At 47.1% G+C, this 46405-nt stretch carries 38 protein-coding genes, 5 tRNA genes and 1 pseudogene; 17 read left to right on the forward strand and 27 right to left on the reverse strand.

Annotated features, from left to right (window positions below):
• The coding region (locus G7Y39_RS07870; RefSeq protein WP_165156714.1) for a transposase at window positions 1–469 on the forward strand (469 nt) is incomplete at its 5' end.
• 40 nt (window positions 470–509) lie between these two features.
• Here G7Y39_RS07870 and mazG read toward each other — a convergent pair.
• The 3 genes from mazG to G7Y39_RS07885 all read right to left on the reverse strand — a co-directional run bounded on the left by mazG (window position 510) and on the right by G7Y39_RS07885 (window position 4389).
• Window positions 510–1295 (reverse strand): nucleoside triphosphate pyrophosphohydrolase, encoded by a 786-nt coding sequence (gene mazG, locus G7Y39_RS07875; RefSeq protein ID WP_165156716.1) that lies wholly within the window; start codon window positions 1293–1295, stop codon window positions 510–512.
• Window positions 1296–1365: 70 nt separating this feature from the next.
• The gene (locus G7Y39_RS07880; protein WP_165156718.1) at window positions 1366–3453 is read right to left on the reverse strand and encodes a cytochrome c biogenesis protein CcdA; all 2088 of its coding nucleotides are present in this window, start codon (window positions 3451–3453) and stop codon (window positions 1366–1368) included.
• Window positions 3454–3474: 21 nt separating this feature from the next.
• Window positions 3475–4389: an RluA family pseudouridine synthase gene (locus G7Y39_RS07885; RefSeq protein WP_165156720.1), complete on the reverse strand. Its 915-nt coding sequence runs from the start codon at window positions 4387–4389 to the stop codon at window positions 3475–3477.
• A gap of 367 nt (window positions 4390–4756) precedes the next feature.
• Between G7Y39_RS07885 and G7Y39_RS07890 the strand changes: the two genes are divergently transcribed.
• The 6 genes from G7Y39_RS07890 (at window position 4757) to G7Y39_RS07915 (ending at window position 12082) form a co-directional block, all read left to right on the forward strand.
• Complete coding sequence (locus G7Y39_RS07890) at window positions 4757–7378, forward strand: valine--tRNA ligase (protein WP_165156722.1); 2622 nt, start codon at window positions 4757–4759, stop codon at window positions 7376–7378.
• Window positions 7379–7559: 181 nt separating this feature from the next.
• Entirely contained in the window at window positions 7560–9530 is a 1971-nt protein-coding gene (locus tag G7Y39_RS07895; RefSeq protein ID WP_165156724.1) for a sensor histidine kinase KdpD, read from the forward strand.
• Window positions 9531–9560: 30 nt separating this feature from the next.
• Window positions 9561–10415 (forward strand): sugar phosphate isomerase/epimerase, encoded by an 855-nt coding sequence (locus G7Y39_RS07900; RefSeq protein ID WP_165156726.1) that lies wholly within the window; start codon window positions 9561–9563, stop codon window positions 10413–10415.
• Window positions 10412–11446 (forward strand): DUF6340 family protein, encoded by a 1035-nt coding sequence (locus G7Y39_RS07905; protein WP_165156728.1) that lies wholly within the window; start codon window positions 10412–10414, stop codon window positions 11444–11446. The genes G7Y39_RS07900 and G7Y39_RS07905 overlap by 4 nt, the downstream gene beginning before the upstream one ends.
• Window positions 11447–11508: 62 nt before the next feature.
• Window positions 11509–11970 (forward strand): hypothetical protein, encoded by a 462-nt coding sequence (locus G7Y39_RS07910; protein ID WP_165156730.1) that lies wholly within the window; start codon window positions 11509–11511, stop codon window positions 11968–11970.
• Window positions 11971–12009: 39 nt separating this feature from the next.
• Window positions 12010–12082 (forward strand) — tRNA-Thr (locus G7Y39_RS07915).
• A 98-nt stretch (window positions 12083–12180) separates the two neighbouring features.
• On the opposite strand, the gene G7Y39_RS07920 is transcribed toward G7Y39_RS07915, so the two are convergent.
• A tRNA-Ala gene (locus G7Y39_RS07920) sits at window positions 12181–12254 on the reverse strand.
• 81 nt (window positions 12255–12335) lie between these two features.
• Between G7Y39_RS07920 and G7Y39_RS07925 the strand changes: the two genes are divergently transcribed.
• Both G7Y39_RS07925 and ruvC read left to right on the forward strand, forming a co-directional pair.
• Window positions 12336–12650: a DUF4286 family protein gene (locus G7Y39_RS07925; RefSeq protein ID WP_165156732.1), complete on the forward strand. Its 315-nt coding sequence runs from the start codon at window positions 12336–12338 to the stop codon at window positions 12648–12650.
• Window positions 12647–13204, forward strand: a complete 558-nt coding sequence (ruvC, locus tag G7Y39_RS07930) for a crossover junction endodeoxyribonuclease RuvC (protein WP_165156734.1) — start codon at window positions 12647–12649, stop codon at window positions 13202–13204. Before G7Y39_RS07925 ends, ruvC begins: the two co-directional genes overlap by 4 nt.
• 99 nt (window positions 13205–13303) lie before the next feature.
• Here ruvC and gdhA read toward each other — a convergent pair whose 3' ends face one another.
• Window positions 13304–14638 (reverse strand): NADP-specific glutamate dehydrogenase, encoded by a 1335-nt coding sequence (gene gdhA / locus G7Y39_RS07935; protein ID WP_165156736.1) that lies wholly within the window; start codon window positions 14636–14638, stop codon window positions 13304–13306.
• 196 nt (window positions 14639–14834) lie between these two features.
• Here gdhA and G7Y39_RS07940 point away from each other — a divergent pair, with 196 nt between their 5' ends.
• Entirely contained in the window at window positions 14835–17789 is a 2955-nt protein-coding gene (locus G7Y39_RS07940; protein WP_165156738.1) for a PEP/pyruvate-binding domain-containing protein, read from the forward strand.
• 119 nt (window positions 17790–17908) lie between these two features.
• On the opposite strand, the gene G7Y39_RS07945 is transcribed toward G7Y39_RS07940, so the two are convergent.
• The 13 genes from G7Y39_RS07945 to G7Y39_RS08005 all read right to left on the reverse strand — a co-directional run bounded on the left by G7Y39_RS07945 (window position 17909) and on the right by G7Y39_RS08005 (window position 30782).
• Entirely contained in the window at window positions 17909–18643 is a 735-nt protein-coding gene (locus G7Y39_RS07945; protein ID WP_165156740.1) for a nucleotidyltransferase family protein, read from the reverse strand.
• Entirely contained in the window at window positions 18640–20070 is a 1431-nt protein-coding gene (locus G7Y39_RS07950) for an RNase adapter RapZ (RefSeq protein WP_165156742.1), read from the reverse strand. Before G7Y39_RS07950 ends, G7Y39_RS07945 begins: the two co-directional genes overlap by 4 nt.
• Before the next feature lie 164 nt (window positions 20071–20234).
• Entirely contained in the window at window positions 20235–21569 is a 1335-nt protein-coding gene (locus tag G7Y39_RS07955) for an NADP-specific glutamate dehydrogenase (protein ID WP_165156743.1), read from the reverse strand.
• Between the two features lie 165 nt (window positions 21570–21734).
• Entirely contained in the window at window positions 21735–21917 is a 183-nt protein-coding gene (locus G7Y39_RS13895) for a hypothetical protein (protein WP_165156744.1), read from the reverse strand.
• Window positions 21918–21930: 13 nt separating this feature from the next.
• On the reverse strand, window positions 21931–22320 hold the full coding sequence (locus tag G7Y39_RS07965; RefSeq protein WP_165156745.1) for a DUF2007 domain-containing protein: 390 nt from the start codon (window positions 22318–22320) through the stop codon (window positions 21931–21933).
• Between the two features lie 222 nt (window positions 22321–22542).
• On the reverse strand, window positions 22543–24867 hold the full coding sequence (locus tag G7Y39_RS07970; RefSeq protein WP_165156746.1) for a TonB-dependent receptor: 2325 nt from the start codon (window positions 24865–24867) through the stop codon (window positions 22543–22545).
• 106 nt (window positions 24868–24973) lie between these two features.
• A complete protein-coding gene (locus G7Y39_RS07975; RefSeq protein ID WP_165156747.1) occupies window positions 24974–25555 on the reverse strand; it encodes a LuxR C-terminal-related transcriptional regulator in 582 nt (193 codons plus the stop codon).
• A 9-nt stretch (window positions 25556–25564) separates the two neighbouring features.
• Window positions 25565–26245 carry a helix-turn-helix transcriptional regulator gene (locus tag G7Y39_RS07980; protein ID WP_165156774.1) on the reverse strand — a complete coding sequence of 227 codons (681 nt, stop codon included), beginning with the start codon at window positions 26243–26245 and terminating at the stop codon, window positions 25565–25567.
• A gap of 25 nt (window positions 26246–26270) precedes the next feature.
• A complete protein-coding gene (locus G7Y39_RS07985) occupies window positions 26271–27209 on the reverse strand; it encodes a sugar phosphate isomerase/epimerase (protein WP_165156748.1) in 939 nt (312 codons plus the stop codon).
• Between the two features lie 12 nt (window positions 27210–27221).
• On the reverse strand, window positions 27222–28604 hold the full coding sequence (locus G7Y39_RS07990) for a Gfo/Idh/MocA family oxidoreductase (protein WP_165156749.1): 1383 nt from the start codon (window positions 28602–28604) through the stop codon (window positions 27222–27224).
• Between the two features lie 17 nt (window positions 28605–28621).
• The gene (locus G7Y39_RS07995) at window positions 28622–30199 is read right to left on the reverse strand and encodes an SUMF1/EgtB/PvdO family nonheme iron enzyme (RefSeq protein WP_165156750.1); all 1578 of its coding nucleotides are present in this window, start codon (window positions 30197–30199) and stop codon (window positions 28622–28624) included.
• A 199-nt stretch (window positions 30200–30398) separates the two neighbouring features.
• Window positions 30399–30471 (reverse strand) — tRNA-Trp (locus G7Y39_RS08000).
• 237 nt (window positions 30472–30708) lie between these two features.
• Window positions 30709–30782, reverse strand: a tRNA-Pro gene (locus tag G7Y39_RS08005).
• A gap of 205 nt (window positions 30783–30987) precedes the next feature.
• On the opposite strand from G7Y39_RS08005, the gene G7Y39_RS08010 reads away from it, so the two are divergent.
• Window positions 30988–31060 (forward strand) — tRNA-Phe (locus G7Y39_RS08010).
• Window positions 31061–31905: 845 nt separating this feature from the next.
• Here the strand turns inward: G7Y39_RS08010 and dnaK are convergent.
• From dnaK to G7Y39_RS08025, 3 genes are all read right to left on the reverse strand, one after another.
• The gene (gene dnaK / locus G7Y39_RS08015) at window positions 31906–33831 is read right to left on the reverse strand and encodes a molecular chaperone DnaK (protein ID WP_165156751.1); all 1926 of its coding nucleotides are present in this window, start codon (window positions 33829–33831) and stop codon (window positions 31906–31908) included.
• Between the two features lie 296 nt (window positions 33832–34127).
• Window positions 34128–35705 carry an Rne/Rng family ribonuclease gene (locus G7Y39_RS08020; protein ID WP_165156752.1) on the reverse strand — a complete coding sequence of 526 codons (1578 nt, stop codon included), beginning with the start codon at window positions 35703–35705 and terminating at the stop codon, window positions 34128–34130.
• Window positions 35706–35929: 224 nt separating this feature from the next.
• Window positions 35930–36202 (reverse strand): HU family DNA-binding protein, encoded by a 273-nt coding sequence (locus G7Y39_RS08025; protein ID WP_005854607.1) that lies wholly within the window; start codon window positions 36200–36202, stop codon window positions 35930–35932.
• A 189-nt stretch (window positions 36203–36391) separates the two neighbouring features.
• On the opposite strand from G7Y39_RS08025, the gene mutY reads away from it, so the two are divergent.
• Genes mutY through G7Y39_RS08050 form a run of 5 tightly spaced genes read left to right on the forward strand, consistent with a single transcriptional unit; the run spans window position 36392 to window position 40614 of the window.
• Window positions 36392–37471: an A/G-specific adenine glycosylase gene (mutY, locus tag G7Y39_RS08030; RefSeq protein ID WP_165156754.1), complete on the forward strand. Its 1080-nt coding sequence runs from the start codon at window positions 36392–36394 to the stop codon at window positions 37469–37471.
• 48 nt (window positions 37472–37519) lie between these two features.
• Window positions 37520–38029, forward strand: coding sequence for a single-stranded DNA-binding protein (locus G7Y39_RS08035; RefSeq protein WP_165156756.1), 510 nt, complete (start codon window positions 37520–37522; stop codon window positions 38027–38029).
• A gap of 25 nt (window positions 38030–38054) precedes the next feature.
• On the forward strand, window positions 38055–39407 hold the full coding sequence (gene gldE / locus G7Y39_RS08040) for a gliding motility-associated protein GldE (protein WP_165156776.1): 1353 nt from the start codon (window positions 38055–38057) through the stop codon (window positions 39405–39407).
• Window positions 39408–39413: 6 nt separating this feature from the next.
• Window positions 39414–39995 carry a gliding motility protein GldD gene (locus G7Y39_RS08045; RefSeq protein ID WP_165156758.1) on the forward strand — a complete coding sequence of 194 codons (582 nt, stop codon included), beginning with the start codon at window positions 39414–39416 and terminating at the stop codon, window positions 39993–39995.
• Between the two features lies 1 nt (window position 39996).
• Entirely contained in the window at window positions 39997–40614 is a 618-nt protein-coding gene (locus G7Y39_RS08050; RefSeq protein WP_165156760.1) for a 4'-phosphopantetheinyl transferase superfamily protein, read from the forward strand.
• A gap of 59 nt (window positions 40615–40673) precedes the next feature.
• Here the strand turns inward: G7Y39_RS08050 and G7Y39_RS08055 are convergent, their stop codons facing one another.
• The 4 genes from G7Y39_RS08055 to G7Y39_RS08070 are packed head-to-tail and all read right to left on the reverse strand — an operon-like array spanning window position 40674 to window position 44141.
• Window positions 40674–41417 carry a shikimate dehydrogenase gene (locus G7Y39_RS08055; RefSeq protein ID WP_165156762.1) on the reverse strand — a complete coding sequence of 248 codons (744 nt, stop codon included), beginning with the start codon at window positions 41415–41417 and terminating at the stop codon, window positions 40674–40676.
• A 14-nt stretch (window positions 41418–41431) separates the two neighbouring features.
• Window positions 41432–42175, reverse strand: coding sequence for a bifunctional demethylmenaquinone methyltransferase/2-methoxy-6-polyprenyl-1,4-benzoquinol methylase UbiE (gene ubiE, locus G7Y39_RS08060; RefSeq protein WP_165156764.1), 744 nt, complete (start codon window positions 42173–42175; stop codon window positions 41432–41434).
• 11 nt (window positions 42176–42186) lie between these two features.
• A complete protein-coding gene (locus tag G7Y39_RS08065) occupies window positions 42187–43137 on the reverse strand; it encodes a phosphoribosylaminoimidazolesuccinocarboxamide synthase (RefSeq protein WP_165156766.1) in 951 nt (316 codons plus the stop codon).
• A gap of 11 nt (window positions 43138–43148) precedes the next feature.
• Window positions 43149–44141: a PhoH family protein gene (locus G7Y39_RS08070; protein ID WP_165156768.1), complete on the reverse strand. Its 993-nt coding sequence runs from the start codon at window positions 44139–44141 to the stop codon at window positions 43149–43151.
• Between the two features lie 223 nt (window positions 44142–44364).
• Between G7Y39_RS08070 and G7Y39_RS08075 the strand changes: the two genes are divergently transcribed.
• Window positions 44365–45024 (forward strand): DUF5715 family protein, encoded by a 660-nt coding sequence (locus G7Y39_RS08075; protein ID WP_165156770.1) that lies wholly within the window; start codon window positions 44365–44367, stop codon window positions 45022–45024.
• Between the two features lie 82 nt (window positions 45025–45106).
• Here the strand turns inward: G7Y39_RS08075 and G7Y39_RS08080 are convergent, their stop codons facing one another.
• Window positions 45107–45913 (reverse strand): helix-turn-helix domain-containing protein, encoded by an 807-nt coding sequence (locus G7Y39_RS08080; protein ID WP_165156772.1) that lies wholly within the window; start codon window positions 45911–45913, stop codon window positions 45107–45109.
• Between the two features lie 127 nt (window positions 45914–46040).
• Window positions 46041–46405 (reverse strand): annotated as a pseudogene (locus tag G7Y39_RS13665) (IS4 family transposase); the annotation flags it as partial.

The raw sequence follows: 46405 nt of genomic DNA on the forward strand, positions 1-46405 counted from the left end.
GAAAGAACTGATAGGAAAATGGGAGCCGGAACGTATGGCCAACGGAGAAACAATGCCGCAGATTATGGCCCGCGGCAAACATATCATCCTAAAAAACAGAAGTAAATGGAACGAGCAGCAGAGCGCCCGCGCAGCAATCCTGTTTGAAAGATTTCCGCGACTGAAGCAGGCTTACGAACTGAGTACGCGGCTTACCGAAATATACAATAAATTGACCACGCCGGATGCCGCAAGACTGCTGCTGGCGCGATGGTACAATGACGTGGAAAACTTTGATTCCTTAGAATTCAACAGCGTTTTGGAAACATTCATGAACCATAGCACAACCATCGTGAATTACTTCGAGGACAGATTGACGAATGCGTCGGCAGAATCATTCAACGCCAAAATCAAAGCTTTCCGAAGCCAGTTGCGCGGTGTATGCGATGTGAAATTCTTTATGTTCAGACTTGCCACGCAATATAGTTGAGAATGTCATCCCCCCCAACCGGAAAAATCCGCTGAGCCCTTTATAAGCCTTTGGCCTTGGCTTCATTCCAGAGTTGATCCATTTCCTCCAAGGTCATATCTTTCAAGGAACGACCCGCTTGGATCGTGTGTTCCTCCAGATAATTAAAACGGCGGATAAACTTCTGGTTCGTACGTTCCAACGCGTTGTCCGGGTTTATTTTGTACAGGCGGGCAGCGTTGATCAAGCTAAAGAAGAGATCTCCGAACTCCGCTTCCGTCCGGTCTGCGTCCATCTTGTCTATCTCGGTTTTCAACTCATTAAATTCCTCTTGGACCTTATCCCATACTTGATCCCGCCGTTCCCAGTCGAAACCTACGTTACGGGCCTTCTCCTGGATGCGATGTGCTTTTACTACGGAAGGTAGGGAGGCCGGAACACCTTCCAGCACGGTTTTGTTACCCCCCTTTTCTTTCAACTTGAGCTGCTCCCAGTTTTGCTCCACCTTTTGAGCGGTATCGGCGGAGGTATCTCCGAATACGTGTGGATGGCGGTAAATCAGTTTCCGGCAAAGGCTATCGCAAACATCCTTGATATCGAAAGCCTCTTTTTCCTCGCCGATCTTGGAGTAAAAGACGATGTGCAATAACAGGTCTCCCAACTCTTTTTTTATGTTTGTGTTATCTTCACGCATCAGGGCCTCGCATAATTCATAGGTTTCCTCGATCGTATTCGTGCGGAGGCTCTCGTTTGTCTGTTTACGATCCCAAGGGCATTTTACTCGTAATTCATCCAGAATGTCGAGTAATTGCCCGAAGGCTTCCATCTTCTCTTCTCTAGTTGCCATATTATTTACGTATTTTAGAATGATTGTAAACGAAAGAGGGCAGGGTAGAACCCGGCCCTCTGCAGGAGTTTTATTGTTGTGCTTTCTTGAATTCTTTCAATCCGTCTTGAAGGAACCGGATGTATTTGGAAACATCCTCATTGAATGCGTATGAAGGTCCGAGAGGCTGTCCCTCGTCATTCAACAAGATGTAGAATGGCTGGGCGTTAGAACCGAACTTGCTTCGTTGCAAATAGCTCCACTTATCACCGATCGTCTTCAACTTACGCGTCTTTCCGTTCTCTTGGATCTCGATGGGCCGCGGGAGTTTCGTCTTATCGTCTACCATGAGCGTGATTAGCACATAATCGTTTTCTAGCATTTGCTTCACCTTGGGATCCGTCCAAACGGAAGCCTCCATCTTACGGCAGTTTACGCAGCCGAAACCGGAGAAGTCGATCATGACGGGTTTATTTACCTTCTTGGCATAAGCCATGCCGGATTCATAATCGTCGAACGCGGCGTGTACCTCGTTTTTGTATAGATTGAAATCTTGTGTATACAACGGAGGGGCGAATGCGCTGATCGCCTTTAACGGAGCGCCCCAAAGTCCCGGAACCATGTAGATGGCGAAAGCGAAAGAGATAATTGCCATAAACAGGCGGGGAACAGATACATATTTTACTTCGCTATCATGGCTAAATCGGATCTTTCCTAACAGATAAGCGCCTAATAAGCTGAAGATCGCGATCCAAAGCACGATAAAGACCTCACGGTCCAGTAAACGCCAACCATACGCTAAGTCCGCTACGGAAAGGAACTTCAAGGCCAATGCCAACTCCAAGAAGCCCAATACGACCTTCACGGAATTCAACCATCCGCCGGATTTCGGCATACTTTGCAGCATATTCGGGAAGATGGCGAAGACGCTGAACGGGATGGACAACGCCAAGGCGAAGCCAAACATGCCGATAGCCGGTCCTACCGCTGTACCCATAGATGCAGCCTGTACCAACAAGGTGCCGATAATCGGACCCGTACAAGAGAAAGATACCAATACCAACGTAAACGACATAAAGAAAATACTCAACACACCGGTCGTTGAATCGGCCTTGCTATCCAATTTGCTAGTCCATGAGGCGGGTAATACCAGCTCGAAGGCCCCGAGGAAGGAGACGGCGAATACTACCAGCAACAAGAAGAACAGGATATTGAAGATCGCGTTTGTTGATAAATCATTCAATGCGCTCGCTCCGAAGATACCGGTGATCAACAAGCCCATAACCAAATAGATTACGATAATAGATAATCCATAGGTGACAGCGTCGCGAATCGCTTTCTTACGATCTTTCGTACGTTTCAGGAAGAAGCTGACCGTCATGGGGATCATCGGCCAAACGCAAGGGGTCAATAAGGCGATCAAACCACCCAAGAAACCGGCGAAGAAGATGAATAGCCAAGAGGTATCAGCCGCGGATACCGTAGAGTCGCCGAACGATTTCAATGCGTCGATCACCGGAGACCAAAGACTCGGGCTGTCGGTTAAGCTATCGGACGCTTTGAGAGATGGCGTGGCCGGCGTCTTTTTCGCGGCAGGTTCAGGCGTATTCAACTCGCCAGCCTCTTCCGCTACGGCTTGCGTATCCGGCTGTACGACTGTGGCGTCATCTTTATCCACCTCCGTGGTCGGGCTATTCGCTGCCAGAGCTGGGTCTATATGAATACTTTTCTTATCGAAAGAGAAAGCTATTTGATCCGGGGGAAGGCAAGTCTCGTCATTACAAGCCATAAATTCCACCTCGCCTTCCGCCTTGAATTGAGCGGGATCAGTGACTTTCAGTTTTTGAATGAACGATACCGTACCCGGATACCAACGGAGGTTCATGGCGAATTGCTCGTCGTAAACCGTGGTCGGCTTTACTGAAGGAACCGGTTGGCCTATCAGTTCAGCTCCATTCAATGTCTCGAATGTGAAAGAGGTAGATACAGGACCTCCTTCCGGCAGGTTCATGTCATACAGGTGCCAGCCTTTGTCTGCCGTGGCGGTAAAAACGATCTCTTTCTCGGGTGCGCCGCCCTTGTCGTCTAGTTTAATTTTCCACTTGACAGGCGTAAGTATTTGTGCCTGCGCTACCAGCGCCATTAGCGCCAGCATGATCGAACTGATGAGCTTTTTCATTTTTTGTCCTTATATTGATAGTTACTTTGCTGTAGATGTGAATTTCTCCGGGATCCGTGTCTCGAAGCGCATCTCCTCGCCTGTTACCGGATGGATGAAACAGAGCCTGCGGGCATGGAGCATCAAGCGTCCGGCGGGACTTGTCTCCGCCCCGTATTTAGCGTCTCCGGCTATCGGATGGCCGATGGACTGCATCTGCGCGCGGATTTGGTTCTTGCGTCCTGTCTCCAGATCGAGTTCCACGAGCGAATAACGATTGTTCGTTTGCAACAGGCGGTAGCGTGTGATCGCTTCCTTCCCGTCACCATCTCGTGTTACGTACACTTGCATATGCTTGTTCTCCACGAGGTTGGATACGATCAAATCCGTGTCTTTCTCCGGTCGTCCCTCTATCACGGCCACGTAGGTCCGTTGCGTGATGGCCTCGCTCCAGTGGGACTGTAGTTGCTCTTTCACCTTCTGGTTCTTGGCGAACATCATGATACCCGATGTGTCTCGGTCCAGACGGTGCAAGACGAATATCTTGTTGCGCGGGTCACATGCTTTCACGTAATCGCTCAGTATACGGTAGGCCGTACGCTCCTTGATACGATCGGTAGATACGGATAGCAAACCTTCCCGTTTGTTGATCACGATGAGGTCGTCGTCTTCCCAGACAATTCTAAGTAACGGATTGTCGAACTCAACCTTTCCTCTTCCATAGTTGATCCCGACCGTGTCGTTAGGGTTTAGCGGGGTATCGAACTGCCGGGTGACCTTCCCGTTTACCGAGATCTGCCCCCTGCTCAGTAATCCTTTCACTGATGAACGGCTCTGATCTTTCAATAACTCGAACAGGAAGGGTAGCAAAGTGTCACTTTCTTTGACCATTACCCGTCGTTCTTTAGAGGACTTATGTCGATTATCCCCCCCCTTATACTCCGATCGCTTTCTCATATCTATTTTTTATCGTGCGCGAAGATACTGGCATTTACGCAAAGCTGCAATAGCGAGGAATAGAAAAACCGTTATAAATAGTTGGCTTGTCAATAGGAATAAACCTTCAGATCCCCGGATGTGAAAGTCGTTGCAGGTAACTCTATTTTCAAAATCACGACGTGGTCTGTATAACCCATGTCATGATCCGTACAAACCACGACGTGGTCTTTACAAACCATGCCGTGGTTTATGGAATAACGGCCTGTCCGAGAGGACATGCCGATTGTCTCGATCGACTATATTTTCCGATGCCCAGCGTTTTTGTCTATATTTTTTGTACTTTCGCGGATCGAGAAATGTGTAAAGACTAATTCGTTATAAGAACATGGAAATCGCTAGTAAGTACAATCCCGCTGAAGTAGAGGGGAAGTGGTATCAGTATTGGTTGGATAACGGCTTCTTTAAGTCGAAGCCGGACGGCCGCGAGTCGTATACGATTGTAATCCCGCCCCCCAACGTCACCGGCGTATTGCACATGGGACATATGCTTAACAATACGATCCAAGATATCTTGATCCGCCGTGCCCGTATGCTGGGGAAGAACGCATGTTGGGTACCGGGTACGGACCATGCTTCGATCGCTACGGAGGCGAAGGTCGTGAATCGTCTGGCCGGGCAAGGAATCAAGAAAACCGATCTGACTCGCGACGAGTTCCTGCGGCACGCTTGGGAATGGAAAGAAGAGCATGGCGGTATCATCTTGAAGCAGCTTCGTAAACTGGGCGCTTCCTGCGATTGGGATCGTACGGCGTTCACGATGGACGAGAAACGTTCGGAGAGCGTTATCAAGGTTTTCGTCGATCTATACGAGAAAGGGTTGATTTACCGGGGGGTCCGCATGGTGAATTGGGACCCGAAGGCGTTGACGGCCCTGTCCGACGAGGAGGTTATCTACAAGGAAGAGCATAGCAAGCTGTACTACCTCCGCTATAAGATCGTAGGCGAGGAGGGATATGCCATTGTTGCCACGACCCGTCCGGAGACGATTATGGGAGATACGGCGATGTGTATCAACCCGAACGACCCGAAGAACCAACATCTGAAAGGAAAGAAAGTGATCGTTCCGCTGGTAGGCCGCGAGATTCCGGTGATCGAGGATGACTACGTAGATATAGCGTTTGGTACGGGCTGTTTGAAAGTGACTCCGGCACACGATGTAAACGACTATATGCTTGGCGAGAAATATAATTTGCCGTCTATCGATATATTCAACGATAACGGCACGCTGAGCGAGGCGGCCGGTCTCTATGTGGGCATGGATCGTTTCGACGTCCGCGAGCAAATCGAGGAAGACCTGCGTAACGCCGGCCTTTTGGAGAAGGTAGAGGCTTACGACAACAAGGTGGGTTTCTCGGAGCGTACGAACGTGCCTATCGAACCGAAATTATCCATGCAATGGTTCTTGAAGATGGAGCATCTGGCTCAGATCGCCTTGGAGCCGGTCCTGAAGGATGAGATCAAGTTCTATCCGTCGAAGTTCAAGAATACCTACCGTCACTGGATGGAGAATATCAAGGACTGGTGTATCAGCCGTCAGCTTTGGTGGGGACATCGTATCCCGGCCTATTACTTGCCGGAAGGCGGTTACGTAGTAGCCGAGACGGTAGAGAAGGCCGTGGAACTGGCAAAAGAAAAATGCGGTAACCCGCATCTGACGGTATCCGATTTGCGTCAGGACGAGGACGTATTGGATACTTGGTTCTCCTCTTGGCTGTGGCCGATCTCCCTGTTCGACGGTATCAATAACCCGGATAACGAGGAAATCAATTATTACTATCCGACCGGCGATTTGATAACCGCACCGGATATCATCTTCTTCTGGGTAGCCCGTATGATTATGGCCGGTTATGAGTACAGAGGGAAAATGCCGTTCAAGAACGTCTACTTTACGGGTATCGTTCGCGATAAGCTGGGACGTAAGATGTCTAAATCTTTAGGAAACTCTCCCGATCCGTTGCGATTGATCGAGCAATACGGTGCGGACGGTGTACGTATGGGCTTGATGCTCGCGGCTCCTGCCGGAAATGATATTCCTTTCGATGATGCTTTGTGCGAGCAAGGACGTAACTTCAATAATAAGATCTGGAACGCTTTCCGATTGGTGAAGGGCTGGACGGTAGACGATACGATCGCTCAGCCGGAGGCTTCCGCGATCGCCGTGAAATGGTTCAGGGCGCAGTTGGACAAGACGATCGCCGAGGTAGACGACTCTTTCGGTAAATATCGTCTGAGCGAAGCGATGATGGCGGTGTATAAGTTATTCTGGGATGAATTCTCCTCCTGGTATCTGGAGATGGTAAAACCCGGGTATCAGCAGCCGATCGACAGGATCACTTACGAGGCTACGCTAGGTTTCTTCGATGCCTTGCTTCGTTTGCTTCATCCTTTCATGCCGTTTATTACCGAGGAATTATGGCAAGCCCTCGAGCCTCGCGAGGAAGGTGAGAGCCTGATGGTCGCCGAAATGCCGAAGGCTGCTGTCGTGGATAACGCTTACTTGGATGCTTTCGAGATCGTGAAAGCGGTCGTTGGCGGTGTCCGCACCATTCGTCTGCAAAAGAATGTACCGAATAAAGACGCATTGGAATTACAGATCGCGGGTGAGCACAAGGAGGAGTTCAACGCCGTGATCGTCAAGATGTGTAACCTCTCTTCCATCTCCAAGGTAGAGGAGAAATCGGCCGGCGCCGTATCGTTCTTGGTCCGTACGACTGAATATGCCGTACCTTTGGGCAATCTGATCAATGTGGAAGAAGAGTTGGCTAAGCTTCAGGAGGAATTGAAATACCAAAAAGGTTTCTTGGCCTCTGTCATGAAGAAATTAGGCAATGAGAATTTCGTAAGCAAGGCCCCGGCGAAGGTAATCGAGATGGAGAAGAAAAAGCAAGCCGATGCCGAATCGAAGATTAAGTCTATCGAGGAAAGTATCGCCGCCTTGACAAAATAAAGAGAACTGCCGTTCCTTTGAGAGAAGAGCCTGTGTCAGCCTCTCCGGCTGATAGAGGCTTTTTGTTATAAAGTTGAAAAGTCTTGTTAAACTTGTCCATGGTGATATATAGGTATTTAAATTTTTATTAACTTGCCAAGCATTAGATAATAGATAGGTGTATTAATTCCTCAAGGTATATATGAAGAAACTGTTGTTTATTGGTTGTTGGACGTTGATTTTTACGTTGCTTATTTCGGGTGGGGCGAAGGGCGACACGTTTGTCGATAGCCTACGAAGAGAGATCGAGGTTTTGCCGGATAGTAGTAAACTAATACGCTTGAACGAATTGCTTTTTGCCAATACGCACGACAAGGTATATAAAGTATACGCGGATTTGCTGCTGGAAGAAGCGGAGAGACAGCATGACGATTTTTACAGGGCAAATGCGTTGATGTTCTTGATGCGTTATTACTACGCGAAAGATCCGGATAGCCTACGTGTATATCTGAAAATAGCGGAACCTCTTTTCATCGCAGCGAACCGGATCGAGGAATTATGTAGGGTGAAGGGATGGAATATCTATTCTTTAGTGAATGAAGGGATGCGGGATTTGGTAATCCCGGAGGTGGACAGCTTGAGGAACCTCGCGATCCGTTTTAACTATCCGGATGGGGTGGATATGGCAAACCAGGCTTTGGCGAGTTACTATTTTAGCATAGGATTGGTTAAGGAGGGCATTCGATTAAGCCGGGAGGTCTTATCCGACATGGAGGAACGTAATGTCCCTACGATGCGTTGGTATTACGTGTTACGACTGTTGCTTACGCGGGATTTGAACCCGGAGTATTTGCATAAATTGGATTCTTGCATACAATCGTGCGAAAGAAAAGGTATCACTCAATTGGACGCGGAACATACGATCGCTTTTTTAAAAGAACGCTATCATTTTTTCTCGGCGCAGTATTATGTGAAGAAAAAAGATGCTACCTTGGCTTATCCGCACCTGTTGAAGATGGAGGATATCAAAAAGAAGAATAATCTGAATGCCGAGCAACTTCAGCCTAAATTTGTTTGGATGAATTATTACACTTTAGTGGGGAAATATGAGGAGGCTTTGGATTTAGCGAACAGATTGGGACAGGAGCTCTCGGATAAGAAGCGCATCAGGGATTGGATCATCGTGGAGACTTTGAAGGCGGATATCTATTATAAGCTTGGAAGAGGGATGGAATCGGCCACGGCTTACAAAGATGCCAAAAGAGTGAACGATTCGATCATGCAGGTAAAATATTATGAGGATCTGGCGATGTTGAGAACCCAACGGGACATGGAAAAACTAGAGGTACAAAAAGAGAAACTGGAGCTGGAGGCGGAAAGGTCACATGTTCGTCTCATAAAGCTTGGAGGGGGACTTCTCTTGGTAGCGCTTCTTTGTGTGGGCTTGGGTATAATCGCCTATACCCGTCATCGCACGGGGATACGATTAAGGATCGCGAAAGAGAAAGCGGAGGAGGCCGATCATCTGAAGTCCGCGTTCTTGGCAAACATGAATCATGAGATCCGGACGCCATTGAACGCCATCGTCGGATTCTCGCAAGTAATCGCTGATGAGGAAGACGCGGAAACTCGTCATGAGCTTTCCAATATCATACAGAGTAATAATGAATTGTTGCAACGCTTGATAGAAGACGTATTGGATATATCGAAAATCGAGTCGAATATGTTGACTTTCGTTCTGGCAAATCATGAGATGAAGGATTTGATGAAAGATATCTATAGCATAATTTTATTGCGCATGCCGGAAAATGTAGAACTTCGGTTGGCTGATTGCCAACCATTTACGCTTTATACCGATCGGGGGCGATTGACACAGGTCCTCACTAATTTATTGACGAATGCTATCAAGCACACGAAAAAAGGCTATATTTGTTTCGGATATGACGTGACTGCGAAGGAAATTCGTTTTTATGTGACGGATACAGGCGAAGGAATCCCGAGCGACCAATTGGAACGGGTTTTCGATCGTTTTGTCAAGTTGACGGAATGGACCAAAGGAGTCGGGTTGGGATTGGCGATCTCGAAGGGGCTGGTTACAAAGCTCGGCGGTCGTATAGAGGTGACTTCCACGCAAGGGGTAGGTTCTACCTTTAGCGTTATTTTCCCAAGATAAACAGCATACATCATATAGGATAGTATAAATATGAAACACTCAAGACGTATATTTTTTAAGCAAGGAGTGGCGGGTGCCCTTTTATTGGGCTCCTCCGCGATTGTCCGGGCCACTTTGCCGGATCCTGTAAAACCAAAGGCTCCGAAGGCCGCGAACCCGTTCCACCTGGGAATGGCGGGATATACTTTCGTTAATTTTGATTTAGATACAACGTTGAAGACGTTGGAACGATTGGATATCCATTACCTTTGTATCAAGGATTTCCATTTGCCGCTGAATAGTACGGATGAGCAGATCAAGGCTTTTCATGATAAATGCGCGGCCCGTAAAGTGACGGGATATGCCGTAGGTCCTATTTACATGAAGAGCGAGGAAGAGATAGACCGTGCGTTTGATTACGCGAAGCGGGTGGGAGTGAGATTGATCGTCGGTGTCCCGAATTACGAGTTATTACCGTATGTGGATAAGAAGGTGAAGGAATATGATTTCCATTACGCCATCCACTTACACGGTCCTGATATCAAGACGTATCCCGATGCTACGGACGTTTGGGAGCATACGAAGGATTTAGACCCTCGTATCGGTATGTGTCTGGATGTCGGGCATGATTTGCGAAACGGCTGTGATCCTGTGGCCGACTTGAAGAAATACCATACCCGGGTGTTTGATATGCATATCAAGGACGTGACGGATTCTTCGAAGGCGGGAGTCGGGATCGAGATCGGTCGCGGAAAGATCGACTTCCCCGCGCTGATCCGTATGATGCGGGAAGTTAATTACACGGGAATGTGTAGCTTGGAATACGAGAAAGACATGAAAGACCCATTCTTGGGGATCGCGGAGTCTATCGGCTATTTCAAGGCTGTGAGTGATTTGATAAGATGAGAAGCATTCTTTTTATAGGCTTGGCGGGTTTGTTGTCCGCTTGCAGCACGATTAATTATATAGGTATCGAGACTTATAATCCCGCGGAGGTGACATTTCCTGAGCATGTCGCTAAAGTACTCATCGTAAACAATGCCGCCCCTCAACCGGAGGATACGGGTTACGGATACACGTTGCAGGGAGAAAAGCAGGATACTTGCAAAGCGAAAGCGGATAGCGCGCTGTTTGACGCGTGCCGTACTTTAGGGGAGGCTATTGCGGAGGCTTCTTATTTTGACGATGTGTTGCTTTACCATGATGCCGTTCGAAAAGATAATCAGGCATTTTCGGATACGAAGCTTACCCGGGGGCAGGTAGTGTCGCTCTGCGAAGAGACCGGTACCGACGCGGTTATCTCCATTGACCGTTTGCAGTTCGATATGAAGAAAAACGTAGGTGCCTTGGGCGAAGGGTATGTAATGGGGATGATCGATGTGCAGATGGCCGGCGTGATACGCGGTTACGTTCCCGATCGTGAGGTCCCCCTGGCGACGGTACATATGAAGGATAGTATTTATTGGTCGGAGAGCGCGGATTATATGTCGGTCTTGGATAAGATATTGCCCTCTCCGGAGGATGCTTTGCGCGGAGCCGGTACATATTTCGGGGCGAAGGTCTACGTTAATTTTGTCCCTCATTGGCAGAAGGAGACTCGTTGGTATTTTACCGGAATGGGGGCTCGTTGGAAAGAGGCTTCCGCTTATGCGGCGAATGAGAAATGGGATATGGCGGAAGATCGTTGGTCCGGGCTTTACCAGGGTACGGAGAGCTGGAAGAGCCGGGCGAAGGCGGCCTCCAATCTGGCCCTGTGCCATGAGATGAAAGGAGATTTTAAAGAGGCCTATGAGTGGGCTTGTAAATCGTACGATTTATTCAAGCGTAATAGTGGTGATGCGGATAAGAGTACCCAATTATTGGAACTCTATGTACAGGCGTTGGCCGGACGAATTCGTTCCGATAAGAAACTAAATGTGCAATTTGGTGGGGATTGACGGCGTTGTTCGGTGAATTATTATTACTTTTGACGCATATTCGAATAAAGGAGAATTAATATATGAGCGCAAATATGGCAAAGGTTCAGTCCCTCATCGAGAACGCTTTTACGTTGGCTATTGAAAAGCTGGCCAAGGATGAGTCCGGTAATTTTATAAGCGACTTATATGTGCAGGCCGACGCGGAAAGCGGAGAGCTGCAAATCTATGATGATGAGGAGCGTTTGATAGAAAAGATTGTTATCTTTGATTGGGTGAACTCGGATGAGGAGGAGAGCGCTTTTAATAAGCGGGTTGCCGCTTCGGTAAAGGCGGTTCTTACGATCTTGTCTACCAAGAATATTTTTGACGCTCCCCGGTTCATGAGGCCTCTTTCTGTTAGTTTGACGGATGAGGATTTTGTTGTAATCGAGGAACTTCTCTTCATCGACGATGATGTGCTTCGTCTGGACGATCCGCTGTTAAAAGATTTAGATGCGGATTTAGATGATTTTTTAGCGAATCTTCTTGCAGATGTCAAATAAACCCTGTATCTTTGCGCCCGAAATGAAGAAGTAAATGTTGCCGAAATAGCTCAGCTGGTAGAGCAACGCATTCGTAATGCGTAGGTCGCCGGTTCAAGTCCGGCTTTCGGCTCGCGGTAGAAGGCAGTTATCTAAAAGGTAGCTGCCTTTTTTGGTTCTATCAATAAGAAAAGCGGCTACTTGTTTTGTAACCGCTTGATCTATCAGGGGTGGAGCATATCGGACTCGAACCGATCACCTACAGACTGCCAGTCTGTCGCTCTAGCCGGATGAGCTAATGCCCCGTCTCGTTAATTCATGCGCAAAGGTAAGGGTTTTCTTGATATATGCGTTATCTTTGTGTAAGAATTTTGAAGTAAAAGAAGATGATAATTTATAATACGACTTTTCATATCCATAAGGATATCGTGGATGAATGTCTGGAATATTTGAAGACCAGTTATATACCGAAAGCCTCCGAGAGCGGTATCCTTTACAGTCCTTATTTGAGACGAGTCTTGGATTCGCGGAATGAGGAAGGTGAAAGTTTCTCCGTACAGTTCCATACGCGGGATATCGATTCGTTGAATGAGTGGGTGCGTAAGGAAGGCGGAGCCTTGCAGCAAGATTTGATAGGACGTTACAAAGAGAAAATCGCAGGATTCTCTACCCTGTTGGAAGATATAGCATTGCCCGAATGATAAAGGAACGCGTTATATTAGGCATAGACCCCGGTACGATCGTGATGGGATACGGAATCTTGAAGATCGAGGGGAATAAACCAAAGTTGGAAGCTATGGGCATCCTGCAATTGAGTAAGTATGAGGATCATTATCTCCGCCTGCGTAAGATATTCGAGCGGGTCTTGGCCTTGATCGATCAATACCATCCGGACGAGTTGGCTATCGAGGCACCATTCTTCGGGAAGAACGTACAGAGTATGTTGAAACTCGGCAGGGCGCAAGGGGTAGCGATGGCAGCGGCCTTGGAGCGGGATATCCCGATCTTTGAGTATGCTCCGCTAAAAATCAAGCTCTCGATCACGGGAAATGGAAACGCAGCGAAAGAACAGGTTGCCGGCATGCTGCAACGCTACCTGAAGATACCGGATGAGTCCATGCTTCCGCAATTGGATGCTACGGACGGGTTGGCGGCGGCTGTCTGTCATTATTTCCAAACCGATAATCCGATCTCGGAAAAGAAGTATACGGGATGGAAGGATTTTATCGCCAAGAACCCCGGGAAAGTCCACTGATACGAGCCGGAAAAAACATAGCTATGAAATCCTCAAACCTCAACGAAGATTCAAAGAATCCATAGCTACGTTTTTATTCAGTCCAAACAGACCTTATTCTTATACGATACCTTGAGCCATCATCGCTTTCGCTACTTTCATGAAGCCTGCGATATTCGCTCCTTTTACATAATTGATATATTCACCCTCTTTACCGTGAGCTACGCATTGTTCGTGGATCGCGCTCATGATCTGATGCAATTTAGCGTCTACCTCGGCGGCGGTCCATGAGATATGCATAGCGTTCTGGGTCATCTCCAATCCGGAAGTAGCTACGCCACCGGCGTTGACAGCCTTACCCGGAGCGAATAATTGCTTATGCTCGATGAACAAGTCTACAGCCTCGGCCGTACAACCCATGTTAGAAACCTCGGCTACGCACAACGTCTTGTTCTCGATCAACTTACGAGCGTCAGCCTCGTTCAGCTCATTCTGGGTGGCGCATGGCAACGCGATATCTACTTTTTGTTCCCAAGGTTTCTTGCCGGGATAGAAGGTAGAGCCCGGGAATTCGTCAGCGTAAGGAGCTACAATATCATTTCCGGAATTACGCAATTCCAACATATAGTCGATCTTCTCGCCGGAGATGCCCGCCGGATCATAGATATACCCGTCAGGTCCGGAGATTGTAACCACCTTGGCACCCAACTCGGTAGCCTTTGTAGCGGCACCCCAGGCCACGTTGCCGAAACCGGAGATAGCGACCGTCTTTCCTTTGATATCGATTCCGTGAGTCTCCAACATCTGATGTACGAAGTAAAGAGCGCCGAAGCCGGTAGCTTCCGGACGAAGGATAGAGCCTCCGAACTCCATGCCTTTACCCGTGAATGTACCCGTATTCTCGCGAGCTAATTTCTTGTACATACCGTACATGTAGCCTACCTCACGGCCACCTACACCTATATCGCCTGCCGGAACGTCTCTGTCCGGACCTAAATTACGCCATAACTCAAGAATAAACGCTTGGCAGAAACGCATAATCTCAGCATCGCTCTTTCCTCTCGGGGCGAAATCGGATCCACCCTTGCCTCCACCCATCGGAAGGGTTGTCAAAGCGTTTTTAAATGTTTGCTCAAATCCTAAGAATTTCAAGATAGACAAGTTGACGGACGGGTGGAAGCGGATACCCCCCTTGTACGGGCCGATCGCGTTGTTGAACTGAACGCGGTATCCCAGGTTAACTTGTATCTCACCTTTATCATCTACCCAAGGCACGCGGAAAGTGAAAATACGTTCCGGCTCAACCAAGCGCTCGATGATTTTCGCTTTCTCAAATTCCGGATGTTGGTTGTACACTTCCTCAATTGATAAAAGCACTTCTTTTACGGCTTGCAAATACTCCTTTTCTCCCGGATGTTTTGCCTCTAGTGCTGATAAAATAACTTCAGTCTTCATAGCGTGTATATTATTTATATAAGGATAACATTCTGTTGGCAAATGTAGGTAATTCTCCGGAATGACCAAGAGTTCCGCTTACTTTTTATCAGTGAAAAGCTAAAAAACTTCAGCTGGAGTCAGAATGCGTGCTTTCCTGTTTCAATAGTTATTATTTTTCCTTACATTTGACTCGAATAATACTATCAAATCTATTATGAGCGGTATACCAAACTTAAAAGACTTGGTGTTCAGAGACACTCCGTTTGCCAATCTGATGAATAAGCGTATATATAATGTATTGCTTATCGCTACGAAATATGATTCCTTCATGCTGGAAGATGACGGGCGTGTGGATGAACAGATATTTAACGAATATACTTCCTTAAGCCTCCGTTACCCACCCCGATTTACGCAGGTGACTACCGAGGAGGAGGCTTTGAATGAGTTGAAGAGCCGGAACTTCGAATTGATCATTTGCATGCCGAATATGGATAACCGGGATATATTCGCGGCGGCGAGCGAGATAAAGGTGCATTATCCGAATATCCCGATCGTCGTATTGACCCCTTTCTCGAAAGAGGTGTCCAAGCGGATCGCCAACGAGGATCTGAGCGCTATCGATTATGTGTTCAGCTGGTTGGGCAACTCGGAGTTGTTGCTGGCGATCATCAAGTTGATCGAGGATAAGATGAATGCCCCAGACGATACAGCCAGCGTAGGTGTACAGATTATCTTGTTGGTGGAGGATTCCATCCGTTTCTATTCGTCCGCTTTGCCTCATTTGTATAAGTTCGTGCTGGAGCAGAGCCAGATGTTCGCGAAGGAGGCGTTGAACGATCACCAGCGTACGTTGCGTATGCGGGGTCGTCCGAAGATCAAATTGGCCCGGAATTACGAGGAGGCGGTACGTATCTTTGATCAGTACCGGGATAATATATTGGGTATTATCTCGGATATGAGTTTTATGCACGATGGCGTGAAAGATCCGTATGCCGGTTATAAGTTCGGGCAGTATGTACGGAAAACGGGTTTGATCATTCCTTTCGTGTTGGAGTCTTCGGAGGCCGGCAACCATGTGTACGCGAAGGAGCTGAACGCTTCGTTTATCGACAAGAATTCCAAGAGCTATCCGCAGGATCTGAAAAAGGAGATCATGCAGCGTTTCGGTTTCGGCGATTTCGTGATCCTGGATCCGCATACGAAAGAGGAGATCATGCGCATCGAGGATTTGAAAGACCTCCAGAGGAAGGTCTTCCAGATTCCCGACGATTCATTGGTTTACCATCTCTCCCGGAATCATTTCTCCCGTTTCTTTTATTCCCGTGCCATGTTTCCGCCCGCGGAGGTTTTGAAGCATGTGGACGTAAGTGACTATAAGGATATGGATGAGGCCCGGAAATTGATTTTCGACTTGATCGTGCAATATCGCCGGATGAAGAACACCGGTGTCGTTGCGGTTTATCAGAAGGACCGTTTCGATGAGTATAGTAATTTCGCCCGTATCGGCGACGGCTCGCTGGGCGGTAAGGGGAGAGGTCTTGCCTTTATCGGTGCGATGGTAAAGCGATACCCTAAGCTGGAGCATGATAATTTTGCCGTGAATATCCCGAAGACGGTCGTGATCTGTACCGATATCTTTGACGAGTTCATGGAGACGAACGAGTTGTATCCGGTAGCGTTGGGCGACGCGGACGACGAGACGATCCTCCGGTATTTCTTGCGGGCCAGCCTGCCCTCCCGTTTAATCGAGGACTTGATGGCGTTCTTCGATGTGGTGAAAAGCCCGATCGCCGTGCGTTCCTCCAGCCTGCTGGAAGATTCGCATTATCAGCCTTTCGCCGGGATCTATTCTACGTATATGGTACCTAAGATCGATGAGAAATACGATATGCTCCGCACGGTGAGCGACGCTATCAAAGCGGTATATGCCTCGGTCTTCTATCGGGATAGCAAGGCTTATATGACGGCTACCTCGAACTTGATCGATCAGGAGAAGATGGCTGTCGTCTTGCAAGAAGTGGTGGGCTCCCGTTATAAGGATCATTTCTATCCGACGATGTCGGGCGTGGCTCGTTCCTTGAATTTCTATCCGATCGGCAACGAGAAGGCGGAGGATGGGATCGCGAATATCGCCTTAGGATTGGGTAAATATATCGTCGATGGCGGGCAAACCTTGCGCTTCTCCCCCCGGCATCCCCATAGCATCCTGCAGATGAGTACGATGGATTTCGCTCTCAGGGAGACGCAGACGCGTTTCTATGCCTTGGATCTGAAGAATATGGCGAAGGCTTTGTCGGTAGATGATGCCTTTAACTTGGTGAAGCTGGGCCTGAAAGACGCGGACGCTGAAGGCTCCCTGAAATATATTGTCTCTACCTACGATCCGTGCGATCAGATTATCCGTGATGGTTATTACCCGGGCGGACGTAAGATCCTTTCTTTCGTGAATATCCTACAGCATGACGTATTCCCGCTGGCGGATACGTTGGATCAGATCTTACGGATCGGGCAGCAGGAAATGGGTCGTCCGGTCGAGATTGAGTTCGCTGTTAACATGGATCCCTCGGATCATACGAGAGCGGCTTTCTACCTGTTGCAAATCCGTCCGATCGTAGATAATAAAGAGATTATGGACGAGGATCTGGCCTCGGTGAAGAACGAGGAAACCATCCTTTCTTCTACCAGTGTTTTGGGACATGGTATCGTAAACGATGTACAGGATATCATATATGTAAAGACGGGCGCATTTAATTCATCCAATAATCAGTTGATCGCTTATGAGATCGAGAAGATGAACCGCTCGTTTACCGATCAAGAGAAAGGTTACGTGTTGGTGGGACCCGGCCGGTGGGGGAGCAGCGACCCTTGGTTGGGTATTCCGGTGAAATGGCCGCACATCAGTAACGCACGGGTGATCGTGGAATGCGGATTGGAGAACTATCGGGTAGACCCGAGTCAAGGTACCCATTTCTTCCAGAACCTGACTTCGTTCGGAGTGGGCTATTTTACGGTTAATCCATTTAAGGGAGATGGCTGGTTCGATGAGGCGTTCTTGAATGCGCAGCCGGCCGTAGAGGAGACGGAGTATCTTCGTCATATCCATTTTGAGGCTCCGATTATGATTAAGATGGATGGGAAGAAAAGTCTTGGTGTGGTGCTGAAACCTTGAGGGAATAACAACAGGCATTGTAAGGAGCTAACGATCGCCATTGTTAGCCCTTTATAATGCCCATTGTTAGTCCTTTATAATGCCCATCGTTAGAAGCCTATAATGCCTATCGTACTATCTTATAATTTTTGTAACCACTCCTCCGCCTTAGCCAGCGTCTCCGGCTTGCCGATATCCAGTAGTTTCAGGTTATCCGCCAGATAAGCCCTGATATCGGTTTTGGCGCAAATAGCCAGATAGAAGTTAATGATGGAGAACTTTCCGGTCCATTCCTCCATCAGCTCCAATATCTTGGGTGAGAGTACGTGGATTCCGCTAAAGGCGTACTCATTGTATTGATCCGGGTCAAAATAGGGATAGTAAGATTTAACCTCGCCGGTCTCGTGGTTCCGCCAGCCGCACAGTCTGTTCTCCTTATTGAACAGTAGATAACGCGAGGTGTTACGCTGGCTGACGAGTAAGGTAGCCAACGGGTTCGTCCGTACATGGGTATCGTATAGTTTCTTCAGGTCCACGTTCGACAGGATATCGACATTATGTATCAAGAAAGGTTCGTTCCCGCATAAAAGAGAAGTGGCCTTCTTGATTCCTCCTCCCGTATCCAGCAGATAGTCACTCTCGTCAGAGATCTCGATCCGGACACCGAAGTTGTCGTTCGCTTCCAGGAAATCCACGATCTGGTTGCCTAAATGGTGGATATTGATCACGATCTGATCGAAACCGGAGGATTTCAGTTTCAGTATGACGTGTTCTAGCATCGGTTTGCCCCCGACAGGTATAAGCGCTTTTGGCGTGTGATCGGTTAACGGCTTCAGCCTGGAACCGGTACCGGCCGCGAAAATCATAGCTTTCATAACGTAGGGTTAAAATGTTGTTCTATATTTTGCTCTCTATGTACTAAATGCACTTTTACTCCGAACTTAGTGTTAAGATGTTCCGCCAGATGTTGCGCGGAGTAGACCGAACGGTGCTGTCCTCCCGTACATCCGAAACAAATCATCAAATTGGTGAATCCACGATCCATGTATCGTTTTACCGAGGCGTCTACGATATGATAGACATGCTCGAGGAAGTGCGTGATCTCCCCGTCATCTTCCAAGAACTGGATGACCGGCTCATCCAAACCGGTGAAATGATTGTAACGCTCGTATTTACCGGGGTTGTTTATCGCGCGGCAATCGAATACGAATCCACCTCCATTCCCGCTAGGGTCGTTCGGGATTCCTTTCTTATAGGCGAAGCTCATGACTTTTACTTCCAGCATATGTTTTTGGAGATCGTCCGTGAATTGTTTCAACCCGGTGAGCTCGCGAAGGACGGAGCATAAATAGGGGTATTCCGGATAGTCATTCTTCAATAACTGCCGCAGGTTCTCGATGGCGAACGGGACGCTTTGGATGAAATGGGGTTTTTTCTCGAAATATCCCCGGAAGCCATAAGCCCCCAATACCTGCAAGGTCCTGAACAGGACGAAATGGCGCAGCTGGCTATGGAAATAAGCCTCGTCTACCGGGATATATTTACGTAAGGCCGTGATATAATCCGATAATAATTCATTTCGTAAGTCCTCCGGATATTTCGCTTTCGCCTGCCAAAGGAAGGAGGCTACGTCGTAGTAGACCGGACCTTTCCGCCCTCCTTGAAAATCAATAAACCAAGGTTCCCCGTCCTTTACCATAACGTTTCTCGACTGGAAATCGCGGTACAGGAACGTGGCGGAAGAACTACGCAACAACACATCGCTCATCTTCAAGAAATCATCCTCCAGGCGGTTTTCCTGAAACTCCATCCCGGTAGCCTTTAAGAAACAGTACTTGAAATAATTCAAGTCCCAGAGGATAGACCGTTGGTTGAACTCGGCTTGCGGATGGCAATACGAGAAATCGAAACCGTCGGATCCCAAGAATTGGATGTCGGGGAGCTTGGTGATTGTCTTGTGTAATAAACAGCGTTCCTCCTCGTCGAATACGCTACTTCTACGGCCTTTCTCGATGGCGTTGAAAAGGAGCGTATCTCCCAGATCCTCCTGGATATAAAATGAATGGTCGTCCGAGCTGGCATACACTTGCGGTACGGGTAATCCCTTCTTCCGGAAATGGTTTGCCATATAGATAAAAGCCTTGTTCTCCTCCGTAGAAGTGCCACTAACTCCAATCAACGTCTCAGGACCTTTTATCCTGAAATACCGGCGGTTAGAACCGGATGACGGTAATTCCGTCATTTCTTCTGCCGGTGATCCGGTATATGATTGGTATAGCTTCCTAAGTTCTTCTGTTATCATACGTATCGATTTTCGGCACTAAGATACCGTTTTTTAATTGAAAATTGAGAATCGCAAATTGAAAAATAAAGGGATATTGGACTTGTCTGAATGAAGAAAGGAGTAGAGCTCACTACGAGCCTACTCCTTTACGTATAGGGTCATCAATAAATAATCGCTATCATTTAAAGGATGCCCTGTGCCATCATAGCCTTAGCTACCTTCATGAAGCCGGCTACGTTAGCGCCTTTCACGTAGTTTACGAAGCCATCCTCTTGCTTTCCGTACTTCACGCATTGCTCGTGGATGTTTTCCATGATGCTCTGAAGTTTCTGGTCTACTTCCTCGCTGCTCCAGCTTAGCTTCTGTGCGTTTTGAGTCATCTCAAGACCGGAAACGGATACACCGCCAGCGTTAGCGGCCTTGCCCGGCGCGTAAAGTATCCTGGCCTCAAGGAACGCGTCGATAGCTTCCGGCGTAGAAGGCATGTTAGCCCCCTCGGATACGGCGAAGCAACCGTTAGCCAATAAAGTCTTGGCATCGTCGCCGTTCAACTCATTTTGGGTCGCGCTAGGCATAGCGATGTCACATTTCTCTCCCCAAGGCCGAGCGCCTTGTACGTATTTGCACCCGTATTGCTCCGCGTATTCACGGATACGGCCACGATACAAGTTCTTCAACTCCATGATATAATCCAGTTTCTCACGGTCGATGCCATCCGGATCATAAATATAACCGTCGGAATCAGACATCGTGACCACCTTCGCGCCAAGGCTGATTAATTTCTCTACCGTATATTGAGCCACGTTTCCGGAACCGGATACACAAACGACCTTGTCCTTGATGTCGATGTCGCGCGTTTTCAGCATCCGCAACAAGAAATATACGTTTCCGTAACCTGTAGCTTCCGGGCGGATCAAAGAACCGCCGAACTCGATACCCTTACCCGTGAACGTACCTGTATTCTCACGAGCCAGTTTTTTGTACATTCCATACATGTAAGCCACCTCACGTCCGCCTACACCGATATCGCCGGCGGGAACATCTGTGTCCGGGCCGATATGGCGCCATAGCTCAAGGATGAAAGCTTGGCAGAAACGCATGATCTCGGCGTTTGACTTCCCTCTCGGACTGAAGTCGGAACCTCCTTTACCACCGCCCATCGGCAATGTAGTCAGTGAATTTTTAAACGTCTGCTCAAAAGCCAAGAACTTGAGGATCGACAGATTTACGGAAGCGTGGAAACGGACACCGCCTTTGTACGGGCCGATCGCGTTGTTGTGCTGGATACGGTAGCCCATGTTTGTCTGGATTTGCCCCTTGTCGTCCATCCAAGTTACACGGAATGAGAAAATACGATCGGGAATACAAAGGCGCTCGATCAAGTTGCTTTTCTCAAATTCCGGATGCTCGTTGTAAGCATCCTCGATAGTCCCTAAAACCTCTGATACTGCTTGATGATATTCCGGTTCGTTCGGAAATCTTCTTTTCAAGTTGTCTAAAACTTCACTTGCCTTCATGACTGAATTTTATAGTTAGAATGTTATACCATTTTGTTATCCGTACGCCGTTTGTTTAACGACGTGGCAAAGGTAAGCTAATTTTTGACACTAGCAAACAATTGAAAGGGAAGATGCGTAAAAAATATCATTTAGATATATTAAGTTTGAAAAAGCGACGAAATGTCATTCGTTTCTATGTTTGAAATTCTTATAGATCGGAACGAACACAATGATAGCGGAGGCTACAAGGGCAAATATGACGTTGAAATTGATGGTTTCGCTGTATGCAAGCAGTATGTAGCATAAGACACCCCATAGTAAGGTGATACATGCGGCTTGACTATTTGTTATCTTTCTGCGTGCCATTGATTACATTTGTTTAGTTTGAGGAAATAAGCGATCCGAAGTAGATCACCAAAGCCAAAAAGACAGCTACGATGACGAACAGGATCATGATTTGTTTTTCTAAGGGATATTTTCGTAGCGAAGGGATATGACGTGCGAGTCTGGCGACTTGCCCTACTGGTTCTGCTTGCTCATCTTCCCGGGGCAGGTCGTAACCGCCTTCCTCCATGATCTTCATGGCCCGGGGTACGTCACTTCCCAGAATCTCCACCCGTGCGCCGCCTACGTCTACGTAACCGGCCATAATCTGGCTGCTTAACTCGTTACGGAGATAACATTCTATCCCTTCCGACCTCAACAGGGCCATTAGCGGTTGGGCATCCGTCGGATAGGTAAACCGGGCTATTTCTACGATCTTGTCCATGGTACTTGTTTTTCTGCAAATGTAAGTAGACAATCACGAATTAATCGTGTTTTTTGCCGTAATTCACTTTTTTTATACGTGAGGATATCCCCGTTTTTAGACACGAAAGGGGGCAAAAGCCTATGCGCATAGTCGCGTTGGGCATTGTAAACCGCCATGAATAGGATTGTAAACCGCCATGAATAGGCATCGTAACTCAGTTAGAACCCAGCCGTAATCCAATTAAAAGGCGATCGCTACCTCTGCGCCGATCTGGAAGGGCTTACCCAGTTGGATAAACGGATTCCCGAACGACTCGAAATAAAATGCCGAGTAATGGGTATTCGTTATATTACGGCTCCATAGGCTTACGTTAACGATACCTTTACGTACGCCTACCTTTGCGTTCACCGTTCCGTAGAATTTCTGGTAGATGTCGTTTCGCTCGGTCCAGAAAATCTTCCCGATACCGCTGAGTTGGGCGGAGGCGGAGAATTGGTCTATCCATGCGTTACGGAACAGGCGGGTGTATTGTAGTCCTACGTTGAGGGTATGACGCGGGGTATATGGGATGAGGTTGTTCTTGAAATCCTCTTTCCCATTGTTGTAATCCCGGAACGTGGCACGGGTGAGGCCGTAATTGGCATCGGCTGTCAAGCCCTCGATGATACGGGCACGCAAGGAGGCCTCGATACCGTAGCTTTGGGCTTTCCCGGCGTTGGTGAGGATACGGCCGTTGCCGCTATTCACGAATTTGGTCAGTTGCACGTCTTGGATGTCCATATAGAAACCTGTCAATTCCGCGCTTAGGCGTTGGAATAGCAACTCACTACGGATACCGATCTCGTAGTTCCAGCTTTTCTCCGGTTTGTAGGCGGCTACTTCCTCGATGGGGGTAGGTTCTTTGACCTCGATCGGCATCATATCCTTGAAAGCGCTCATCATATCGTATTGCATCTGGCTTTGCATCACGTCCGCCGACATTTGTACGTTGTAGCCCCCGGTCTTATAACCTTTCGCTACCGATACGTAGGTGAACGTGTTTGGCGTGCATTCGTACTTTAAAGATACTTTCGGAAGTACTTGCCAGAAATCTTGGGAGACACTGGCGTCCATCACGGTGGTCGGGATCGGGAAAAGTTTCTCGATGTCGATAACCGGTCCGTTTTCTACGAAGCCGAAACCCATTCTCATCTTAGCCTCGGAATTGTAATCCATCTTTTGCTTCTCGTAATCCAAGCGGATGCCGGCGGTAATTGACAGGCCTTCCGTGAACAGGTTGTTATAAGTGGATTGGTGGTACAAAGCGAGGCCGTAAGAAGGGGTGTCGAAAGAACCAGGAATATAAAGATGATCGTCCAGTATTTTCAGATAGGGCATCTTGGGATGATCTTTCTTCAATTGATCGAATACGGGCTGGAGAACGGCCTTGACTCCATCTTCCTTGAAATCGACCGGACCGTCCGTATGCAGATCATCGTAGAAACCGTAGAGCCCGAAGGACCATTGGTACTTGTTCCTCGTGTTACTCTTGATCGCCAATTCCTCGCTGAAGGCGTTTTGCTTTTGCTTTTGGTTGAGGGTAAAGATCGAGAGAGGGGAGAAGTCTTGATCCATCTTCATATCATCTTTGAAATATTGATGACCGGTGGTGCTGCTCAGTATCACGTGCTCATTCCGGTATTCGAGAGACAGGTTATTGGCGATGACCGTCCGTTTATAAGAACTGGGATCGTTGATATTGATAGGATTTACATACCTGTGATCGGTATTGCCGCTTCCGATGAACATACCGTATGGAAACGCTCCTTGGTCCGTATAATCTACGGAAAGGGAGTAGGAGGCACGGAAGTTCGGATTGAAGCGACCTTCTAACTTGAAGCGGCCGCCGACGTTGTCTTCCTTATCGATCTTTTTCCCGTCGTAGTCATTGGTGTAGAAACCGTCGCCATGATCATAGTAAACGGCGGCGGTGAATCCGATCGTTTCGCTCAACTTCGCATAATGGGAGGCCTTGACTTTATATTGTCCGTAGCTTCCGGCCGATAGGGAGAGTTTCTTCCCTTGGTAGTCGAACGGGGAGATGGTGTAGATATTCACGATGCCTCCCATGGCGTTACGGCCATACAGGGTTCCTTGCGGCCCTCGTAATACCTCGATACGTTGGATGTCGGTTAGCTCGAAATCGAAGGTGCTTTTATCCAGATATGGCACGTTGTCTACATATAAGCCCACGGATTGTCCGCTACTTCTCGCTCCGATACCGCGGATATAGATGGCCGAGGTTAGTTTTGCCCCATAATCCGGCATGTATAGGTTCGGGACGAAAGAACTTATATCCTTTAATGCGTCGATCTGCCTGCCGGAGATCATTTGTGGGGAAAGGATCGATACGGAACCGGGTAACGTACGGAGGTTGTTTGTCTCCTTCGTAGATGAGGTCACGATTACCTCACCCATGTTATAGGTTTTTATCGTGTCGTTCTCGTTAGCCTTGGTATTCCCGGCGTATATATTTTGCAGCCCCAACGCACCCAGGGCGATGATACCTAAGTAGTGCCTTTTCATCGAATTCCTTTTGTTAGTATATTTTTTCAATCGCGAAGAAACGGTAAAGAAACAGGATGGTCAATCACTAGATGTAGTGATTTTGAAAGCTGGCTTGTTGGCTTCGCTATAGTTCGATATCGTCGCCGGAGATGATTCCGTTCATGATGGCGTAGAAGGTGAGGCCGGATACGGTCTTGATGCCTAGCTTGGCGGTGATGTTCTTACGATGGGTGAGGACGGTGTTCAAGCTGATGTTCAGCCTATCGGCGATCTCTTTATTCGTGATGCCTTTTACGATCAGTTGAAGTACGTCTACCTCACGGCCGGACAGATCCTTGTTGTTTTCGGCAGTGGTGTTGCCGGAACTGTCGCTCGTAAATAATTGTTGCAATTGCTCGATAAGGGTCTCTTGGGAGGAACGTAACGTGATGCGGTTCGTAGACGAGAGCGCCCCGTGTTCTTCGGCGCTGTCGATGAGGATGGCGGTCTTGTTCCTTCTCGGAAGGAAGAAATCCGCGTTGAGCACAAGGGTATCTGAATCGGTGAAATAGTAATCGTAGGTGTCGCTTCCCGCGGAGGAAAGCATCTCGAAATTTGGGAAATAGCACACCTCTACCGGGGGAAAGTAGTCGGTCAGCAAGCTTTGCAGTCCGATACTTCTCAGGGTATCAGGCAGTATGATCGCTATTTGTTTGTTTCGATGCATTTCAGATCGTTATAATTTTTCCATGGCCGAGACCATGGGGGTAAGGATTCGATACCGAATCCGGTTGTGTTGCTTGATGTCTTTTTCCAGGCTACAGATGGAGAAGAGGACGGCATAACATAAATTCTCGTCGTAATCTCCCGAAAGATGCTTGACCATGATACTTTTTAAGTCGGCCAAGAGAGCCTCGATGGTATCTTCCGAACGTTGCTCGGAGGTGATTTGCAATCCCTCGATCGTTCTCGCCGGTTCTTCCCCCGTTTTTTTACTTAACGACATGCAGTAGGGGAACCAGATCGTATCATCTTTCTCGATGCGGGCGATAAGTTCTTCCTTGAACGAGGAGAAGAAGCGTCCTATCAATCCAAGAGTAGGATTGCTGGGCGTACTCATCGAGATGAAGGAGCCTAGATGGCGTTCTATGTTGGGAAGCTGATAACGTAAATAGTATTGGTTCGTCTGTGTCAGGTAATCGATGATCTGCGATGTATGAAAAGTTTGTAATTTCTGCATCGGAAAATACTCTTCGTTGAGGAATGTATTGATTACCGTCAGTAAAAAGTCCGTATCTAGCGAATGTTCTTCACAGAGCATCTTCACCGATTTGTCGCCAAGTCCGAGGCGAATCCCAAAACGGTTGATTACGGGAATGAGTGAGGGGTGTTCTTCCACCACCTCACTCAATTGCATATTGGGGTACACTAAAGGCATCTTATCAAGCTTGTTCCCATTGTTCACGTAATAACTTGACGGCGGCGGGGACTACCACGTTGCGGTCGCCCTGACATCCGCACTCGAAGCTTACGTAGTTGTTATAACCAATCATTTTCAATCCCTTGAAACCATTGATATAGTTATCGGCATCTCCATCCTCACCCGGCATGCTACGACGTTTGCGGCTGGCCACGTGTACGTGTTGGAGAAACTCTCCTGCGGAGATAAAGGCTCCCATATCAGAGGTCTCTTCCCATGTCATATGCCAGAAGTCGCCCATGCAGCGTACGCCCGGATTATTGATATCCCGGCATAAAGAAGCGGCGTCGGCTACTTGACGTAGATAAAAACACTCTTTTCGGTTCAAAGGCTCAAAAATGACGCTAGTCCCGTGCTGGGCGGCGAAGGTTCCCATCTCGTTGAATTGCTCGCAAAGGAAATCCCGTGTTTCCATCGTATGAGGCAAGGCGGGGACTTGGCCATTAAAGGCGGGGACGATAATCACGCCTGTAGAACCTAATTCACCGGCTGCGGCGATGATCTCTTTCATCGTATCCATGCATTCCTTGCGGATGGCTGGATCGGTAGAGAGAATAAAGCCTTTGAAGCCGGCGCAGATGGCACTCACTTTGATATTACGCCCGTTTAAGGCCTGCTTGATCTCGTTTACCCGTCCGGCTAATCCTCCGCCACTCGGCTCGAAACCAACAACGCCCAACTTCTCCATAAAATCAAGTTTCTCATTCAAACTTTCACCGGGGGCGATGCCTTCTTGGAAAGAAAGCTTTAACTCAAGATCCTTGCCGGGCTTCTCGCCTCCTTTTTCTCCTTCGGCAGTGCTTGCCGGTTTGGAGGAGCAGGAGGCCAAGACCGCACTACCTACTGCTAAAGCGGCACCGGATAAGGAGGTTCTTAAAAAATTTCTTCTATTTAATGTCATAAACAATCTGGTTTATTTCTTGTCGATTGGTTTACCCGGAACAGGAACGACGAAGCCGCTCATATCCATCTTCCCTAAGTTCAAATCTTTCGGAGTGTAATCCAAAGCAGAGGTAGTCATGGCATCCCAAGTGGTCTCGGCACCCGTGTAAGCGGACTCGCGACCCATGATCGCTGCCATATTGGCGATAGCGGTCTCGGAAGCTTGCTCGATTTGTTTGCCACCACGGATGCAGTTGATCCAGTTTACATGCTCTAGTGTATACGGGTCGGTTTGCTTGAAGTTCGCTTTTTCAGCCTCGCTATCATATTTCCAGATAACGTTTCCTGCCAAATCCTTGATCTCCATCGTGTCACTGTTCCATGACCCCTTGGTCCCTTGGATGAATTCGCTTACATTATTCGCGCAACCGTCTACCTGGCGGCACATACTATGCATATGGATACCATTTTCCATTGTGAAATCAACGCTGAAGTTATCATATTGGTCGCCGGTGATACGACGGTGGCGAGAACCGAAACCTACAGCCTTGACCGGCTTTAAGCCGCTGAACCAAGTGAATACATCTATATTATGTACGTGTTGCTCTACGATATGGTCGCCGGAAAGCCATTTCCAGTTTACCCAGTCCTTGATCATATATTCGCAATCGTTCCATCCCGGTTGACGGTCGCGATACCAAAGCATATTTTGGTTCCAGTAAACCGTACCGCCCGTGATCTCACCGATCAATCCTTCCATGATCTTCTTGTAAGACTCAACATAACTACGTTGGTGATGGCGTTGAGTACCGGTTACGACACACAAGTTCTTTGCCGCGGCTTGTTTCGCGGTAGCCATGATGGTACGGTAACCAACCGGATCCACGCAGATCGGCTTCTCCAAGAAAGAATGTTTGCCTTTCTCTGTCGCATATTGGAAATGCACAGGGCGGAATACGGGAGGCGTGGCGACGATCACTACATCTACTCCGCTATCGATCACTTGCTTGTACGCATCCAAGCCAACGAAACGTTTGTCAGCCGGTACATCTATTCCCTTTTCGTCTTTTAATTTCTTTGCCAAATCGTCGACACGTTCTTGGAATGTATCGCCTAAAGCTGCGATCGTAACGCCGTTCGCAGCATTCAAGAAGTTAAAAGCGGCTCCGGAACCACGTCCGCCACAACCGATTACACCGGCTTTTAGTTCTTTTCCATCAGTTGCCAGATCGGGTAATTCGGGTACGTAATAAGTGCCGGGTTCTTTCAAGGGCTTTGTCGTGTTCGCACTTTCACCTCCACCACAAGAAGTTAATACACCCACTGTACTGCCTGTTCCAATTGCTCCAAGCGCACCCGCCAGGGCTGAACTTTTCAGAAATGATCTTCTGCTAATGTTGTTCTCTTTTTTCATGATATTATCTTTAAACACTATTTATTAGGTTCACATACAACACGGAAACCGATCCCTCTGATATCGGAGTACCACCAGATACTCTTCGGCTGCTGCGGATCGGTTTTTAACCAAGCTTCATGTTTGGTATAATCACGGGAAGCGCAGCGAAGATCTGCTGCGTCGGAGGTGTAATTACCGCCTCTTACTACCCATTCTGTACCTTCGGTAACCAACGGATCTGTGGCGCTACTTCCGTTTTTAGCGTAAGCTTCAGGATCATACCTGTCGGCACAATATTCCATTACATTACCCAACATATTCTTTAAACCAAAGGGATTGGCTTTTACCAAACCCGGTTCTTGCGTCTTGTTCTTGCTGTTCTTGCTATAAATCACATAAGAACCGATACTATCTGTCTTAGCGTCGAAAAAATTACGCCAGAAGCCTTGATCGGAGAAGTCTTTTGGATTGCCCGTAAAGAAATAAGGTGTTTCCGTGCCGCCGCGTGCCGCATATTCCCATTCCGCCTCGGTCGGTAAGCGATAAAACTTTCCTGTTTTCTTGGATAACCATTGACAGTAAGTTTCAGCCGCATAATGAGTCATTGTAATAGCCGGGCGATCTCCGCCGCCCCAGCCTTGATCCGGAAAACCGAACGGAGGTGTCGGGCCGGAAATGGCATCGACATTCGGATCACTGTTATTAGCGTATACGGTCTCCGGCGGGGTACGACCCTCGCTCATCGTATTCCCATAGAAAGCCCAGTATTGATCCCAAGTCACCTCGACCTCTGCCATAAAGAACGGACTAACGGTTACGTTGTGTACAGGCGACTCATCTGCTTTATGAAACGCCTCTTTCTCCTCACTACCCATTTTGAATGAACCTCCGGGGATGGCAATCATCTTGAATGAGACCATTGTTCCGGGAATTTGTTCTACATAGTCGGTAAAAGAGGTTACTGTAGCGGGCTCCTTAAAAAACAGACTGGTATCGGTCGAGGTTGCTCCGGATGTGTTTAGTCCCGGTATGCCAACCATCTTGGAGTGATTGTAGTTCGGATTGTAATGTCCTGCATCCAGATGGCAACTGATACATTGTAGATCTAGCTTTTTCTCATTCTCATCATAATATAAATGTGCTGTTACACCATCATCGGTAATTCCTTCGGGGAATAAGTTCTGATGGCACTCCTTGCAAGATTCATTGGGAATATATTTGACAGCGTGTTCCAACTCGGATTTCGTTTCCCAATTGAAATCTGCACTGTCCTTAGTCAAGTATGACCAAACATCTTTCACACCCAATTTTGCTTTTGCGCTATAATGTTTCCAAGTATTTGTTTGGGGTGGGAGGTGACAAGCCACGCAATGTGTCTTAACGCCGCTTCCATTATTTACATGTTTGGAAAGTTTCCAGCTGTTTTCTACGTGAGGATGTACGTGGCACATCATACAAGATTCATCTGTTGAGAAATATACAGATGTTTTATAAAGGGCGATCATAATCCCTGCTCCCAGGAATAATCCGAGGAACAGGATAAACGCCTTACTTTTGAAAAAACATTTTTTCCTCTCAGACGAGTATCGGTTTGAAAATTTGTTAGTTGCCATCTGTTTCTATGGTATACGATTTACACTAAGTCACGATTGGATCTAAAATCGGCAATAAAAGTAGTATATTCCTTTATATATTGAAAGAAAAAAGAGTTTCTTTAACGAAAAATATTGTCTTGTTTACGCTTTTTTATCGCAATGGAAAGAGAGAGGATAACAAAAACGGTAACGCAATGAATATGTGTTATCGTCCACGCACGGAAGGAGAGGCTCGAACTCCCGACACCTGGTTTTGGAGACCAGTGCTCTACCGACTGAGCTACTTCCGTATTGCGGGTGCAAAAGTAGTTTAATAATTTGAATATGCAAGTAAATGTGAGAAAAAATAGTCTGGGCGGAGCGCCTTGTTTTTTATTCTGCCGGTGTAGAATCCTACCAATCATGGGATTGGTTAATGTCCCGTTCACTAATTATCCAGGCCATTCCGTGTTGTGCGAATGCTGTGTAACTTAATATAAACAAGAAAGCCAAACATCTGACAACCAAATGTCTGACTTTGCTGCTTGTCGGGATGAGAAGACTCGAACTTCCGACCTCCACGTCCCGAACGTGGCGCGCTAGCCAACTGTGCTACATCCCGTCTTTCTGTTTTGTTGTATCGCTGTTTCGATTACGGGTGCAAAGGTATATATTGTTTTTGAACCTGCAAGAGAAAAGTGAATTTTTTTCTCAAAAAATGGATATTCTACTTTCTTGTAAAATTTTCTTTCAAAATAGTTGCTAGATTAAAAATAACGCCTACCTTTGCGCCCGTAATCGAAACAGCGATATGCAAACAACATGATGGTGCCATAGCTCAGTTGGTAGAGCAAAGGACTGAAAATCCTTGTGTCCCCGGTTCGATTCCTGGTGGCACCACTTTGAAGAGAGGCAATAAGCAGTAAAATCCTGATTCCTAAACGGAGTTGGGATTTTTTATTTCCTAACGGAACGCAAAATACGGCAGAAGGCTTTTTTTCGTATAAAAAGCATCTTAGGTCCATCCCTCAAGTATCTTAGGTGCGTTGGCAAAGTATCTTAGGTGCGTTGGCAAAGTATCTTAGGTGCGTGGCGCAAGTCTCCTAACCTACTTTTTGCTCAGCCTTCGTCGCATTGGGGACCTCGTGTGTTGCGGAGGTTCTTTGCGCTGGGTAACAATTTGATTCTTCTTAATAGTGCCCTTCCGCAAGTGTATTCACCGTATAATAACTCTCCAAAAGTCATTAAGCAAAACAACTTTTGGAGTGCGATGCTGTGAATCGCAAAATTTTGCCGATATTTGTATCATCAATAATTCACAGAACAATGATCATAGGGCGCAAACAAGAGCAGCAGGAACTTCTATCTGCATATCAGGCTGAGTATTTGGAGAGACCGGAGCATGCTGGGACAGCATGAGGGCTGAAAACGAGTGCCTAAAACGGCAATTCGCCGTTGGAAGGCATAGCTGATTATCAGTTGTTTGCATTTTTCGTTTATGGTATCAGGCCATAAAAACCGGAGCATGTTGGGACACTTTTGATGATTTTCGGTTATATTCTTCTGCAAAAAAGGATATAGCGGTGTTCCAAAAGGTGGAGCAAAAAGGTGTCTTGTCGCAAATAAGAGATAAAAAGCCTATAGAAAACACATAGCAACCATGAACCCCATAAACAAAAAAAGCGTGCAACTCATTGAGCCGCACGCTTTTGCTTGTTGTTTATTTTTCCGTTTTCTTATCGAAATTATTTGACTTCCTCAAAGTCAACGTCTGTAACGTTACCATCTTTATTGTTGCTGCTACCTGCGTTACCGCCAGCTTGTTGGCTGCCGAAGTTAGAGCCTGCTTGCGGGCCGCCCTGAGCTCCACCTTGAGCGTTGTACATCTCTTGGCTAGCTGCTTGGAATACGCTGTTCAATTCTGCCATAGCAGCATCGATACCTGCGATATCCTGAGCCTTATGAGCTTCTTTCAATTTGTTCAAGGCGCTTTCGATCGGAGCTTTCTTGTCTGCTGGAAGTTTGTCGCCAAGATCTTTCAACTGCTTTTCTGTCTGGAAGATCATGCTATCTGCTTGATTCAATTTATCGATGCGCTCCTTCTCTTTCTTGTCGGCCTCCGCGTTTGTGGCAGCCTCTTCTTTCATACGCTTAACCTCGTCATCGCTCAAACCGCTGGAAGCTTCGATACGGATACTTTGTACTTTACCGGTTCCTTTATCCTTAGCGGATACGTTCAAGATACCGTTAGCGTCGATATCGAATGTAACCTCGATCTGAGGGACACCACGCTGTGCGGCAGGTATTCCATCCAAGTGGAAACGACCGATAGACTTGTTATCTTTGGCCAAAGAACGCTCTCCTTGCAAGATGTGGATCTCAACAGAAGGCTGGTTGTCTACGGCAGTTGTAAACGTCTCGGACTTCTTGGTCGGTATGGTAGTGTTAGACTCGATCAATTTGGTCATTACACCACCCATAGTCTCAATACCTAAAGACAGCGGAGTAACATCCAGCAATAATACGTCTTTAACCTCACCTGTCAATACACCACCTTGGATCGCTGCACCTACGGCTACTACTTCATCCGGGTTAACTCCCTTAGATGGAGCTTTACCGAAGAATTTCTCAACGACAGCCTGCACAGCCGGGATACGAGTAGAACCACCTACTAAGATAACCTCATCGATATCAGAAGTCGACAAACCCGCGTCTTTCAAGGATTGACGGCACGGTTCGATACATGCTTGGATCAGACTGTCAGCCAATTGTTCGAATTTAGCACGAGTCAAAGTCTTAACCAAGTGCTTTGGAATACCGTTTACCGGCATGATATACGGCAAGTTGATCTCAGTGCTAGTTGTGCTTGACAACTCGATCTTCGCTTTTTCGGCAGCCTCTTTCAAGCGTTGTAAAGCCATAGGGTCTTTACGTAAATCCACGCCTTCTTCACGTAAGAACTCCTCTGCCAACCAGTCGATGATTACATGGTCGAAGTCATCACCACCAAGGTGAGTATCACCATTGGTTGATTTCACCTCGAATACGCCGTCACCTAACTCAAGAATAGAGATATCGAATGTACCACCGCCTAAGTCGAATACAGCGATCTTCATGTCTTTGTTCGTTTTGTCCAAACCATATGCCAAAGATGCGGCAGTCGGTTCGTTTACGATACGGCGTACGGTCAAACCAGCGATCTCACCAGCCTCTTTCGTAGCCTGACGTTGAGCGTCGCTAAAGTAAGCAGGTACTGTGATAACGGCTTCCGTTACTTCCTGTCCCAAATAATCCTCAGCGGTCTTTTTCATTTTCTGCAGGATCATCGCTGAGACTTCCTGCGGAGTATACAAACGTCCTTCGATATCTACACGAGGAGTGTTGTTATCACCACGCACCACCTTGTAAGGAATACGGTTGATTTCCTTTTGTACTTGGTCATAAGTCTCACCCATGAAACGTTTGATAGAGAATATAGTCTTTTCAGGATTGGTGATAGCCTGACGTTTTGCGGGATCACCTACCTTACGTTCGCCGCCTTCCACGAAAGCTACGATTGAAGGTGTTGTTCTTTTGCCTTCGCTGTTCGCGATAACAACCGGTTCGTTACCTTCCAATACGGCAACACAGGAGTTGGTTGTTCCTAAGTCGATTCCAATAATCTTTCCCATGATTGTAAATATTTTAATTGTTATTATTCATCGTCCGTCATCCTCCTTTACTGAGAGGATTCGTAAAGTATTCAACAAATGCCGTGCCAAAGAAGTTTGACTTTGAAAATAAATAACACGTGTCATGAATCGTGACATTTTGACGGTTATTCTTTCCGCTTTATACCTGCTTGATTTACAGCCGTGGTTCCGTATAGCTATCGGGCGTGCCAAGGACTTCCACCTGTTAGAATGAATACATGCTGGGCGAACAACGAAAGTAGGAAGAAAACTACTTCGTTTTCCTCCTACTCGATTTATTTGTTGATTATTTCCTTTTTTTCTTTCATGTCAAGCTCATTCTTGTCGGTGTCAAAGAATTTGTATTCAAGAAAGGCGAGACTTTGGTTGGGAATAACTTTTAAACCATGTGTGTACTTCATTTTCCACTTCATGCTTAAGGGGAGCAACCCCTTGTTCACATACGCTGCGACATACGGATGTACGTGCAGGGTGAATTTCTTCACGTGATGTTTGTTTACTAAGCAAGCTATTTTTTCTTCCAGGCTGTCGGTAAACAGGATGGAAGGCTTAACCGTTCCTGTTCCGAAACAGGATGGGCAGTCTTCAGACGTATCCACGTCCATTGCCGGACGTACCCGCTGACGGGTAATCTGCATCAAGCCAAACTTACTAAGAGGAAGGATGTTGTGTTTAGCCCGGTCATTTACCATTGCCTTTGCCATGTGTTCAAATAGCTTTTGCCGATTAGCAGCCTCTGCCATATCGATGAAATCTATAACGATGATACCTCCCATGTCTCGTAAGCGGAGCTGACGGGCGATTTCATCGGCGGCGGCTATATTTACGTCGATAGCTGTCTTTTCTTGGGCATCGCTGCCTTTGGAACGGTTCCCGCTGTTTACGTCGATAACGTGCATAGCTTCCGTGTGCTCGATAATCAAGTAAGCCCCACTCTTGTAAGTGACAGTTCGTCCGAATAGCGACTTGATTTGCTTGGTGACTGCGAAGTTGTCAAAGATAGGAAGCCCTCCCGTATATAATTGTACGATTTCTTCCCGTCCCGGTGCGATCAAGCTTACATAGTCGCGGACATTATTGTAGACCTCCTTGTCATTTACATAAATATTTTGGAAAGAGGGGTTGAATATATCCCGAAGTAAAGCTACGGTACGCGCCGTTTCCTCATAGATGATAGCTGGAGCTTTGAGTTTAGACACCTTCACGATATTATCTTCCCATCGTTTCACCAATGTCTTTAGTTCATGATCGAGCTCCGCAACACGTTTGCCCTCCGAAGATGTTCGTACGATAACACTGAAATTCTTCGGTTTGATGCTTTGGATTAGCTGACGCAAACGAGCCCGTTCCTCGCTTGATTTAATTTTTGTGGAGACAGATACTTTATCGGCGAACGGTATCAACACGATATATCTTCCGGCAAAAGAAAGCTCGGAAGTCAATCGAGGACCTTTCGTCGAGATAGGCTCTTTAGCGATTTGAACCAACACCTCTTGTCCTACTTTCAGCACATCGCTGATACTCCCGCTCTTTTCGATCTCCGGCAGAATCTGTATCTTCGACAGCACCGGCGCCTTTTTGGGATCGCTCAGCAATTGCTTTAAATATTTCTGTTGGGTACTGAAGTTAGGACCTAAGTCCAAATAGTGAAGAAACGCATCCTTTCTGTAACCGATATCAATGAACGCAGCGTTTAAGCCCGGCATCAGTTTCTTAACCTTACCTAGATAGATATCACCGACGGCGAACGAGACATTGCGAGCCTCCTTTTGGAGTTCCACAAGGCTCCTGTTCTCCAATACGGCGATAGATACCTCTTTGGGCTGTACATCAACTACTAATTCACTAATCACTTAAGATGTGTTTTTAAAATCAGACCTTATAAAATACGCAAAGAACAAACTTAAAAGGTCACTTATTAAGTTTGTTCTTTAGAGTCCGTTAGATAGACTTATTTCTTCTTATGTCTATTCTTCTTCAGTCTCTTTTTGCGCTTGTGCGTAGACATTTTATGTCTTTTTCTTTTCTTTCCGCTAGGCATCGCTTTAAAATTTTAAATTAAACGTATAATAATTAATTACTTAACTTCACCGATGAAAGTCTTAGCAGGCTTGAATGACGGAATGTTGTGTTCCGGGATGATGATCGTAGTATTTTTTGAAATATTACGAGCTGTCTTTTGAGCTCTTTTCTTAATAACGAAACTTCCGAAACCTCTCAAGTAAACGTTTTCACCTTGTGCTAAAGAACTTTTTACGATATCCATGAAGGACTCGACGCTTGCTAGCACTGTCTGTTTGTCGATACCAGTGCTTTTTGAAATCTCGCTAACAATATCTGCTTTAGTCATGTCTATAAATTAATTAATTGATTTTGACCTAGTAATTTTTTGGAATGCAAATATATAGCTTTTTATTTAAGTGGAAAAAGAATTGAGCTTCAATTTTTAAATAAAAAGATTCTTCTTGATTCGCAATATATATGTATGTTTGCGGTAATCAAATAGTTATGATGTTGAAAAGTAAGAAAGAAAGCCGTTATGTTACAGTCTGAAAGTGAGTTGGAAATCAGCCGGACATTGGTTGAGTGGTATGAGATCTATAAACGAGAGCTTCCTTGGAGGGAAACAAGAGACCCTTATACCATTTGGATATCGGAGATAATATTGCAACAAACCCGGGTTGTGCAGGGATTGGAGTATTTTTTGCATTTCACCGAACGTTTCCCGGATGTGGCATCCCTAGCGGCGGCGGAAGAGGATGAGGTGTTAAAATATTGGCAGGGCTTGGGGTATTATAACCGGGCTCGTAACTTACATGCGGCAGCTAAATCTATCATGGAACGGTTTAACGGTGTTTTCCCGGAGAATTATAAAGCGGTATTATCCTTGAAAGGTATCGGGGAGTATACGGCGGCGGCGATTGTCTCTTTTGCTTGGGATCAACCGTATCCGGTCGTGGATGGAAATGTGTACCGGGTACTTTCCCGTTTGTTCGCTATAGATACGCCGATCGATACCACGAAGGGTAAAAAGCAATTTGCGGAACTGGCCGGAATGATCTTGGATCGTAAGAACGCAGGGGCACATAATCAAGCGATCATGGAATTGGGTGCCTTGCAATGTGTTCCCAAAAATCCGGATTGTAGGGTGTGTCCGCTAAAAGATAAATGCATGGCATTTGTTTCCGGTAATGTGCAAGCTTATCCGGTGAAACAAAATAAGACGAAGATAAGGGATCGTTATTTCCACTATCTATACATCACATGTGAAGGACAAACTTGGATGAACAGACGGGGGGAAAAGGATATCTGGGCCGGTTTGTATGAATTTCCTTTGATCGAGACGGATCATGCGGTGGATTTTTCCGGTTTGTGTGAGACGCAATCCTTTCGTGACCTATTTGGGAGTGCAGGAATATTGAGTATCACCCAAGGGCTATCGAATGTCAAGCATACGCTCTCGCATCAAATTTTATACGCTTCTTTCTATCAAATAGAGATAGAGCGGGTCCCGGAATCCTTGGGAAATTACCTTTCCTTGCCTTGCCGGGATATTGAGAAGTATGCCGTTCCTCGACTGATACATATTTATTTAGAGAAATTAAACGGAAACTTGTGAGAATGATTGAATTTGTGTTTCTTTGTATGGTTATTAAGAATTTGAGCTATGTCATTGAATAAGGTTATATTGATCGGCAACGTAGGCAAAGATCCTGACGTTCGCTATTTTGACAGTGGTGCCGCTGTCGCTAATTTCCCGTTGGCAACTTCGGAACGTGGGTATACGTTGGCAAATGGAACGGTGGTTCCGGAACGTACGGAGTGGCATAATATCGTAGTTCGCAGGGATTTGGTTCCTTTCGTGGAGAAATGGGTACGTAAAGGCTCCGGTGTATACGTGGAAGGCAAGATCCGTACTCGTAACTACGATGACCCAAGCGGCGTGAAACGATATGTTACGGAGATCCATGCGGATCGTGTCGAGTTTTACAGCACGGGCTCCCGCCCGGTCGATGGTGGAAATACGACTGCGCAAGGCAGTAGTACGCAGCCTGATAAGGGACAAGGGCGATCGGCTCAACCGACCACGGCGCTAAATTCCGCTTATCAACAGCCGGTCGCCTCGCAGCCTGGCGCATTCTCAGAATCCAGTGACGCGGATGATCTCCCGTTCTGATATTGTTTAACTAATGCTGTTTCCCTTGGACTCGGGTTATTCTTTATCGGGCTTATTTGAAAACGTGACGGTACAGGCGTTGACAGCGGGTTCTGTGATCGCGTTAAGCCTTGCCTTTTTACTGCTGTTTGTTTCCGGCTTTGTGTCGGCCTCAGAGGTGGCGTTCTTTTCCCTAACTCCGAGCGATCTGAATGAGATTGAAGAAGAAAATCGCCCGGCGGATCCTGTTATCAAACGTCTCCTCGAACGTTCGGAGTATTTATTGGCATCTATATTGATCGCTAATAATTTTGTGAATGTGGCGGTCGTTATGCTTTGTACCTATGCGATCAACGCTTGGATTGATTTCTCGGCCGCACCCCTTCTAGGCTTTATGCTTGAGACGATTCTTTTGACTTTCTTGCTTTTACTTTTCGGGGAGATCATGCCTAAGATTTACGCACAGAAGAATTCTTTGCGCTTTGTTCGTTTCTCAGCCTCCACATTGAGAGGTGTGGAGCACTTCTGCCGCCCATTCTCGAAAATCTTGGTTAATTCCACATCGGTTATCAATAGAGCACTAGCGAAAAAGAAATATGATATTTCTGTAGATGAGCTCTCTAAAGCGTTAGAGTTAACCTCTACCGAGATTCCGGAGGAGAAGGAGATGCTGGCGGAAATAATCAAGTTTTATAATAAGACCGCTGATGAGATCATGACTTCTCGTCTGGATATGGAGGATATCGAGATTAAGATCAGTTTCCGAGAAGTGGTTGATTTTATTATCAAATCCGGCTATTCGCGCATTCCTGTATATTCCGAGACTGAGGATAATATAAAGGGTATCTTATATATCAAGGACTTATTGCCCTATATAGACAAGCCTGATACGTTCCGTTGGCAGAGCTTGATCCGACCAGCTTATTTTGTGCCGGAAACCAAGAAGATTGATGATTTGCTGGAAGAGTTCCGCACGAATAAAATTCATATGGCGATCGTGGTCGATGAGTTCGGAGGCACCTCCGGTATCGTGACGATGGAAGATATCCTAGAGGAAATTGTCGGAGAGATCTCTGATGAATATGACGAGGATGAGCAACAGTTCATCCGTTTGGCAGACGGTAACTTGATCTTTGAGGCAAAGATCTTATTGACGGATTTCTTCCGGGTTATCGATGCCGATCCCTCTGATTTTGGTAAATTGACGGAAGAAGTGGAGACTTTGGCCGGTCTTTTGTTGGAGATAAAGGGGGATTTTCCACGCCGTAGGGAGATTATAGATTATAAAGAATATCGTTTCCAAGTGCTGGAAGTGGATAACAGGAGGATATTAAAGATTAAATTTAATCGTATTCCAGAAGATACAGGGAATGATGAGAAAGGGAAAGATACGAGGTGAATGTTTATGAAATGGATAGCTGCTGTCATGGGAGGTTCTCTGCTTTTAGGGATATGCTGTATCTCGTGTGTGGAATATACGCCGAAGCCACGGGGCTATGTTCGTATCGAACCTCCGACGGCACAATATAAACCGCTTGATCTCAGTTATCTGCCTTTTAATTTTGATGTCTCTCAGGCTGTGGTCATAGAGGTGCCGGATCAAAAGACGGGTGTTATGGGCTTGAATATCTCGTATCCGGAATTAGAGGCTAAGCTTTATTGCAGCTATTTGCCAATTACTCCTACATCCGTGGTTACGGCAGAGGCGGAAAGCCGCTCTTTCGTCGCCCGCCAGATAAAGTCGGAGAATCGGATATCGGAGAAAGTGTATTCCAACCCTGCCGCGAACGTCTATGGCTCGTTGTTCCTTTTGGATGGAGAATCGGCTTCCCCGATACAATTCCTGTTGACAGATAGCGTATCGAATTTCTTCCGGGGAGCCTTGTATTTTGACTGTAACCCCAATGCGGATTCATTAGCTCCCGCTATCCAATATATCCGGAAAGATATCATTGAGCTTATACAAACCTTTAGTTGGAAAGAATAATATGGCCCTGCTATATAAACAATCCTCACCGCTGCATGGAGTCTGGAAAATGGAAGAAAGCTCTGATGAGCTTTTGGGCATGCTTGCGCGTAAAGCGGATTATTCTTCTTTTTTAGAGCGGGTATCGGCAGAGAAACGGAGGCAGGAACGTTTCGCCAGCCGGGTGCTTTTAAAAGAGCTTTTAGGAGAGGAGGTGAGGGTTGACTATCGTTCTACAGGAGCCCCGTTCCTCGCGTGCGTACCCTTATACATTAGTATATCTCATACGAAAGATTATGTGGCGGTAATCTTGGATAAGCATCCGACAGGGATCGATATCGAGTATCGTTCAGACCGGATCTTGAACATACGGAGCCGCTTTATGAATCCGGAGGAAGAGACGGGAATCGATCCGGAGCATGAGGTGGAGCACCTATTAATCCATTGGTGCGCCAAAGAGACCTTGTTCAAGGCAATCGGGCAGGAAGGGGTGGACTTTCAAAAGCATCTTCACGTGAAATCTTTTCCTTACTTACCGAGCGGGACGTTTACGGGACGGGAAACCCGGACCGAGGCATGCCGGGAATATGAGTTGGCGTATCAAGTCACACCGGAATATGTGTTGACTTGGCTGGGATAAACGTGCCGCGACCTTGGTCGCGGTACCACCGCAAGGCTGGTGCAGTAAAATTTCGCGCTTTATCTCTGCCAGATCTCCCAAGCCGAGAATGCTTGTAATAGAAGCATCTCCAAACCATTTTTCACAACGGCGCCTTTTTCCCTCCCTTTCTTCATAAAAAGGGTCTCGTCCGGATTGTAAAGTAAGTCATACAATAGATGATCCGGCGTAAGCAAATCGTACGGGATATTCGGACATGAGTCGATATTCGGGAACATGCCTAGGGGGGTCGTGTTTACGATCACCGTATATTGCTCCATGATTTTCGGTGTAATCTCGTCGTACGTGATACAAAATTCTTTCGGTTTGCGAGAAACCAGCGTGGCACCGACACCTAGCTGTTTCAGCCCGTGGAAGACTGCTTTCGACGCTCCTCCTGTACCAAGGATCAACGCCTTCCGGTGCGTTTCTTTCAATAATGGATCAATCGATTGCTTGAATCCGATAATATCCGAGTTATATCCCTTCAGTTTCAGTTTGCCGAAAAGACCTTTCGTGAATTTGATTACATTTACCGCTCCGATCTGACGGGCGTCGTCATCCAAATCGTCTAGATAGGGGATTACTTGTTCCTTATAAGGGATGGTCACGTTTAAACCGTTCAGCTCAGGGTTTTCTTTGATTACGTTCTTAATCTCCTTGATGGCGGGAATCTCGAAATTCAAGTACTCTGCATCGATCTTCTCCGCCTCAAACTTCTGGTTGAAATACGTTTTAGAAAACGAATGTCCGAGGGGATACCCCAGCAAGCCATATTTCTGCATAACCTTTTTATTGTTTATTCTTTAGATCCTGTATATAATGAGCAGATCCCGAAGGTAAAGGTTCGTACACGTGCCTGCTTGAAGCCTTGACGGGTGAGTAGATCCGTCATGACCTTTCCTTGAGGAACTACCTTGATGGAAGCCGGCAAATAATCGTACGCGGCTTTTTCTTTAGAGAGTAGACGCCCGATGAAGGGGATGACGGTCTTTGAGTAGATCCGGTAGAGTTGTCTCATGGGAAAATGTTCCGGTGTGGAAAGTTCCAAGATCATGATATGCCCACCGGGCTTCAATACTCGGTACATTTCTGAGACACCTTGCTCTATGTCCTCAAAATTACGAACCCCGAAAGCGGCGGTTACGGCATCGAACGAGCTTTCCTCGTAGGTCAAGGCCGTACAGTCCTGTTGCTCAAAGGATATATGCTCCGAATAGCCGGCGGCGGCTACTTTTTCCCGTCCCACCTCCATCATGCCTAGCGAGATGTCGGCACCGACGATATGGTCGGGTCGCAGCTTTTTGTACATGGAGATGGCCAAGTCTCCGGTGCCGGTAGCGATATCCAGTATCCTTTTAGGAGAGAAAGGACGCAGGAAAGCGATCCCTTTCCTGCGCCATATCCTGTCAATACCCAATGAGAGCGTATGGTTGAGCTGATCATACGTTCCTGCGATCGAGTCGAACATCCGTCTGACCTGCGCGCCCTTTCGTTCCTCTTTGTTATAAGGAAGTATTGTCTCAGAACCATACGGTGCCATTGTGCGGTATCTTATTTGTCCTGTAAATATTCGATAACGTTTTTCTCGATGCGGTTCAGCAAGTTGCCGGTTTCGCTCTTTACGAACGTCTCGCCCGTGATATGCTCGAACAATTCGATGTACCGGTTGCTGATTCCTTCTACGATCTCCGGTGTCATCTCGGGAACTTTCTGTCCGGATTTACCTTGGAAGCCATTCTTCATCAACCATTCGCGAACGAACTCCTTGGAAAGTTGTTTCTGCGGTTCACCCTTGGCAAAACGATCCTCGTATCCTTCTGAGTAGAAATAACGGGAGGAATCCGGGGTATGGATCTCGTCGATCAAATAGATCTTGCCGTCGCGATGGCCGAACTCGTATTTCGTGTCAACCAAGATCAAGCCACGTTCCCGGGCGATCTCGGTGCCGCGTTTGAACAAGGCCATCGTATAGTCCTCGAGAGCCTCGTAGTCCTCTTCCGAGACCAAGCCTTTAGCGAGGATCTCCTCTTTGGAGATGTCTTGATCGTGCTCTCCGATCCCTGCTTTTGTAGTCGGGGTGATGATGGGTTCGGGGAAACGTTGGTTCTCGCGCATACCTTCCGGCAGTTTCACGCCGCAGATCTCGCATACGCCGCTCTGATAAGCGCGCCATGCGCTTCCGCACAGGTAGCCGCGTACGATCATCTCAACCGGGAAACCTTGGCATTGGACGCCAACCGTTACCATCGGGTCCGGAGTAGCCAGTTTCCAGTTCGGGCAAATATCAGTCGTGGCGTCGAGGAACTTGGCGGCGATCTGGTTTAACATTTGTCCTTTGTAAGGAATACCTTCCGGCAAGATAACGTCGAAAGCGGAAATGCGGTCAGTAGCGACCATTACCAATACTTCGTCGTTGATGTTGTACACGTCGCGCACTTTCCCATGGTATATGCTCTTTTGTCGCGGGAAATTGAAGTCTGTTTTAACTAATGCCTTCTTCATGACTCTTACTTTTAGTTGTTGTCTATATTCGTTTTCTTCTCTTTTGCCTCTTTGCTCTCTCTCTTCCGTTTATCGTCGAACTTATCATAGGCCTCTACGATTCGTTGGACAAGTTTATGCCGGACAATATCTTTCTTGGTGAACTCAATCTTGCCGATCCCGCTTACGCCCTTCAATATTTGCATGGCTTGTATCAACCCGGACGTGGTAGAAGGCGGAAGGTCTATCTGCGTGACATCTCCGGTGACGATCATCTTGGCGTTCATACCCAAGCGGGTCAAGAACATCTTGATTTGATGCGTCGTCGTGTTCTGCGCCTCGTCTAACAGGATGACGGCATCGTTCAAGGTACGACCGCGCATAAACGCCAACGGGGCGATCTGTATCACGTTATTCTCCATATATTCCTTCAGCTTGGCCGCTGGAATCATATCCTGCAAGGCGTCGTAAAGCGGTTGCAGATAGGGGTCTAGCTTGTCCTTCATCTCTCCCGGCAAGAAACCTAGCTTTTCTCCGGCTTCCACGGCGGGACGGCTCAAGATGATCTTCCGTACTTCCCTATTCTTTAATGCTTTTACGGCTAAGGCGATGGCGATGAATGTTTTGCCCGAACCGGCGGGGCCTGTGGCGAAGACCAGGTCGTTGTTCTCGAAAGCCTTTACCAATAGCTGTTGATTCTCGGTGCGTGCGGTAATCGGCTTGCCGTTCATGCCGTGGATGATCAGGTTCTCCTGCTTCACGACCGCGGGGCCTTTTCCTTTGATAATATCCAGGATCACCTCTTCGGAGAGCGAGTTAAACTCCTCGCAGTATTTTTCCACCTCACGGATTTTCTTGAGAAAAAGCTCGGACTCATCCTCATCTCCAATCACTTTCATCACATTCCCTCGGGCGACGATACGCAATTTCGGGAACAATGTCTTGATCAATTGCATATTGGAGTTATTCACGCCGTAGAAAATCACCGGGTCTACACTTTCAAGAATATAAATTCTCTCAATCATCCGCTATTCCTTTTATTAAATTACGCTTCAAAAAAATGTGCTGTTTTTAGTATTCACCAAGTCGCGAAGTTAGTAATATTCTTTATCCATCGACGCAAAGGGAGCGGTTTTATTTCCTTGGGACACATCTTTCAGCCATCGCTCTGTCATTTGGGGAAAAACGGGTGGGTGTTAAGGGGTAATCTCGGATTTTTCCGTATGTTTGCCGGGTAAAACGGAGATCATGAAGATGAAGAGAATGTTTAACGTGATGTTGTCGCTGACCGTGATCCTGTCGGCGGCAGTTTTTTTCTCTTGCGAGGAGAAAAGAGGTGAATTGAAGAAGATCTGGTACGATGGAAGTTATAATCGCGATTTTAATGATTTGAATGACGTTCATTTGTCCGTCGCGAAGAAGATCGGTATAGCGCCTGTCTCCTCGCGGGAGGAGGCGGAGCACGCCTCCCGCGATATGGTAGAGATCGAGACGAACGACTATTACGAGGTCGAGGAGTTGACGCACTCCATCCCGTATCTGGTGCCGGAAGCCGCCACTTTGTTGAGCGATATCGGAAAGAACTTCCAAGACTCCTTGCGCAACCTGAACGCTTCCCTCTATAAGATAAAAGTGACGAGTGTGACCCGCACGGTAGCCGATGTCAAGAAACTGAAGAGAAGAAATTCGAACTCGTCGTTGAACTCAGCGCATCAATATGGGACGACGTTTGACGTGTCATGGGCACGCTATGCCAAGGTCGACGAGAAGGATACCTTGACTATTGACAAGGATCGTTTGAAAATGGTGCTTGCCTCTGTGCTCCGGGACTTGCGCAGGGCGGATCGTTGCTATATCAAGCACGAACGCAAGCAGGGTTGTTTCCATATCACGGCTCGTGAGCCGTGATATGTTTCCGCGAGGCGCGAAAGCGCTTCCTTTTTTTCGGAAGCCTTGTTGCCTATTTTTTTGGGGAAAAAGGAGATCTTGATCACCCGGAGAAATAATCAGAATAAGGAGCGCATAAGGAAAGATACTCCGTGGGGGTATAGCCGGAGAATAGCTTGAACTCTTTTATCAGATGTGACTGATCCGAGAACCCGCATTCGTAAGCCAATTGGGCGAATGAGATGGAAGAATCCTGTTGTATCTTGAACAAAGCCCGCTGCATCCTGACGATACGAAGAAACGCCTTGGGCGTGGCTCCTACATAACTCAAGAAAATACGGTTGAACTGTTTAGGACTCAGGCACGCGATTTCTGATAACTCAGGGATATCCGTTTTCGCCTGTTTATTGATTTGATAGAGGACCGCGGTGATTCGCTTTACGTTATAGGCATAGCCTTCAAACCGATAAAGACGGCGAATCAAAAACCGCTCAATCAAGCGGACGCAAGTCTCATGATCATCGGCCTCGGTCACTTTCCCGGATAGTATTGATAATTCCGGATCTTCCAGGGCATCCACCGCGATCAGTTTCCCATAAAATAAATCCAGGGGAAGTTGAAGGATGGCTCTTGCCGCGTACGGCTGAAAAACGACCGCGATCATCTCAATCCTTCCGGCCGACATCACATCTGAGAAGCCGAGGCATTGCCCGCAGATGAACGCCTGAGGTTGTGACTCTTTTTTCCCTACCAATAAAAGCCTTTTACCCCGATGAAATATCAGTTGTACGCAGCCCGTTGGCAAGGTCCGTTCTGATACAGGGACCTCCGCGTTATCTTCCAGTATCCAATAATGTTTTACATAAGGAGTTAATACATGAATAGGCTTTATGATCTCAAATGACTGCATTTTGTAGAAGTTAATTTATCGAACACAAATGGGTTATAGGCATCTTTCCTGTCCCCGAATTAGAATCGTAGAATGCGAGGCGGGGCAAAGGTAGGAAAATTATCGTACTCAAGTTTCGGATTTAGCTCTAAGCTGTTTGAGCATAAGCCTGTAGTGCCTCCAATCTCTTGTCGTTCATGATAAGCTGTGTCATGAGACATTCCTCTTCCGCCCCTGTAAGCTCTGCAACGACAGCCACGACCTCTATGATAATCGCCCATATTTTCTCGACAACGGTTAAATCGTAGGTCCCCGCAAATACGTCGTTGAACAGTCCTCCGATGGTTTCGTAGTCCAAACTTCTTTTCAAGGATGCCAGCAGGTTATAGCGGATCATCACCAATGAGACATGTGCCAGCTGTGAAGTGTAGTCGCGTGCGGAGCAATCGGCCAATCCCAGCAACCGTTTGCTGTCGGCAAAGAAAACCTCAATAGCCCAGCGCATAGCATAAA

Source organism: Parabacteroides sp. ZJ-118 (assembly GCF_011038785.1).
GTDB lineage: Bacteria > Bacteroidota > Bacteroidia > Bacteroidales > Tannerellaceae > Parabacteroides.

Bases quoted from the DNA above. Each gene is read 5' to 3' on its own strand.
- G7Y39_RS08045 (WP_165156758.1), top strand. From the start codon at position 39,414: ATGAAATGGATAGCTGCTGTCATGGGAGGTTCTCTGCTTTTAGGGATA.
- G7Y39_RS08035 (WP_165156756.1), top strand. From the start codon at position 37,520: ATGTCATTGAATAAGGTTATATTGATCGGCAACGTAGGCAAAGATCCT.
- G7Y39_RS08075 (WP_165156770.1), top strand. From the start codon at position 44,365: ATGAAGATGAAGAGAATGTTTAACGTGATGTTGTCGCTGACCGTGATC.
- G7Y39_RS07910 (WP_165156730.1), top strand. From the start codon at position 11,509: ATGAGCGCAAATATGGCAAAGGTTCAGTCCCTCATCGAGAACGCTTTT.
- G7Y39_RS07985 (WP_165156748.1), bottom strand. From the start codon at position 27,209: ATGACATTAAATAGAAGAAATTTTTTAAGAACCTCCTTATCCGGTGCC.
- mazG (WP_165156716.1), bottom strand. From the start codon at position 1,295: ATGGCAACTAGAGAAGAGAAGATGGAAGCCTTCGGGCAATTACTCGAC.
- G7Y39_RS07945 (WP_165156740.1), bottom strand. From the start codon at position 18,643: ATGAAAGCTATGATTTTCGCGGCCGGTACCGGTTCCAGGCTGAAGCCG.
- ruvC (WP_165156734.1), top strand. From the start codon at position 12,647: ATGATAAAGGAACGCGTTATATTAGGCATAGACCCCGGTACGATCGTG.
- ubiE (WP_165156764.1), bottom strand. From the start codon at position 42,175: ATGGCACCGTATGGTTCTGAGACAATACTTCCTTATAACAAAGAGGAA.
- G7Y39_RS07890 (WP_165156722.1), top strand. From the start codon at position 4,757: ATGGAAATCGCTAGTAAGTACAATCCCGCTGAAGTAGAGGGGAAGTGG.
- G7Y39_RS07950 (WP_165156742.1), bottom strand. From the start codon at position 20,070: ATGATAACAGAAGAACTTAGGAAGCTATACCAATCATATACCGGATCA.
- G7Y39_RS07885 (WP_165156720.1), bottom strand. From the start codon at position 4,389: ATGAGAAAGCGATCGGAGTATAAGGGGGGGGATAATCGACATAAGTCC.
- G7Y39_RS13895 (WP_165156744.1), bottom strand. From the start codon at position 21,917: ATGGCACGCAGAAAGATAACAAATAGTCAAGCCGCATGTATCACCTTA.
- G7Y39_RS08050 (WP_165156760.1), top strand. From the start codon at position 39,997: ATGGCCCTGCTATATAAACAATCCTCACCGCTGCATGGAGTCTGGAAA.
- G7Y39_RS08080 (WP_165156772.1), bottom strand. From the start codon at position 45,913: ATGCAGTCATTTGAGATCATAAAGCCTATTCATGTATTAACTCCTTAT.
- G7Y39_RS07940 (WP_165156738.1), top strand. From the start codon at position 14,835: ATGAGCGGTATACCAAACTTAAAAGACTTGGTGTTCAGAGACACTCCG.
- mutY (WP_165156754.1), top strand. From the start codon at position 36,392: ATGTTACAGTCTGAAAGTGAGTTGGAAATCAGCCGGACATTGGTTGAG.
- G7Y39_RS07955 (WP_165156743.1), bottom strand. From the start codon at position 21,569: ATGAAGGCAAGTGAAGTTTTAGACAACTTGAAAAGAAGATTTCCGAAC.
- G7Y39_RS07905 (WP_165156728.1), top strand. From the start codon at position 10,412: ATGAGAAGCATTCTTTTTATAGGCTTGGCGGGTTTGTTGTCCGCTTGC.
- G7Y39_RS07970 (WP_165156746.1), bottom strand. From the start codon at position 24,867: ATGAAAAGGCACTACTTAGGTATCATCGCCCTGGGTGCGTTGGGGCTG.
- G7Y39_RS07975 (WP_165156747.1), bottom strand. From the start codon at position 25,555: ATGCATCGAAACAAACAAATAGCGATCATACTGCCTGATACCCTGAGA.
- G7Y39_RS08070 (WP_165156768.1), bottom strand. From the start codon at position 44,141: ATGATTGAGAGAATTTATATTCTTGAAAGTGTAGACCCGGTGATTTTC.
- G7Y39_RS07880 (WP_165156718.1), bottom strand. From the start codon at position 3,453: ATGAAAAAGCTCATCAGTTCGATCATGCTGGCGCTAATGGCGCTGGTA.
- G7Y39_RS08055 (WP_165156762.1), bottom strand. From the start codon at position 41,417: ATGCAGAAATATGGCTTGCTGGGGTATCCCCTCGGACATTCGTTTTCT.
- G7Y39_RS07990 (WP_165156749.1), bottom strand. From the start codon at position 28,604: ATGAAAAAAGAGAACAACATTAGCAGAAGATCATTTCTGAAAAGTTCA.
- G7Y39_RS07980 (WP_165156774.1), bottom strand. From the start codon at position 26,245: ATGCAATTGAGTGAGGTGGTGGAAGAACACCCCTCACTCATTCCCGTA.
- G7Y39_RS07900 (WP_165156726.1), top strand. From the start codon at position 9,561: ATGAAACACTCAAGACGTATATTTTTTAAGCAAGGAGTGGCGGGTGCC.
- G7Y39_RS07925 (WP_165156732.1), top strand. From the start codon at position 12,336: ATGATAATTTATAATACGACTTTTCATATCCATAAGGATATCGTGGAT.
- G7Y39_RS07965 (WP_165156745.1), bottom strand. From the start codon at position 22,320: ATGGACAAGATCGTAGAAATAGCCCGGTTTACCTATCCGACGGATGCC.
- dnaK (WP_165156751.1), bottom strand. From the start codon at position 33,831: ATGGGAAAGATTATTGGAATCGACTTAGGAACAACCAACTCCTGTGTT.
- G7Y39_RS08065 (WP_165156766.1), bottom strand. From the start codon at position 43,137: ATGAAGAAGGCATTAGTTAAAACAGACTTCAATTTCCCGCGACAAAAG.
- G7Y39_RS07995 (WP_165156750.1), bottom strand. From the start codon at position 30,199: ATGGCAACTAACAAATTTTCAAACCGATACTCGTCTGAGAGGAAAAAA.
- gdhA (WP_165156736.1), bottom strand. From the start codon at position 14,638: ATGAAGACTGAAGTTATTTTATCAGCACTAGAGGCAAAACATCCGGGA.
- G7Y39_RS08025 (WP_005854607.1), bottom strand. From the start codon at position 36,202: ATGACTAAAGCAGATATTGTTAGCGAGATTTCAAAAAGCACTGGTATC.
- G7Y39_RS07895 (WP_165156724.1), top strand. From the start codon at position 7,560: ATGAAGAAACTGTTGTTTATTGGTTGTTGGACGTTGATTTTTACGTTG.